The sequence below is a fragment of the Rhodanobacter sp. PCA2 genome (genome assembly GCF_013620825.1).
Classification (GTDB): Bacteria; Pseudomonadota; Gammaproteobacteria; order Xanthomonadales; family Rhodanobacteraceae; genus Rhodanobacter_A.
In genome coordinates, this window is sequence record NZ_NJIC01000049.1 from 51,060 (window position 1) to 108,730 (window position 57,671).

The window sequence follows — 57,671 nt, forward strand, 5'->3', positions numbered from 1 at the left end:
GGGGGTGGCGGGGGGGGGGGGGGGCGGGAGGGCGGCGGCGTTCCCCCCCCCCCGGGGGGGGGGGGGGGGGGGGGGGGGGGGGAGGCCCCACGCTCGCCCTGCTCCCACATCGAGGCGCGCTTCGATGCACATCGCCGCAAGCCCCGACCCCTCACCTCAATCCTCTCCCCGCAGGGGAGAGGAGGCGAACGCAACCAGCGAGGAGCTTCATTAATGCAGCCCGTCACCCGCATCCACTCGCGCACCGCCGTGCTGCCGGACGAGAACATCGATACCGACCGCATCATCCCCGCGCGCTTCCTCACCACCACCACGCGCGCAGGCCTGGGCAAGCTCTGCTTCAACGACAGGCGCTACCTGCCCGACGGCAGCGACAACCCGGCCTTCCCGCTGAACAAGCCGGAGGCGAAGGGCTGCGCCATTGTCGTGGCCGGCCGCAACTTCGGCTGCGGCTCCTCGCGCGAGCACGCGCCGTGGGCGCTGCTGGACTACGGCATCCACGCGGTGCTGTGCAGCGAGATCGCGGACATCTTCCGCAACAACTCGCTGAAGAACGGCCTGCTGGCGATCGTTATCTCCCCCGCCGAGCATCGCTGGCTGCTGGCGAACCCGGGCGTCGAGCTGACCATCGACGTGCAGGGCCAGTACATCGCGCTGCCCGACGGCGGCCGCATCGGCTTCGAGCTGGAGCCGTTCGCACGCCACTGCCTGTTGAACGGCGTCGACCAGCTCGGCTACCTGCTGCAGCACGCGGATGCGATTGAAGCGTTCGAATCACGCGTCGGGAAGGCGGCATGAAACGCACGACGCACCCCGCGCTACCGCACCGTCACCCCGGCGAAAGCCGGGGTCCAGTGACTTGCGCATCACCTGCAACAGCGCTGGTTTCCGGCCTCCGCCGGCATGACGGCGACACCACCACCCACGAGGACACGCACGCATGAAGGCACGCATCGTCACCCTGCCCGGCGACGGCGTCGGCACCGAAGTCACCGCCGCGGCGGTGACCGTGCTGCGGGCGGTAGCCACGCATTACGGGCACGAGTTCACGTTCGACGAACAGCTGATCGGCGGCGCCGCGATCGACGCCAGCGGCGAGCCGCTGCCCGCCGCGACGCTGGCTGCGTGCCAGGCCGCCGACGCGGTGCTGCTGGGCGCGGTGGGCGGCCCGAAGTGGTCCGACCCGAACGCGAAGGTACGCCCCGAGCAGGGTCTGCTCGCCCTGCGCGCCGGCCTGGGCGTGTACGCCAACCTGCGCCCGCTCGCCGTGCATCCCGCGCTGGCCGAGCTGTCGCCGCTGAAGAACGGGAAGCTGAAGGACGTCGACGTGCTGTTCGTGCGCGAACTGACCGGCGGCGCCTACTTCGGCGCGAAGACCAGGGGCGCCGACTACGCCACCGACGAATGCAGGTACACCGAGGCCGAGATCGAGCGCGTCGCCCGGCGCGCCTTCGAACTGGCCCGCGCGCGCCGCAGGCACGTCACCTCGGTGGACAAGGCCAACGTGCTGGAGACCTCGCGGCTGTGGCGCGGCACCGTCACGCGCATCGCCGCCGACTACCCCGACGTCGCGCTGGAGCACCAGCTGGTCGATTCGATGGCGATGCTGCTGCTGACCCGCCCGGGCAGCTACGACGTGGTGGTCACCGAAAACCTGTTCGGCGACATCCTCACCGACGAAGCCGCCGCGCTGGCCGGCTCGCTGGGCCTGCTGCCCTCCGCCTCGCTGGGCGATGGCCGCAACGGCCTGTACGAACCGATCCACGGCTCCGCCCCCGACATCGCGGGCAAGGGCGTGGCGAACCCGGTCGGCACCATCCTTTCCACCGCGCTGCTGCTGCGCCACTCGCTGCAGCTGGAGGCCGAGGCGGCGGCGGTGGAAGCGGCGGTGGACCACGTGCTGCAGCACGGCCCGCGCAGCCGCGACATCGGCGGCGGCGCGGGCACCGCCGAGGTGCGCGACGCCGTGTTGGCCGCGCTGTCCGAGCACGTCACCGCCCACCGCGGCGATGCCGCAGGAGCACGCGCATGCGGCTGAATCCACACCACCGTTTCCACGGCGCGGCCGTCCGCGGCCCCGCCATGCCTGCCCTCCCCTGCGCGCCGCGCGCGGCGCCCTCGGCGACGAATGCCGACTCCCCGGCCAAGTTCCGTCGCCGCCCCCTGCATGGCGCCGCGACGCGCGCAGGGGAGGCAACCTGCTTCCGCACCGCCTCACCCAAACACGCACACGTCAACGTCAACGAAGGAGTCACCGCATGAGCAGCAACACCACCAACGACACGCTGGCCAAGGCCCGCATCGCCGTTCTTGGCTACGGCAGCCAGGGCCGCGCCCACGCACTCAACCTGCGCGATTCCGGCCTCGACGTCGTGGTCGGCCTGCGCAAGGGCGGCCCCTCGTGGGAGAAGGCGCGCGCCGAAGGCTTCAACGTCGCCGAGCCCGGCGAGGCGGTGAAGGGCGCCGACCTGGTCGCCGTGCTCACCCCCGACATGGTGCAGGCCAGGCTGTACAAGGAAGCGATCGAGCCGAACATCAAGCCCGGCGCCGCGCTGCTGTTCGCGCACGGCTTCAACGTGCACTTCAAGCAGATCGATCCGCGCAAGGACATCGACGTGATCCTGGTGGCGCCGAAGGGCCCCGGCGCGCTGGTGCGCACCGAATACGAGCGCGGCCGCGGCGTGCCCAGCATCTGGGCGGTGTACCAGGACGTGTCCGGCCAGGCCGAGGCCAAGGCGCACGCCTATGCCGACGGCATCGGCGGCGGCCGCGCGATGCTGATCAAGACCGACTTCAAGGAAGAGACCGAGACCGACCTGTTCGGCGAGCAGGCCGTGCTGTGCGGCGGCGCCAGCTCGCTGGTGCAGGCCGGCTTCGAGACCCTGGTGGAAGCCGGCTACCAGCCGGAGATCGCCTACTACGAAGTGCTGCACGAGCTGAAGCTGATCGTCGACCTGTTCTACGAAGGCGGCATCACCCGCATGCTGGAGTTCGTCTCCGAGACCGCGCAGTACGGCGACTACGTCAGCGGCCCGCGCGTGATCGACGCCGGCGTGAAGGAGCGCATGCAGGGCGTGCTGAAGGACATCCAGGACGGCACCTTCGCGCGCAACTGGATCGCCGAGTACAACGCCGGCCTGCCGAACTACAAGAAGTACAAGCAGGCCGACCTGGACCACCCGGTCGAGCAGGTGGGCAAGAAGCTGCGCGCCCGCATGCCGTGGCTGCAGCCCGACGCCGCCAAGCCGGGCAGCGCACCGCTGAAGAAGGCGGGTTGACGCAACACCGGGCCGCGCGCGGTGCGCGGCCCGTTTTCCACGCACGCACGAACACATCGAGGTATGCCATGAAACGCTTCCACATTGCCCTGGCCGTCGCCGACCTGGACGCCTCCATCGCCGACTACAGCAAGCGCCTGGGCCAGCCGCCGCAGGCCCTGGTGTACGGCATCTACGCGATGTGGCGCACCGACACCCTCAATTTCTCGATCCGCCAGCAGCCCGAGAAGGCCGGCCAGATCTGCCAGCTCGGCTTCGAGGACGACGACGCCCAGGGTTTCACCAGCGCCACCGACGTGAACGGCATTGCATGGGAGCGCTTCTCCACGCTGGAGCAGGACCTGCAGATCATCGCCACGTTCGGCGTGCCGGTGCACCCCGCCGTCGAACGCGACCTGATCCGCAACTGACGGGCGCGCGGCCGTCATCCGGCCACACGCCCGTCATCCCGGCGCAGGCCGGGATCCAGTGCCCCGAAACGTCCGGGCGCCAAGCCACCGAATGCCCCCCGGGGCAAGCGACGACAAGCATCGCCAGGCAATACCGACACCCCATCCGCCACCAGGAAACCATCGTGACCACCACCATGCAGACCGCCCTCGCGGCTCCCGTCCCCGACCGACACCCGCTTGCCGGCCGCGCCATGACCGGCGCGGAGGCGATCGTGCAGGTACTGGCGGATGAAGGCGCGGGCGTACTGTTCGGCTATTCCGGCGGCGCCATCCTGCCGGTGTACGACGCGGTGTTCCGCTACAACGCCGAGCATGCCGGCACCGACGGCCGCGAGCCGATGCCGTTGATCGTGCCGGCCAACGAGCAGGGCGCGGGCTTCATGGCGGCCGGCTATGCGCGCGCCTCCGGCAAGGTCGGCGTGGCCATCGTCACCTCCGGCCCCGGTGCCACCAACACGGTGACGCCGGTGCGCGACGCGATGGCCGATTCCACGCCCATGCTGGTGCTGTGCGGCCAGGTCGCCACGCCCGCGCTGGGCACCGACGCGTTCCAGGAAGCGCCGGTGAGCAACATCATGGGCGCCTGCGCCAAGCACGTATTCCTGGTCACCGACCCCGCGACGCTGGAAGCCACGCTGCGCACCGCGTTCGAGATCGCGCGCAGCGGCCGCCCCGGCCCGGTGGTGGTGGACGTGCCGAAGGACGTGCAGAACGCCGAACTGCAATTCGACGGCGCCAGCCGCCTGCCCATCCCCGGCTACCGCGCGCGCCTGCGCACCGTGGAAAGCGCGCGGCTGGACGACGCCGCCTGCGCCGCCTTCTTCGACGCGCTGATGCAGGCGAAGCGCCCGCTGGTCTACGCCGGCGGCGGCGTGATCGCGGCGGATGCGGCGGCTGCGTTGCGCGAGTTCGCCGATGCGTTCGGCATCCCGGTCACCACCACGCTGATGGGCCTCGGCGCGGTCGACAGCACGGCGCCGCTGGCGCTGCACATGCTGGGCATGCACGGCACCGCCTTCGCGAACTACGCGGTGGAGGACTGCGACTTCGTGTTCGCGCTGGGCGCGCGCTTCGACGACCGCGTGGCCGGCGTGCCCGCGAAGTTCGCGCCGCGCGCGAAGTTCATCGCGCAGATCGACATCGATCCCGCCGAGATCGGCAAGGTGAAGACGGTGCACTGGCACCACATGGGCCAGCTGGTTCCCGCGCTGGAACGCCTCACCGCCTACGGCCGCGCGCACGGCTTCCACCCGCAGCTCGCCGACTGGCACGCCCACGTCGCCGCGCTGAAGCGCACGCACGCGATGAACTACGACCGCGACAGCGCGCTGATCCAGCCGTACGCGGTGATCGAGGCGATCAACCGACACACGCAGGGCCGCGCCATCGTCAGCACCGGCGTGGGCCAGCACCAGATGTGGGCCGCGCAGTACTTCGACTTCCGCGAACCGCGCCACTGGCTCACCTCCGGCTCGATGGGCACGATGGGCTTCGGCCTGCCCGCGGCGATCGGCGCGCAGTTCGCGCGGCCGGACGCGCTGGTGATCGACATCGACGGCGACGCCAGCATCCGCATGAACCTGGGCGAGATGGAAACCGTCACCACCTACGACCTGCCGGTGAAGGTGGTGGTGCTGAACAACAGCGGCGACGGCATGGTGCGGCAGTGGCAGAAGCTGTTCTTCAAGAGCCGCTTCTCCGGCTCCGACAAGAGCCTGCACAAGAAAGACTTCGTGCTCGCCGCACAGGCCGACGGCTTCGAATGGGCGCGCCGGCTGGACGACAAGGCCGCGCTGGAATCCACCATCGCCGACTTCCTCGCGTTCGACGGCCCCGCCTTCCTCGAAGTCGTGATCGATCCGGACGCGGGCGTGTACCCGATGGTGGGACCCGGCGCGACCTATGCGCAGATGATCACCGGCGACTTCATCGCGTCGCGCGGCAACGCGCCGACCGAGCCGGGCGAGGTTCCGTCCACGGCCATGTTCTGAAGCACTACTTGTCGTCTGTAACACCGTTCGCGTTGAGCGTAGCCCGCGCAGCGGGCGTAGTCGAAACGCCCCTCGTGCATGTCCTTCGACTTCGGCCCTGCGGGCCTGCGCTCAGGACGAACGGTTGGTTGAACCCATTGAAGGTTTGCGGAGCCATGCCATGAAACACACGCTGTCCATCCTGCTGCAGAACGAATCCGGCGCGCTGGTGCGGGTGGCGGGGCTGTTCGCCGCGCGCCACGTCAACATCGACGCGCTCACCGTGGCCGCCACGCACGACCCGGCGGTGTCGCAGCTCACCCTGGTGCTGCATGGCGACGAAAGCACGCTGCAGCAGATCCTGCGCCAGGTGCGCAAGCTGGTGGACGTGCTGGACGCCAGCAGCCTGTCGCTGGTGGGCGGCCGCGACGGCGGCACGTTCGCCGCCGCCACCCTGGCATGAACGCCAGGCTGGCCGAACGGGACGAAGCGGACGCCGCGCCGTCCGACCTGGACCTGCTGCGCCGCACGCTGACCGCGCGCGTGTACGAGGTGGCGCGCGAGACGCCGCTGGAACCGGCCGAGCTGCTGTCCGAGCGCATCGGCAACCGCGTGCTGCTGAAGCGCGAGGACCTGCAGCCGGTGTTCTCGTTCAAGCTGCGCGGCGCCTACAACCGCATGGCCGCGTTGAGCGCGGCCGAGCGGGCGAACGGCGTGATCGCCGCCTCGGCGGGCAACCACGCGCAGGGCGTGGCGCTGGCCGCGGCGAAGCTCGGCATCCGCGCGGTGATCGTGATGCCGGTGACCGCACCGCAGGTGAAGGTGGACGCGGTGCGCCGCTTCGGCGGCGAGTTCGTGGAGGTGTTGCTGGCCGGCGACTCCTACAGCGATGCGCAGGCCGCCGCCGCGCGCATCGAGGCCGAACGCGGCCTGGTGTTCGTGCATCCCTTCGACGACCCCGACGTGATCGCCGGCCAGGCCACGGTCGGCATGGAACTGCTGCGCCAGCTGCCGGCTTCGCCCGACGCGGTGTTCGTGCCGGTGGGCGGCGGCGGCCTGATCGCGGGCGTGGCGAGCTACATCAAGACGCTGTCGCCGCGCACGAAGGTGATCGGCGTGCAGGCGGACGACTCCGACGCGATGGCGCGCTCGCTGGAAGCGGGCGAGCGCGTGGTGCTGCCCGAGGTGGGCCTGTTCGCCGACGGCACCGCGGTGAAGCAGGTGGGCGCGCTCACCTACGCGCTGTGCCTGCGCCACGTGGACGGCATGCTGCGCGTCGACGGCGACGCGCTGTGCGCGGCGATCCGCGACATCTACCAGGAAACCCGCAGCGTGCCCGAGCCGTCCGGCGCGCTGGCGCTGGCGGGGCTGAAGCAGTACGTCGCCACGCACAAGCTGCAGGGCGCGACGCTCGCCGCGATCGTCTCCGGCGCGAACATGAACTTCGAGCGCCTGCGCTTCGTGGCCGAGCGCGCCGAGGCCGGCGAGCAGCGCGAGGCGCTGTTCGCGGTGACCATTCCCGAGGAGCGCGGCAGCTTCCGCCGCTTCTGCGCCGCGCTGGGCCGGCACAGCATCACCGAGTTCAACTACCGCATCGGCGACGCGCGCCAGGCGCACATCTTCGTCGGCGTGCAGACCGCCAGCCGCGACGAGCGCACGGCGCTGGCCGACATGTTCCGCGCGCAGGGCTTCGCCGTGCTCGACCTGGGCGACGACGAACTGTCCAAGCTGCACCTGCGCCACATGGTGGGCGGCCGCTCGCCGCTGGCCCGCGACGAGCGGCTGTACCGCTTCGACTTCCCCGAGCGCCCCGGCGCGCTGCCCGACTTCCTCGCCCGCCTGCATCCGGACTGGAACATCAGCCTGTTCCACTACCGCAACCACGGCGCCGACCACGGCCGCATCCTGGTCGGCATCCAGGCGCCGGCCGAGGAACAGCCCGCGCTGCGCAGCTTCCTCGAGACGCTGGGCTACCCGCATTGCGACGAGAGCGACAACGCGGCCTACCGCCTGCTGCTGCGCTCCTGACAAACCCCACATCCACACCGACACCCGGAGTCCGAACCCCATGCCCGCCTACCGTTCCCGCACCAGCACCCACGGCCGCAACATGGCCGGTGCCCGCAGCCTGTGGCGCGCCACCGGCATGAAGGACGGCGACTTCGGCAAGCCCATCATCGCGATCGCGAACAGCTTCACCCAGTTCGTGCCGGGCCACGTGCACCTGCGCGACCTCGGCAAGCTGGTGGCGGAGGAGATCGAGGCCGCCGGCGGCGTGGCGAAGGAGTTCAACACCATCGCGGTGGACGACGGCATCGCCATGGGCCACGGCGGCATGCTGTATTCGCTGCCCTCGCGCGAACTGATCGCCGACAGCGTGGAGTACATGGCCAACGCGCATTGCGCCGACGCGCTGGTGTGCATCTCCAACTGCGACAAGATCACCCCCGGCATGCTGATGGCCGCGATGCGGCTGAACATCCCCGCCATCTTCGTCTCCGGCGGCCCGATGGAATCCGGCAAGGCGATGATGAAGGGCGTGCCGCGCAAGTTCGACCTGATCGACGCCATGGTGACGGCCGCCGACGACAGCTACACCGACGCCGAGGTGGCCACGGTGGAACGCTCGGCCTGCCCCACCTGCGGCTCCTGCTCGGGCATGTTCACCGCGAACTCGATGAACTGCCTCACCGAGGCGCTGGGCCTGGCGCTGCCCGGCAACGGTTCGGTGCTCGCCACGCATGCCGACCGCGAGCAGCTGTTCCGCCGCGCCGGCCGCGGCATCGTGGACCTCGCCCGCCGCTGGTACGAGCGCGAGGACGCCAGCGCGCTGCCGCGCGGCATCGCCAACCGCGCCGCGTTCGAGAACGCGATGAGCCTGGACATCGCCATGGGCGGCTCCACCAACACCGTGCTGCACCTGCTGGCCGCGGCGCGCGAAGGCGGCGTGGATTTCACCATGGCCGACATCGACCGCCTCTCGCGCCGCGTGCCCTGCCTGTGCAAGGTGGCGCCCGCGAAGAGCGACGTGCACATGGAAGACGTGCACCGCGCCGGCGGCATCATGGCCATCCTCGGCGAACTGGACCGCGCCGGCCTGCTCGACGCCTCGCGCCCCACCGTGCACGCGCCCACGCTGGGCGACGCGCTTGCGCGCTGGGACATCCGTCGCAGCAACGACGAGGCGGTGCACACCTTCTACCGTGCCGCACCCGGCAACGTGCCTACCCAGGTCGCCTTCAGCCAGTCGGCGCGCTGGGAATCCACCGACACCGACCGCGAGCACGGCGTGATCCGCGCCGCCAGCACGCCCTTCAGCCACGACGGCGGCCTCGCCGTGCTGTTCGGCAACCTCGCGCCGGAAGGCTGCATCGTGAAGACCGCGGGCGTGGACGATTCCATCCTGCGCTTCAACGGCACCGCCAGGGTCTACGAAAGCCAGGAAGCCGCGGTGAGCGGCATCCTCGGCAACAAGGTGAAGGCCGGCGACGTGGTGGTGATCCGCTACGAAGGCCCGCGCGGCGGCCCCGGCATGCAGGAAATGCTCTACCCCACCAGCTATCTCAAGTCGAAAGGCCTGGGCAAGGCCTGCGCGCTGATCACCGACGGCCGCTTCTCCGGCGGCACCTCGGGCCTGTCCATCGGCCACGTCTCGCCGGAAGCGGCCGAAGGCGGCCTGATCGCCCTGGTCGAGGACGGCGACCCCATCGTGATCGACATCCCCGAGCGCCGCATCCGGCTCGACCTGTCCGACGACGTGCTCGCCGCCCGCCGCGCCGCCATGCAGGCACGCGGCCGCGACGCGTGGAAGCCGCGGGACCGCACGCGCCCGGTTTCCGTCGCGCTGCAGGCCTATGCGGCGCTGACGTCGAACGCGGCGAACGGCGCGGTGCGCGATCTTGGCCGGCTGCTTGCCGCGCAGCCTGCTGATACGACAAGCCCGTAATTGCCCGGCGCCTCCCGTTCCGAGAGAGGCGCATCGCGTAGCGGCGCCGGCGCGAACACGCCGGCGCCGCTCAGCCCTGCAGTTCCTGCCCGAACATGATGCGGTGGCCGTCGATGGTGCGGATGCCGAACTCGCGCATGCCCCAGGGCTTGTCCGCCAGCGGCTGGATGAACTCGACGCCCGCCGCCCGGTATTCCGCGTAGAGCGCCGTGGCATCCGACACCGTGATGTAGCCGTACCACGAGTGGTCGCCCAGCTCGGCCGGCGGCGTGGCGTCCGTGCACTCGCCCAGCATCACGCGGAAGCTGCCCCGCGCCAGGAAGGTCCAGCCCGGCGCCGTGAACTCGACGCCCAGCCCGAGCGCCGACGTGTAGTAGTCCGTGGACCGCGCCAGGTCCAGCACGGCCAGCACGAATCGCGTCCTGGTGAAATCGGGCATGCGCACGCTCCTGAGTGACGGGCAGGACGACGCCGGCCCGGTGACCGGGAAACCGCACGCCCGTGCCGTTCCCCAAGCTTTCCACGCGACTTCCTCGCGGCAGCCCAAGCCTGCCCTCAAGCCCGGCGCCAGGGCCCGGCGCAGGCTGGATCGGCGGCACGGCCTGCCGCCGATCCATCGCTGCCGAACCCACCGGAGGGAATCATGTCACGTCACGCACTCCTCATCGCCGTTTCCACGCTGGCGCTGGCGCTGCCGGCCGCCTGCGCACTGGCGGACGACGCCTCGTCCATGGCCATGCACCAGGGCACGGGACCCGGCATCCGTTCGCCGCTGGTGCAGGAAATCCGCCTCGCCACCGCGAAGTACCAGGACATCAACGTGGCCTTGCACAAGGAACCCGGCTGGGTGGTCGCCACGCCGTGCGTGAGCGGGCCGGACACCGGCGCCATGGGCGTCCACGTGGTGAACCCCTCGCGCATCGCCGACGGCGTGCTCGATCCTGCAGCGCCGGAAGCGCTGATCTACGAACCGATGGCGGACGGCTCGATGCGCCTGGTCGGCGTGGAGTTCATCGAGGTCGCCGCCGACTGGGCCGCGCGCCATCCGGACGGCCCGCCGCCCGAGCTGGCCGGCAACCTGATGAACCTGTTGCAGGCGCCGAACCGCTACGGCCTGCCGTCGGCCTACTACCTGCACGTGTGGGCATGGCAGGACAACCCCAAAGGCAGCTTCGCCGACTGGAACACGAAAGTGAGCTGCACGATGCAGCCGCTGCCCTCGGCATGACGCCCGCCCGCCGCCCTCCCCGGCCTGCAGGGGAGGGCGGGATGAAACGCACCGCGATCAGTCGCAATGCGCGCCGCCGGCCACCGGCCTGCACTGCGGCGGCCAGCCGTTCTCGTTCCAGTAGGCCAGCGTGTTCGTGCGTCGCAGGAAGTCGGTGAACGCAGGACCCTGCCGGATCGCCGCGTACTCGGGCACCCACAGCAGCTTGCCTTCGAACATCCAGGGCTGCTCGAAGAAGCGCAGCGCCAACGTCTGGTCGGGTTGCGGCACCTGCAGTTGCAGCGCCAGCGGCGTGTCGCTGGCCGCCTGCGCCGCCTGCAGCTTCGCCAGCGCCTGCGGCCATTGCGCGGGATCGGCCAGCGCCGCGTCGAACGCGAGGTACAGCGGCTTGCGCGCATCGTCGTCGGGCATCTGCGCGGCGATGTCGCGCGCGGCGGCCAGGTCCCCGCGCCAGACGGCGTTGCGCCAGCGCATCGCGGCGGTCACGGGGTTGGGCTTGCCGTCCAGCGCCGGCAACGCATCCAGATAGCGCTGCGCCTCCGCGTGGCGGCCCAGCGTATCGAGCTGGGTGCCGAGGTTGGCGACCGCCCAGTAGCCCAGCGGATCCATCGCGTAGTCGGCCTGGAACAGGCGCAGCGCTTCCTCGCCGTAACCGAGCCGGGCGAGGCGCATGCCCACCAGCAGGTTCATCACCGGGTCGGTGGGATTGTGCGCCAGCGTCGTGCGCAGCTCCCCCATGCAGGCTGTCCACTCGTTGCGCATGCACGCCAGCTCGCCCATCGCGGCATGCGCGTACACGTTGCCGGGATCGAGCTGCAGCGCCCGGGTCGCCTCGGGCAGCGCCTCGCGTTCGCGCCCCGGCTCGAAGTGCGTGGCGAGGTTCAGCGCGAGCAGCCCGTGCACCGGCGCGAAATCGGGTGCGCGCTCGGCCAGCGCATCGAGCGCGAGTTCGGCCTTGCCGTAGTCCGCGTCGTCGGGGCGGGCGAGGAAGATGTGGCGCAGCCGCAGGTATTCCCGGAACACCGCCGGATCGGGCGGCGCCGCCGCGACCCGACCCAGCGGCAGGCGCAGCGCCAGCGCCGACGCCACCGCCTGCGCGATCTCCTGCTGCACGCCGAAGACGTCCCGCATCTGGCGGTCGTAACTCTGTGCCCACACCGTGCGCCCGGACGGCGTCTCGATCAGTCGCAGGTCGATGCGCAGCGCCGTGCCGGACTCGCGCAGGCTGCCCTCGATCGCATGGGTGACGTGCAGGCGCTCGGCCAGTTGCGCCGCGTCCAGCCCCAGTGCGCCGGCGCGCGCGGCCGACACGCTGGCGATCAGGCGCAAGCCGTCCACGCGCGCGAGATCCGTGGTCAGCTCGTCGCTGAGGCCGTCGGCGAACACGGCTTCGCCCTTGTCGTCGCCGATCACCCGCAGCGGCAGCACCACCAGGGTGGGCGGCGGCGCCATCGCCGGCGCCGGGGGAGGCGCCCGCCACCAGGACGAGGCGCCCATCACCGCGGCGGCCACCAGCGCCACCGCGGGCAACCAGAGCGTGGGCGAGGTCCACGAACGACGCGGCTTCGCGGGTGCGGCGGGTGTCGATGCGGCCGCCGACGTGCCCGCGGTGCCGGTGGCGAATGGCGCCGGCGACTCGCCCCACTGCGGCGCCGACGTGCCCGATGCGATGCCGCCAGGTGCGGCGGCAGTCGCCGGCGGCGCCTCGCGCAGCGCGCTGCGCCGCACGTCGCCATCGAAGCGGTAACCCACGCCGTACAAGGTGTGGATGTAGTGCGTGCCGGCCGCGTTCTCGCCCAGCGCCTGGCGGATCAGCGTGACCACGCGATTGAGCACGCCGGGCGTGACGTGGCGATGGCCCCATACCGCGTCGAGCAGCTCGTCGCGCGAAAACGCCTTGCCCGGCGACTGCGCCAGCAGCGCGAGCACGTCGAACGCCTTGGGCTCCAGCGCGACATCCCGGCCGCCCACGCTCACGCGCCGGCCGTCGAGGTCGATCTCGACCGCGTCGAAACTGACGTACCGAAGTCTCTCCCCGCCCTCCACATCGGCTCCTTCCGGAACGATGAAGCAGATGACGCCGCGACGAACGGCGCCATGGTATGGCAAGCGGCTGGGGGGTTGCCAATGGCGGGGCGGTTGGATCGTGCGCTTGCCTGTGGCATCGCCATGCAGGCATGTGATCGCACCACAACCAGTAGCCACCCGCTTTTGTTTGCAACGTATTGATCGGCGCGGATGGCCGGATTGAGCCCTCACTCGTCTTGAACGGTATCCTTGCGTCTCTGCGCTACATGCCAGAGAACGCCGCATGGATCGAACACGTAGGCAACCCGCAGACCCCATGGCTGCATCGTGGGTGGCTTGGGCGGTTGCACCCCGAATCTTGCCGCAAGATCGAGGGTATCGATATGCGCCCACCACGCGTCGAGATCGTCCACCATGAGCTGCAGCATGGAATTCTCGGCCCAATCCTTCTGGTAATAGTTCTGGAGGATGAAGCCACCCGAAGCGGCGTTGAAGATCGCCACTTCTCCATCCAGCACTTTCTCGAAACCGATGGCTTCATAGAAACGCTTGGAGAGATCGAAATCCCTCGCAGGTACAAACGGGCGGATGAGTTCCGTTCCAGCCGGGATCGTGCTCATTCTCGCCTCCTTGTCCTGTCGAATACTCGAATCGTATCGAGAGTTGCGGCATCCACCGATGCCGCAAGACTGCAAGCGAGCCATGTACGCTGAATGCCTTCAATAGTCAGTGAAGAATCCGCACGTTTCCAAGAAGCAAGCCCGCAATGACCACGCATGCGACTAGCCCAAGCAAAAGATCGAGCGCAAAGGTGAAGTATCCAAACAGCTTGCGAATCAATCCAGATGAACGCCTTGTCCCTTTGAATATCAGAACGGCGGCAGGGATCAGGATCAGAGAGACGATCTCGCAGGCCAGAAGCGTTTCGATGCCACTGAAACTACGAATGACACCATGAGCAATGGCGACGACGGCGGCGATCGTCGCAATCGTGAGTGCATACCCGAGCGCTAGGTATCGATGCATGCCGGCCAACTTATCGCATGTGAGAGAACGCAGGGACGCTATCCCTAGACTGCCGTCTTCAATGCAGCCCACTTGACCAGCAACCTACTCATCCTCATCCCCCGCCGTCAGATACCACTCCTTCCCGAATTCGGCCGGCGCCTGACCTTCACCCAGCCACTTGCCCACCACCGGCTGGCTGTCGCGGAGGACGAAGCCGGCGCGTCGCCAGCCGGCGAGGCGTTCGGGAGAGGTGGCGTGTTCCAGCGAGATCGAGGTGTGGCCGTCGCGGCTGGCGGCGCGGACCAGGGCCAGCACCAGCACGGCGTCGATGCCGGCGGCGCCCTGCTCGCACCAGTAGTCGCACACGCGCAGCACGCCGCCCACGGCCTGGCAGGCGAACCAGGCGCGCAGCGGGCCGTTCGCGCCGTCGGCGAGCAGCAGGTAGCGCGCGCCGGTGAACGGCGCCTCGTCGAAACGCCAGCGCAACATGGTGGCGTCGCGCACGCCCAGCAGCCCCTGTCCGTGCGGCGCGGTCTGCCACAGCGTTTCCATGCGCGAGTCGACCTGGGCGCACCAGGTGGCGACCATGCGCGGGGCGGCCAGCAGGCGCAGGCGGTCGCGCAGCGCGAACCCCGCGTCGATCGCGGCGCCCGCCGGCTGCGCCAGCCAGCGCGGCAGCTTGCGCTGCAGGTAGCCGGCGTGGCGCAGCACGCGGGAATGGCGCGACATCTCGCCCAGCACGGCATAGCCCAGGCGCTTCACCACCGGCAGCGACTTGCGGTTGGGGAAGCCGTAGACGAAGTCGAAGCGGCCCGCCGCGGCCGCCAGCAGCGACTCCTGCAGCATCATCGCCGGGCCCAGGGTGCGATGGCGCGCATCCACCGCCATGTCGGCGAGCAGGCCGGCGCGGAGTTCGCCGCCGTGCCACAGCATGCGCCGCGGCGCCACGCTGCAGCTGCCGACCACGGCGCCTTCGTGGCGCAGCAGCTGCAGCAGGGGCTTGCCGAACGGACCGCGCAGGTAGAACCAGTCGAGCTTGCCGGCGTGCCGGGCGGGATCGCCCAGGTTGTCGCGCCACAGCGCCAGCACCGCGTCGCGATCGCGCGGCAGTTCCGCGGTTTCCGTGCGATAGCCGGGCGCGGGGTCGCCGTTCACGGCGGCGGCTCCGCGGCGACCTCCGCATCCAGCAGCAGCGGCGCCAGGTGCAGGTAGCGCGTGCTGCGCCGCTTGTTGCGGATGTCGGCATAGACCGCTTCGGCGGCTGCCTTCCAGCGCCCACAGCGCCAGGTCCATCTTCGCCCAGGGCAGCGCGAAGTAGAACTCGTCCTGGCCCTGGGCGAGGCTGTAGGTGTCGGTGGTGGGCGCGGCGGTAGCCACGCAGTCGGGCAGGCCCAGGTGTTTCGCCATGCCGTAGACCTGGGTCTTGTACAGGTGCGCGATGGGCTTGACGTCGGCGGAGCCGTCGCCGTTCTTCACGAAGAAGCCCTGGTCGTACTCCAGCCGGTTGGGCGTGCCCACCACGGCGTAGTTGAGGCGGTCGGCGTGGTAGTACTCCAGCGTCTTGCGCACACGCTGCTTGAAGTTGGTGGCGGCGACGATCTGCAGGTATTCGGGTAGCGGCAGGGTGCATTCGTGGCGCGTGCCGTCCGGCGATTCGGCGATCAGCCGGAAGTGGTTGATCGCGCCTTCGCTGCCGCCAGCGATCGCGATCTTCATGCGCCAGTCGTCGCGGTACTCGGGCAGCACGCGGCGCACCGCCTCGTCGCGCGCGGCGTAGCAGCCGATGGCGGCGAGCGTGGGCGCGATGTCCACGGTTTCCGCCCGCACGCCGAGGTGCTCGGCGAGGACCAGCGCGTTGCGCGCACTGGCGGAGGCCGAATCGCGCTCGGGCAGGATCAGCGCGAACACCCGCTGCGCGCCCACGGCCTGCACCGCGAGCGCGATGCACACCGAGCTGTCCACGCCGCCGGAAATCGCCACCACCAGGCCGCGCTTGTGCAGCTCGCGGGCGGTGGCCTCGCGCAGGCGCGCGGCGATGCGCGCGACCTCGGCGGCGTAGTCGAGGGCAAACACGTCCGGGGTCAGTGCGCTCATGTCCGTGGCTCCTTGCTCAGGCGCGGCGGGCGAGGATCGCCCGCAGGTCGCCGCGTTCGTCGACCAGCGCCCGCACCTCATCGTAGTGCGGATCGCGCAGCAGGCGCCGCTGCATCGCCGGGCCCTGGCCCAGCCCCACCTCGACGCCCAGCCAGCCGCCCGCGCGCAGCAGGCGCGGCGATTCTTCCAGCAGGCGCAGCAGGATGCTGACGCCCAGCGGGCCGCCGTCGAACGCGAGCCGCGGCTCGTGGTTGGAGATCTCCGCCGCCATCTGCGGCACCTTCGCGCTGAGGATGTACGGCGGCGAGCAGACCACCAGATCGACGGTGCCGTCGAACTCCGCGGCGAACGGCGCCAGCAGGTCGCCGCAGCGCAGCTGCACCTGCGCCAGGCCCAGGTGCCCGCGGTTGCGCGCGGCCAGCGCGAGCGCCTCGGCGCTGAGGTCGGCGCCATGCACTTCGGCGTCCGGCACGCGGTCGGCGATCGCGAACGCGAGGTTGCCGGAGCCGGTGCAGACGTCGACGACCCGTGCGGGGTGGCGCGCCTCCGCCGACTGCAGCAGCTCCACGCAGGCATGCGCCAGCAACTCGGTTTCCACGCGGGGGATCAGGGCTTCGGGACCGGCGAGCAGTTCCAGGCCCATGAAGCAGCCGCGGCCGGTGAGATGGGCCAGCGGTTCGCCGGCAAGGCGGCGCTCCACCAGCTGCACGAGCGCGCGCCGCGCCGTCTCGTCGGCCAGCGGCGGCAGCGCACCCGCATTCGCGGCGACCGCCGAGCGCGGCTGGCCCACCGCGGCGAACCACAGCGCGCGCAAGGTGTTGTCGGCGTTCTCCCGGGGTTTGTCGGGCAGTATCCGCAACGTGGCGGCGAGGCGTTCGAGCAGGCTGTCGTACAAGGTATCCATCGCATTCCTTCAGGCCGGGGGATGTTCGAGCAGCGCCTTGCGGCTGACCTTGCCGGTGGCGGTGCGGGGCAGGTCCGCGCACGGCACGATCTGCTGCGGCACCATGAAGCTTTCCAGCCGCCGCATGCACTGCGCGCGGATCTGGCCGACGTCGAGCGCGGCACCCGGCTCCAGCACCACATAGGCGCGGATCGCCTCGCCCAGCAGCTCGTCCGGCACGCCCACCACCACCGCCTCGCGGATGCCGTCGATGGCGTGCAGCACGTTCTCCACTTCCACCGGGCTCACCTTCTCGCCACGGGTCTTGATGATGTCGTCGCTGCGGCCCACGAAGTAGAGGAAGCCTTCCGCGTCCATGCGGAACCAGTCGTGCGTGCACAGCACGCGCTCGCCGGGCAGCGGTCCGGGCCGGAGCATCTGCGCGGAAAGATCGGGACGGTTCCAGTAACCGAGCATCACGTGCGGCCCGCGCACGTGCAGGATGCCGGATTCGCCCGGCGCCACCGGCTCGCCCGCGGGCGAGCGCAGGTAGACCTCGGTGCCGGGGATCGCCTTGCCCACCGAACCGGGTTTGGCTTCCAGCAGCTCGGGTTCCAGGTAGCACACGCGCTTGCATTCGGTGAGGCCGTACATCTTGTAGATGAGCGCGTTCGGGAAGATCTCGCGCAGCTTCAGCGCCTGCTCGTCGGGCAGCGCGGCGGCGGTGTTGGTGACGCGCGTGATGCCCGGGAAGCACAGCGGCTCGCGCCGGTGCGCGGACAGCAGCATCGCGAAGATGGTGGGCACGCCGGGGAACACGGTGACGTCGAACGCCTGCATGCGTGCGAACACCTGGGCGGGGAAGGCGAAGGAGCGCTCCAGCACCAGGGTGGCGCCGAGCTGCACCGTCATCAGCCACTGGTAAAGGCCGTAGTCGAAGGCCAGCGGCAGCGCGCACAGGATGCGTTCGTCCGGGCCGAGCCGCAGGTATTCGATCAGGCTGCCGGCCGCGAACAGCATGGACTGGTGGGTCTGCATCACGCCCTTGGGCTGACCGGTGCTGCCCGAGGTGTAGATCAGCGCAGCGAGGTCGGTCGCGATCGCCGGAACGCGTTCGCGCAGCGGTTCGCCGGCGGCGAGCACGGCGTCGAACGCCTCGACGGCCAAGCCTGCGGGCAAGACGCCGGAAGCGATCACGCGCAGTGCGGGGCGGTCCGGCAGCAACGGCGCGAACTCCTGCGCGATGTGGCCGTCGCTGAGCAGCACGCGCGCGCCGCTGTCGTCGAGGATGAAGCCGAGCTTGTCCGACTTGGTCAGGGGATTGACGAGCAGGAACGCACCGCCTGCCAGCAGCACGGCGAAGATCGACACCACGCATGGCCAGGTGTTGTCCATGTAGATCGCCACGCGGTCGCCGCGTACCACGCCGCGCTGCCGCAACGCGCAGGCGAGGCGGCTCGCGGCGTCGAGCAGTTCGCCGTAGCTGTGCGGCCGGCCTTCCGCCACCACCGCGATGCGCTGCGCCTGCACCAGGTCGGCGCCGTGTTCCAGCAGCGCGTCGTGCAGCAGGCGGCGTGGCGCGCAGCCGGTTTTCACGCCGGGCTCCGCGCGCGCTCGACGAAGGCGGTGATCGCGTTCACCGAGTCGAAGTTCTGCGGCAGCATCTCGCTGGCCTTGACCTGCAGCCCGAAGTTCTCCTCCAGGAACAGCACCAGTTCCAGCACGCCGGTGGAGTCGATGATGCCGCGATCCAGCAGCGAGGCGTCGTCGGGCAAGTCGTTCGGGTCGCTGCTGAACAGCAGGTTCTCGAGGATGTAGCTGCGGACGCTGCTGCGCACGCCGGTGGCGTCGTTGGACATCGATGGCTCCGTTGCGGTTGTCATGCGGCGGCCTGCCGCACGAAGTGTTCGTGGACCAGCATGGTGGAAAGGATGCCGACGAAGGCCTGGTTGTCGGCGAAGCCGATCGCGCGTCCGCGCCGGCATTTCTCGAACAGCCGGCCCACCGCGGGCGCGTCGAACCAGCCGGCGGCGCGAATGCGCGCCTCGCCCATCAGCTCGGCCACGTAGTCCAGCGGTTCGCCGTCGACGAAGAAGCTGGACTGGTCGGGCGCGCGGTAGGGCTGCTTGGTGCGCGTGCGGATGGCCTCGGGCAACAGCCCGTGCAGCGCGCGGCGCAGCAGGTACTTCTCGGTCATGCCGCGGATCTTCCAGTGCTCGGGCAGCGCGTTCGCGAACTCGATCACGCGGTGGTCCAGGAACGGGAAGCGTCCCTCCACCGAATGCGCCATCGCCGGGCGGTCGCCCTGCGCCGGCAGCAGGTAGGCCGCCAGCAGGCTCTTGGCCTCGACGTACTGGTCGCGCGCCAGCGGGCCCCAGCGGCGGGTCGCCGGCGGCAGGCGTTCCTCGTACCAGTCCAGCGCGTTCCAGTCGGCGAGGCCGGCGCGCAGCTCGGGCGCGAGGAAGCGCAGCGCGTGCTGCGAACTGGTCCAGCGCGGCACGTGCGCGAACACCGGCCGCGCCAGGTGCTCCATGCCGCGGCCGAAGAAGGATTGCGCCAGCGCCGCGTGCTGCACCGGCGAGTTCTCCAGATAGCCGTACAGGCGCCCGAGCAGGGCGGGCCGGAAGCGCGAACCGGGCTGGCGCGCCCAGAAGCGGCGCACCTTGGCCTCCTTGAACAAGTCGTAGCCGCCGAACACCTCGTCGGCGCCCTCGCCGGTGAGCACCACCTTGTAGCCCGCCTCCCGCACCTGCCGCGCCAGCAGCATCAGCGGCGCGCCGGCGGTGCGCAGCACCGGCGTCTCGACCTGGCGCACGAAGGCGGGGAACGCCTCGCCGATCGCGCGGCGGCTGCAACGCAGCACGGTGTGGTCGGTGCCCAGGTGGCGCACCATCGCGGCCTGCTCCGCGCTCTCGTCGAACTCGGCCTCGTCGAACGCGATGGAGAAGGTGCGCACGTTGCGCTGGCCCAGCGCGCACATCAGCGCCACCGTGGCCGAGGAATCCAGCCCGCCGCTGAGGTAGGCGCCCAGCGGCACGTCGGCCTGCAGGCGCAGGCGCACCGCATCGGACAGCAGTTCGCGCAGCTCCTCCGCGGCCTGCTCCACCGAGGTCCGGCGCGGCGCGCCGGGCTCGGGAAAGCTCCAGTCCCAGTAGCAGGCCAGCGACTCGCAGCCGTCGTCCTCCACCGCCAGCAGGTGCCCCGGCGGCAGGCTTTCGATGCCCGCGAACACGCTGCCGGGTTCGACCGGGCCCCAGTAGGTCAGCGTCTGCGCGAGGCTGGCGGGGTCGAGCTGCGCGTGCCCGGGCAAGGCCGCCAGCAGCGCCTTGATCTCCGAGCCGAACCACAGCCGCCCCGCGACGCGCGCGAGGAACAGCGGCCGCACGCCGCAGCGGTCGCGCGCCAGCAGCAGGCGACGCCGCGCGGCGTCCCACAGCGCGATCGCGAAATCGCCGTTGAGGTGTTCCACGAAGCGGTCGCCGTGCTCCTCGTACAGGTGCACGATGACTTCGGTGTCCGACTGCGTGGCGAAGCGGTGGCCGCGCCGCTCCAGCTCCGTGCGCAGCGTGCGGTAGTTGAAGATCTCGCCGTTGAACACCGTCCACACGTCGCCGCGCTCGTTGGCGATCGGCTGCGCGCCGGTGGCGAGGTCGATCACCGCCAGCCGCGCATGCGCGAGCCCGGCGCCGCCGTCGACGTGGAAGCCGTAGCCGTCGGGGCCGCGGTGGTGCAGGGTGCGGATCATCCGCTCCAGCGTGCGGCGCGCCGTGTCGGGCGCGTCCGGGGTACCGAAGAAGCCGGCAATCCCGCACATCGCCGCGGCCGGGTCAGCAGCGCAGGCCGGGCAAGGCGCCGGCATGCGTGGGCGGTGGATACGGCGGCCCCGTGCGCCTGGCCCGGGGGCCGCGCAGCACGGCGCCGGGCCGCTGGTCCCGATCCGTGCGCCGGTCTATGCAGTCCGTCTCGCGGTCCACCGCATCCTCCCCCATATCCCCAGGCCAGCTCCTCTGGCGCGGCGGCCTTGCGCAGTATATAAGGACCGCATGATGTTGTGACTCAGTTCGCACTTCGGCATCAAGCATGACCTTCGGCACAGGCGTGATCGCATACGGACCGCGGTCGCGCAAGCCCAGGGGATGGGGAGCGTCAGCAGCGCCCACCGGAGGCCACCGCCACCCGGATGGCCCGCCGCTGCGCCGCGGAGGGTACGGGGGGATGAACGGCACCGACATTTTCAGGGATGCGCCCAGGGGTGGCCCGCGGCGCGTGCCGACGCGTGGGCGGAGTTCGTCCCCGTGGTGAGCCGGTCGGAATGGAATGAACTCCACCCCGGCATGCGCGTGCGCCTGGGCGGCCTGTGCCAGCGCAGCGGACTGCTGCGCCTGCTGCACCGCACGCGCGGCTGGGTGCGCCGCGACCTGCGCGTGCTGGCCTACCACCGCGTGCTGAGCGTGGCCGACCCGGACCGCTTCGATTTCGACCTGGACCTGGTCAGCACATCGGTGGACGGATTCCGCCGCCAGATGCAGTTGCTCGGGCGCCGCTTCCACCCCATGTCGCTGGGCCAGGTGGTGGCGGCGCTGGAGGCGGGCCAGCAGCTGCCGGCCCAGGCCGTGGTGGTGACCTTCGACGACGGCTACGACGACAACCACCGGTTCGCCTTCCCCATCCTGCGCGAGCTGGGCATACCGGCCACGTTCTTCGTGTCCACCGGCCACATCGACAGCGGCCTGCCCTATGCCTACGACTGGCTGGTGCACATGATCCTGTGCACGCAGGCGCGCGAACTGGCGATCCCCGCGCTGGGCCTGGCGGAACCGCTGCCGATCGAGCGCCGGGCGCGTCGCCTGCTGGCGCAACGGGTGCTGGATCGCCTGAAGGCGCTGGACGTCGCGGCCCAGGAAGCCTGCATCGCGCGGCTGGAAGCCGCCTGGGGGATGCCACGCGTCGCCGGCCATCCGGATTGCCGGCCGATGGGCTGGGCGCAGTTGCGCGAGATGCACGCGGCCGGCTTCGAGATCGGCTCGCACGGCGTGCACCACCGCATGCTGGCGAAGCTGCCGCGCGAGGAACTGGAGGCGGAGCTGCGCGAATCCAGGACCGCGCTGGAACGCGAGCTGGGCACGCCGGCCACGACGATCTCCTACCCGGTGGGCGGCGTGGGCGCGTTCGACGACGAGGTGGTGCGCGCGACGCGCGATGCCGGCTACCAGGCGGCGTGCAGCTACATCTGCGGCACCAACCCGCTGCGCGCGATCAACCGCTACGCGCTGTACCGGCTGCCGGTCGAACGCCACATGGACGCGAACTGGTTCACCGCCATGCTGACCCTGCCGGAACTGGTGGGCTACCCGTCCTCGAACCGGGAAGGCTGACCGCGCCGCCCGCGGGCGACGGGCAAATTCCGCACTGGATCGCACGAGCCCGGCACCGGCCCACGCTAGACTGCGCCGATGGCTCCTCCACCCCGCAAGCGCCAGCGACGCAAACCCGCCGCCCCTGCACCGACCCGCGCCAAAAAGGCGCCGGCGCCCGTCGTGCAACCGGCCGACAGCTCCGCGCGCGCCAGCAGCGTGCTGGACTGGCTGCTGGCGCGGCTGCCGCCCCGCTACCGCGAGAAGACGCGCGACTACCTCGTGCTCACCCGCATGGACCGCCCGATCGGCGCCCTGCTGCTGCTGTGGCCGACATGGTGGGCGCTGTGGCTGGCCGCGGGCGACTGGCCGCCGCTGAAGCCGCTGGCGATCTTCACGCTCGGCGTGTTCGCGATGCGCGCGGCGGGTTGCGCGATCAACGACTACGCCGACCGCAAGCTGGACCCGCAGGTGGCGCGCACGGCCGGGCGGCCTATCGCCAGCGGGCGGGTGACGCCGCGCGAAGCCCTGGTGGTGTTCGGCGTGCTGCTGGCGTTCGCCTTCGTGCTGGTGCTGTTCACCAACCGGCTCACCATCGAACTCTCCTTCGCCGGCGCCGCGCTGGCGGCGATCTACCCGTTCACCAAGCGCTGGACCTACCTGCCGCAGGTGGTGCTGGGCGCGGCGTTCGGCTGGTCCATCCCGATGGCGTTCGCCGCGGTGGCGGGCACGGTGCCGCCGCTGGGCTGGCTGCTGTTCATCGCGAACATCCTGTGGTCGCTGGTCTACGACACCGAGTACGCGATGGTGGACCGCGACGACGACCTCAAGGTGGGCGCGAAGTCCACCGCGATCCTGTTCGGCGACGCCGACCTGCCCATCATCGGCATCCTGATGGCCACGCTGCTGCTGGCGATGGTGTTCGTGGGCCAGCGCGCGCATCTGGGCTGGCCGTACTGGCTGGCGCTGCTCGCCTGCGCCGGTCTGTTCGCATACCAGCTCTGGATGATCCGCACGCGCGAGCGCGGCCCCTGCCTCGCCGCCTTCCGCCACAACAACTGGTGGGGACTGGTGCTGTGGATGGGCATCGCGCTGGCGCTGGCGGTGAAGTGAGCGCAGGCCGTCCCCGCGCCATGCCGTAGGCGCGGCATCCGGCGGCTTCGCCGGACGCGCGGGGCGCGGCGTCGCACGCCGCGTTCTTCCGTGACTGCGGTCACGCGCGCACGCGATGTCGGACATTCGTCATCCACGGTGCGCTGCAGTGTCATGGCGCACGCCTAACTTTCCCGAGGTCGGAGCCTGTGCCCGGGTCAGGGAGCTGCCACACCGGCGCCGGGTGCGATTCCGCCGGAATCCGTGCGGTGTCGGGTGCATTGCCGATGGTCGCGCACATGGCTTCGTCGATCCCTACTCCGGAGTCACGACGATGCGCACCACCCCGATAAGCCAGGCCCTGCTGGGCATCCTGCTTTGCACAGCCGCGCCACACCTGCTTGCCCAGGACACCAGCGGCACCGCCGCTTCCCGCGACCAGAACGACCAGGCAGCGCCCGAGCGCGCCAGGAACCTCGACACGGTGGTGGTCACCGGCCGCTCCGGCGTGGAGACGCGCACCAAGGCCGAAGCCAGCTACTCCATCACCACCATCGACGAGGACCGCCTGCGCATGCAGGCGCCGACCTCGGTGACCGATGCGCTGAAATCGGTGCCGGGCTTCTGGGTGGAATCCTCCGGCGGCGTGGCCAGCGGCAACATCCGCGCGCGCGGCATCCCGGTGGACGGCTTCGGCTCGGTCAACCTGCTGGAAGACGGCCTGCCGGTGCAGCACGATCCCGCGCTCGGTTACCTCAACGCCGACCAGGCGTTCCGGCTGGACGAGACGATCGACCGCATCGAAGTGGTGCGCGGCGGTCCGTCGTCGGTGTTCTATTCCAACGCGCCGGCCGGCGCGATCAACTTCATCCCGCGCCAGGTCGGCGACATGGCCGAAGGCATCGCCAAGTTCGAGGTGGGCGACTACGGCCTGACCCGCGGCGACTTCTGGTACGGCACGCCGTTGTCCAATGGCTGGAAGCTCAGCGCCGGCGGCTTCTACCGCACCGACAGCGGCATCCGCCAGCCGGGCTTCAACGCGGACGACGGCGGCCAGATCCGCCTCTCGCTGTCGAAGGATTTCGACAAGGGCCGCTTCAGCGTCGACTACAAGCACATGGACGACAAGGCGATGCTGTTCCTCGGCATCCCGATGACCCGCTACTCCGGCGGCAAGCTGCGCGCGGTGCCGGGCTTCGACGGCAACTACGGCACGCTGGCCGGCCCGGATACCGAGCACGTGCTGATGAAGCGGGCCGACGGCAGCACCTACGATTTCGACAACACCCAGGGCACGCACGTGAAGCGCGACCAGCTCACGGTGAAGTTCGACTACGAATTCGCCGGCGGCTGGAAGTTCTCCGACGGCATGCGCTTCAGCAAGACCGACACGCAACGCAACGGCCTGTTCCCGAACTCGGTTTCCGGCGCCGGCACCTTCCTTTCCAACTTCATGAAACAGAACGCGAAGTGGCTGCCGGCCGGCACGGCCGGATTGCAGCTGCGCTACGTCGACAATCCCTCGCAGGTGTTCGACAACCAGGGCCAGAACGGCAACGGCCTGGTGGTGAACGCCGGCCTGCGCGGCGTGACGATGCCGCTGAGCGAGTTCATCAACGATGCGCGGCTGATGCAGAAGTTCGACTTCGGCGGCCAGACGCACGACGTCACCCTTGGCTACTACTTCGCGCACTTCAACCAGGGCTTCAGCCGCTACTCGTCCAGCGCGCTCATCGACGTGCAGGACAATGCCAGGCTGCTCAACCTGGTGGCGGTGAACGCGGCTGGCCAGCCGATCGGGAACATCACCGAGAACGGCATCTACAACTACGGCTACGAATGGGCCGATTCGCGCGGCGGCTCCACCACCAACGCGGTCTACCTCTCCGACGAATGGCAGGCGACCGACCAGCTGCGCATCGACGGCGGCCTGCGCTGGGAAAACGTGCACCTGGGCGGCAGCACGCAGCTGCCGACCAAGGTGAACCAGGGCGCGTTCACCACCTCGCAGATGCTCACCGGCAGCGGCACCTACGTGCCCTACGACGTCAGCTACGACAAGCTCGGCTGGACGCTGGGCGCGAACTGGCAGTTCGACCAGCGGCAAGGCCTCTTCGCGCGCTGGACGTCCACCTTCCGCCTGCCCAACCTCGGCACCTACATCGGCGCCTCCAGCGCGCCGATCAACCCGCCCATCGTCCAGACCATGGACCTGGGCGAGGTGGGCTACAAGTATTCCTCGCGCCAGCTGGAGTTCTACGCCACCGGCTTCTACACCAAGTACGACAACGTCGGCTTCAGCAACTACGTCTACAACGCGATCACCGGCGCCTCCACCAACCAGCAGGGTTATGCCGGCACCAGGACATACGGCCTGGAGCTGGACAGCACCTGGTACCCCGTCGACTGGTTCGACGTGCAGGCCACCGCCACGCTGGAAAACCCCAAGTACCAGAACCTGCGCTACACCCAGCTGGTGGCCGGCCAGCCGGTGCTGATCGACTACGTCGGCAACCAGCTGATCCGCGTGCCCAAGGTGAGCTACCGCATCGTGCCGGGGCTGAACCTGTTCGACCACCGCCTGCGCCTGCAGCTTGCCTACGAGTACGAAGGGAAGCGCTATGTCGACACGGCCAACTCGGTGGTGCTGCCGTCCTACAAGATGCTGAGCGCCAGCGCGCGTTGGCAGGTGTCGCCGATGACCTCGCTGTTCTTCTACGCCGACAACATCACCAACTCGCAGGGCCTGACCGAAGGCAACCCGCGTGCCGGCGAACTGAACAGCGCGGACGTGGGCGCATCCACCTTCATCGCGCGGCCGATACTCGGCCGCACCTATCGTGCGGCCATCATGTACCGCTTCTGACGAGGCCGATCCGATGACTCTTGCACGGATGCGCATTGCCGCCCTGCTGCTCCTTGCCCTGCTCGCCCTGCCCGCGTTCGCGCGGGCAGGCGACGCGGGCAGGGAAGCGCCGAACCTGGTGCTGCAGGGCGACCTCGACGGCAAGGACAACCAGACCTTCCGCATGCTGCCGTTCGACGTGCCGGCCGGCACCGCACGCATCACCGTGCAGTTCGACTACAGCGGCCACGACAGCGATCACACCACCATCGACCTCGGCATGCTCGGGCCGGACGGCTTCCACGGCCAGGACGGCTTCCGCGGCTGGAGCGGCGGCGCGCGCAAGCTGTTCACCATCGCCACCACCGACGCCTCGCCCGGTTACCTGCCGGGAACGATCCGTCCGGGGCGCTGGCAACTCATGCTGGGCATACCGAACATCCGCGCCGGCAGCCATTCGCACTACGTCGCGAAGATCTGGTTCAGCGGCGCCGACGCACCGGCGTGGGAACCGGCCGTGCTGAACCCGCCGCTGCGCAGCGTAGCCGGCTGGTACCGCGGCGACCTGCACATGCATACCGCCCACAGCGACGCCAGCTGCCCCAGCCAGTCCGGCAAGCGCGTGCCCTGCCCGCTGTTCCTCACCGTGGAAGCGGCGGTGCGGCGCGGCCTGGACTTCATCGCGATCACCGACCACAACACCGTGTCGCACGCCGAGGCGATGCGCGAGCTGCAACCCTACTTCGACCGCCTGCTGCTGATCCCCGGCCGCGAAGTCACCACCTTCAGCGGCCACGCCAACCTCTGGGGCAGCACCGCGCCGGTGGATTTCCGCATCGACGGCACGCAGGTGAAGGACTGGAATGCGCTGCTCGACGCCGTCGCGCCGCTGCACGCGCTGATCTCGATCAACCACCCGCGCCTGCCCGACGGGGAGATCTGCATGGGCTGCGGCTGGATCGCCAAGCCGCCGGTGGACATGGCGCGCGTGCAGGCGGTCGAGGTGGTCAACGGCGAGGACACCGGCACGCCGGTGACCGGCCTGCCGTTCTGGACCGCGGCGCTGGCCGAGGGATTCCGGCCCACCGCGGTGGGCGGCAGCGACAACCACGACGCCACGCTCACGGCCTCGAAATTCGGCGCCAGCATGGTCGGGCGGCCCACCACCGTGGTGCACGCCGATGCGCTGTCGATGCCGGCGATCCTCGACGGCATCCGCGCCGGCCACGTGTTCGTGGACGTGGCCGGCAGCGGCGACCGCTTGCTGGAATGCAACGCGCAGAGCGGCGGCCGGCACGCGGCGATGGGCGATACACTGCAGGCAAGCGCCGGCCAGCGCGTGGACATCCACGTGCACGCCGCCCACGTGGCCGGCATGCACCTGCTCGCCCTGCTCGACGAAAAGCCCTTGCCGCAGGGCGCCGACCGCGTGCTCGCCGGCGACGACGCGCGGGAGGACTACACGTGGACCGGCGACGGCCAGCGCCACTGGCTGCGCTTCGAGGTGCGCGATGCGCAAGGCGGCCTGCTGCTGATCGGCAACCCGATCTACATCAACCCGCGTCGCTAGCCGCGCGGCGAGGGCGCCCGCGCCAGCGCCCACACGTCCACGCGCTGCGCTCCCGCGCGGCGCAGCAGGCGCGCGCATTCGGCCAGGGTGGCGCCGGTGGTGAACACGTCGTCCAGCACGGCCACGTGCGGCGGGCAGGCGAAGCCTTGCCGGACGGCGAAGGCGCCGCGCACGTTGCGGCGGCGCGTGGGCGCATCCAGTTCGGTCTGCGCGGCGGTCGCGCGTGTCCGATGCAGGACGCTGCGGTCCAGCTTCACGCCCCATGCCTTCGCCAATGACCACGCCAGTTCAAGCGCCTGGTTGTAGCCACGGCTGCGCAGGCGCCCCACGTGCAGCGGCACCGGCAGCAGCAGGTCGGGCATGGGCAGCGGCATCGCCTCGCGTTGCCACAGCGTGGCCAAGGCGCGGCCGGCGGCGAGATCGCGGCCGAACTTGAAGCGCGACTCCAGCCGGTCCAGCGGCCAGCCGTAGCGGAACGGCGCCCACGCCGCCTCCCACGGCGGCGCGCGGCGCAGGCATTCGCCGCACATCGCAGCAGGCACGGCCAAGGGCAGGGCACAGCGTGCGCAGCAACTGCGGTTGCGCGGCAGCTCGGCGGCGCAGGCCGCGCACAGGTCGACGCCGTTCTCACCGGGCGCGCCGCACAGCAGGCAGCGCAGCGGCAGCAGCACGTCATGCAGTCCCTGCCAAACTTGGTGCAGCACCGCCCTGCCGATCATCGCCATGCACATCCCTTGCTGGTCGGGTCGATGGTAGCGGCAGCCCGACAGGCGCGCCGTCAACCTAGATACCCGTGCGCACAGTTGACGGCTGCGGCCGCGCTGCCCACACTCGCCGCCTCTGCCAGCGAGCCGCCCCATGCCCGAAGCCCTCATCCGCCACGACTGGACCCGCGACGAAGTCGCCGCGCTGTTCGCGCTGCCGTTCAACGAACTGCTGCACCGCGCGCACGGCATCCATCGCGAACACCACGACCCGAACGCGGTGCAGGTGTCCACCCTGCTCTCGATCAAGACCGGCGGCTGCCCCGAGGATTGCGCCTATTGCCCGCAGGCCGCGCGCTACGACACCGGCGTGCAGGCGCAGAAGCTGATGGAAGTCGACGCCGTGCTGGCGCGCGCGAAAGCCGCCAAGGCCGCCGGCGCCAGCCGTTTCTGCATGGGCGCGGCGTGGCGCGGGCCGAAGGACCGCGATATCCCCAAGGTCGCCGAGATCGTGCGCGCGGTGAAGGACCTCGGCCTGGAAACCTGCGCCACCCTGGGCCTGCTCGGCGACGGCCACGCGCAGCAGCTCAAGGACGCCGGCCTCGACTACTACAACCACAACATCGACACCGCGCCGGAGTTCTACGGCGAGATCATCCACACCCGCGAATACCAGGACCGCCTGCGCACGCTGGAACAGGTGCGCGACGCCGGCCTCAAGACCTGCTGCGGCGGCATCGTCGGCATGGGCGAGACGCGCGCGCAGCGCGCGGGCCTGCTGCAGGCGCTGGCCAACCTGCCCGAGCACCCGCACTCGGTGCCGATCAACCAGCTCGTGCCGGTGCCGGGCACGCCGCTGGGCAACGCGGAAACGCTGGACCCGTTCGAGTTCGTGCGCGCCATCGCGGTGGCGCGCATCCTGATGCCGCTGTCCATCGTGCGCCTGTCCGCCGGCCGCCAGCAGATGGACGATGCGGTGCAGGCGCTGTGCTTCCACGCCGGCGCTGGCTCGATCTTCTACGGCGAGAAACTGCTCACCACCGGCAACCCCGACACCGAGCACGACCGCGCCCTGTTCCGCCGCCTCGACCTGCACGCGATGGAGGTGGTGGAGGAAGCGGGCACGGTGCATGCGGACATCATGGAAGCCGCGCCGGCAAGTTGCGGGCACGGATGCGGGTGTGGCGTGGCGGCATGAGCTTTTCCTTGCCCCGACCTCGTCATCCCAGCAAAAGCCGGACAAGCGCTTCGCGTGCAGAACGCCCGAAGGGCGGCCCCAAAGGGGCGAGCGAAGCGAGTCATCCAGTGTCGTATTCGCTGCCTGATAGAGGCACTGGATTCCGGCTTTCGCCGGAATGACATCCGAGAGCACGCCAACTCCATGCCCCGCACCGACCTGCTCGAACGCCTGACCATCCAGACGTCCGAACGCGAACACGTGAAACTGCTGCGGCGCCTGCGCGTGATCGACCACGCGGAAGGCCCGTGGCTGGAAAGCGACGGCCGCCGCCTGCTCGGCTTCTGCAGCAACGACTACCTCGGGCTCGCGCAACACCCGCAGCTGATCGCCGCCCTCAAGCGCGCCGCCGACGACGAAGGCGTGGGCAGCGGCTCGGCGCACCTGATCTGCGGCCATCGCCGCGAGCATGCGCAACTCGAAGAGGCGCTGGCCGAGTGGACCGGGCGCGAACGCGCGCTGCTGTTTTCCACCGGCTACATGGCCAACCTCGGCGCGATGCAGGCCCTGCTCGCGCGCGGCGACCTCTGCGTGCAGGACAAGCTCAACCACGCCTGCCTGCTGGACGGCGCGCAACTGGCCGGCGCCGAGCTGAAGCGTTATCCGCATGCCGATGTCGAAGCCGCCGCGCGCCAGTTGGCGACACGACCGGATGCCGCCGCGCTGCTCGCCACCGACGGCGTCTTCAGCATGGACGGCGACGTGGCGCCGCTCGCCGATCTGGCCGCACTGTGCACACGCGAGCACGCCACGCTGATGGTGGACGACGCGCACGGGCTTGGCGTGCTGGGCGCCGACGGCGCCGGCAGCGTGGCGGCGGCGGGCCTGGGCCAGCGCGAAGTGCCGGTGCTGATGGCCACGCTGGGCAAGGCGCTGGGTTGCAGCGGCGCCTTCGTGGCCGGCCCGGCTGCGCTGGTCGAGGGCCTGCTGCAGTTCGCGCGGCCCTACGTCTACACCACCGCGATGCCGCCCGCGCTGGCCGCCGCGGCCTGCACCGCCGTGGAGATCGCACGCCGCGAGGGCTGGCGTCGCGAAAGACTGCATGCGCTGATCGCCCGCTTCCGCAGCGGCGCAGTGCAGCTCGGCCTGCCGCTGATGGATACGCCCAGCGCGATCCAGCCCCTGCTGCTGGGCGATGCGCAGGCCGCGCTCGATGCCGCGCAACGGCTGGAACAACGCGGCCTGCTGGTCGGCGCGATCCGCCCGCCCACGGTGCCGCAAGGCCAGGCGCGGCTGCGCATCACGCTCTCGGCGGCGCACGAGGACGAGCACGTGGACCGCCTGCTGGACGCGCTGGCCGGTCTGCCGCATGGGTCGCCTCCGGGGCGCCACGTATAATGCCCCGCTGCTCCTCGCCTTTCCCTCCATGAACATCGTCAACCTGGCCGCCTACCGCTTCGTCTCGCTGGACGACTTGCCCTCGCTGCGCGAGCGCGTGCTCGAACGCGCCGAAGCGCTGGCGCTGAAGGGCACCGTGCTGCTGGCGCCGGAAGGCATCAACCTGTTCCTCGCCGGTCCGCGCGAGGCGGTGGATGCGTTCATGGCGTGGCTGCGCGCGGATGCGCGTTTCGCCGGACTGGAAGCGAAGGAGTCGATCTCCGGCGACGTGCCCTTCGGCCGCCTGCGGGTGCGGCTGAAGAAGGAAATCATCACCATGCACATGCCGGCGATCCGCCCCGAAGGCGGCCGCGCACCGGCGGTGGATGCGCCCACGCTGAAGCGCTGGCTCGACCAGGGCCACGACGACGAAGGCCGCGACGTGGTGATGCTGGACACGCGCAACGACTACGAGACCGACGTCGGCAGGTTCGCGCACGCGGTCGACTACCGCCTCGCCAGCTTCACCGCCTTCCCCGCCGCGGTGGCCGCCGACCGCGCGCGCTTCGCGGACAAGACCGTGGTGTCGTACTGCACCGGCGGCATCCGCTGCGAGAAGGCCGCACTGCACATGCAGGAACTCGGCATCGAGTGCGTGCGCCAGCTCGAAGGCGGCATCCTGAAATATCTGGAACTCACCGACGGCGCGCACTGGCAAGGCGACTGCTTCGTGTTCGACGGGCGCGGCGCCGTGGGCTCCAACTTGCTCCCTGCAAGCGAACTCCCTCTCCCCTCCGGGGAGAGGGCCGGGGCGAGGGGACATGCTTGCGATGAACCTTCATCAAAACCAGCGCTGGGCGACACCTGCGCGAGCACCCGCCCCTCACCTCAATCCTCTCCCCGGAGGGGAGAGGAGGCGAACGCAACAAGCGCTTCATTTGATTGGAGCGGGGCGTGAAGCTCTTCATCGAACAAGCCGGCCACGGTCTCGTTCCGTTGGTGCTGCTGCACGGCTGGGCCATGCACGGCGGCGTGCTCGCGCCGCTGGTGGAAGCCCTGGCCGACCGTTGCACGATGCACGTGGTGGATCTTCCGGGCCATGGCGGATCGCGCGACTGCGGCCTGCCGCTGGAGCCCTCCGCCTGCGCTGCGGCGATCGCCGCCGCCACGCCGCCGGCGATCTGGCTGGGCTGGTCGCTGGGCGGGCTGATCGCGCTCACCGCCGCGCTGGAACATCCGCAGCAGGTGCGCGGCCTCGCGATGCTGTGCGCCACGCCGAAGTTCGCGCGCGACGAAAGCTGGCCCTGGGGCAGCGATGCCACCCTGGTGCACCAGCTCGCGCTGGACCTGGAAGTCGATTACCACGCCACCATCGAGCGCTTCCTCGCGCTGGAGGCGATGGGCAGCCCCGATCCGCGCGCCGAATTGCGCCGCCTGCGCGAACTTGCTTTCGCGCGCGGCGAACCGGATCTGCGCGTGCTGCAGGAGGGCATCCGCATCCTCGAAACCCGCGACCTGCGCGCGCGACTGCCCGGACTGCGCCAGCAGAACGCGTGGATCGCCGGACGCCGCGACCGGCTGGTGCCGCCGCAGGCGATGGAATGGTCGGCGCAGCAGGCGCATGGCCGCTTCGTGCAGATCGAGCGCGCCGGCCACGCGCCGTTCTTCACACACGCCGACGACGTGGCGCAGGCGCTGCAGCCTCTGCTGGACAGCTTCCATGAGTGAGTTCCACCTCGACCGCGACCGCGTGCGTCGCAACTTCGGCCGCGCCGCGCGCAGCTACGAACGGCACGACGCCTTGCAGCGCGAAGTGCAGCAATCGCTGCTGGACCGGCTGGGCTTCTACCTGGAAACGCCCGCGCGCGTGCTCGACGTGGGCGCCGGCACCGGCCGCGGCACCGCGCTGCTGAAGCAGCGCTACGCCAAGTCCGAGGTGATCGCGGTCGACCTCGCGCTGCCGATGCTGCGCGAGGCGAAGGCGCACAGCGGCTGGCTCAAGCCGTTCCGCCGCGTCTGCGCCGAAGCCACCGCGCTGCCGTTTCCCGACCACAGCGTGGACGTGCTGCACTCCAACCTGTGCTTCCAGTGGGTCGACGACCTCGTCGCGCTGTTCGGCGAATGCTGCCGCGTGCTGAAACCCGGCGGCCTGCTCGCGTTCTCCACCTTCGGCCCCGACACGCTGAAGGAACTGCGCGCCGCCTGGGCCGCGGTGGACGGCCACTCCCACGTCAGCCGCTTCCTCGACATGCACGACATCGGCGACGCGATGATCAACGCCGGCCTGCGCGACCCGGTGCTGGACGTGGAACGCTACACGCTCACCTACAGCGAACCACGCAAGCTGCTCGAAGAACTGCGCGGCCTCGGCGCCACCCACGCCGACGCCGCCCGCGAACGCCACCTCACCGGCAAATCCCACTACCGCGCCATGCTCGCCGCCTACGAGGCGATGCGCGTGGACGGCCGCATCCCCGCCACCTGGGAAGTGGTGACCGCACACGCGTGGGGGCCTCCGCCGGGACAGTCGCGGCGCCTGCCGGGCGGCGGCGAGGTGGCAAGTTTTTCGCTCAGCAGTTTGCGGGGGTCGCGGCGGCGTTGAGAGGTTGCTTCGCTGTGTGATTTGGTTTGTCGCTGGGTATATCGAGTTGTCGTGATCGACTTGGAATGGATGTGAGCGACAAAGCGGTTTCGTGCGCCTGTCGGCGCCCGAGTTACTTCTCCTTTGCTTGTCCAAAGGAGAAGTAACCAAGAGGAAACGACACCCCGATGGCGCGCCCTCCAGGCATCCTGCCTTCCGGGTGCGCGGGCGGGTTACGGGGTTTTCCGACGGCACCTCCGTGTGCCGGCGGAAAACTGGCTCGCATCCATGCGAGCCATCCTGCGGACTTTCCTTCACCCACCCGCCGCGCCATAGGGGCCCCGATAGAGCAGCGCGCTCCCGGCGCGCAGAAGCGACAGCAGGGCACAGCCAGAGCACAGCCAGAGCCAAGGACGGTCTGATTAATCGACTACCTGCTCGTCATTCCTGCGAAAGCAGGAATCCAGTGCCTTGGTGTTCCGTGGATTAGAGGCACTGGATCCCAGCCTTCGCTGGGATGACGAGCAAAATCAAAAGCGAAGCGCCGCACGCTCGCGGTGCTTCGCTTTGGCCATTGCCGTTGCTTTTGCCTCTGGCGCGCACGATGCGCGCCTGCTTTTCCGGGGCCCCTGGGCGGCGGTGAGGTGGGGACGACAAGGCCGCGCAGCGGGCGTTGCCAAGGATGGCAACGCCTTTTCGCGCGGGCAGGAGCCCGCTCGAAAAGCCCGGCCACACCTCACGCACTTTCCGTCCATGGATGGACGGAAAGCGACAACCGGGGTGGCCTTTCTCTTTGGTTACTTTCTCTTTGGCCACGCAAAGAGAAAGTAACTCGGGCGCCCACAGGGCGCTCGAAACCGCTCCAAATCTACAAAACCGCGCCAGCAACAATCAGCGCCAGCACACAAACACTCAGTTGACCAACGGCTCCACCACCGGCCGCCGCACACTCACCGCCGTCCCCGCCGCCGCCACGATGATCGCCACGATCGCCAACCACTGCAGCAGGCTGAGATGCTCCCCCAGCAACGCCACGCCAACCAAAGCCGCAATGGCCGGCTCCAGGCTCAGCAACGTGCCGAAGCTGCGCGTGGGCAGGCGCGTCAGCGCGATCATCTCCAGCGAATACGGCAGCGCGGAACTGAGCACGGCCACGCCCAGCGCGAACGGCAGCAAGGCCGGATTGAACAGCGCGCTGCCTGCATGCGCCACGCCGACCGGTATCGCCACCAGCGCCGCGATCGAGGTGCCCCAGGTCACCGCGTCGCCGCCATGCTCGGCTCCGGCGCGCTGGCCGAGCACGATGTAGCAGGCCCAGCCCACGCCGGCGGCCAGCGCGTACATCACGCCGACCGGATCGAGCGCATGCGCCTGCCCGCGCAAGGGCAACAGCAGGAGCAGACCCGCGACCACCAGCGCGATCCAGACGAAATCCTGCAGGCGGCGCGAGCCGAACAGGGCCAGCGCGAGCGGCCCGGTGAATTCCAGCGCCACCGCGATGCCCAGCGGGACCGTGCGCAGCGACATGTAGAACACCAGGTTCATCGCGCCGATCGCCAGGCCGTAGCCCCACAGTGCGCGCAGGTCGCGGCCGCGCTGCCACCTGCGCCACGGCCGCCGCACCAGCAGCAGGATCAGGGCGCCGAGGCCCAGCCGGCAGGCGGTGGCGCCTTGCGCGCCGACGGCGGGAAACAGCTGCTTGGCCAGCGCGGCGCCGAGCTGGTACGAACTCATGGCGATCAGCAGCGTGGCTACCGCGAACAGCACGGAGGCACGGGAGGTGGACGCAGGCACGGGAAGCAACCACACGGGGGCGGTTCGCCATGATGCCTGCGCGTGCGCGCAAAACCCATCCCGCGCGTGCATTGCTGCCGACAGTGGCCGGCAGCAGCGACGCGCTCAGCGCATGCGCGCGAACAGGCTGCCGTTGGCCGGCAACTGCAGGCGCCCGTACTCCAGCGTGCCCGTCACGAGTCCGTGGCCTTGCAGCGCTTGCCATTCCCCCGGCAACGGCAATGCAAGCTCCACTGCCGCGGCGGAGAGGTTGAACACGACCAGCACGCTTTCATCGCCCAGCTCGCGCACGAAGGCCAGCACCGGCTCGGCCGTGTCGAGGAAGCGGATGCTGCCGTGGCGCAGCGCGGATTGCCCGCGACGCCAGTCGAGGAAGCGACGGTAGCCGCTGAGCGCGGAGGCGGGATCGCGCTGCTGGCGCGCCGCGTTCAGCGCGCGATGCTCGGGCGGCACCGGCAGCCACGGCGTGGCGCTGCTGAAGCCGGCATGCTCGCCGTCGTCCCACGGCATCGGCGTGCGGCAGCCGTCGCGGCCCTTGAACTCCGGCCAGAACGCGATGCCGTAGGGATCGCGCAGTGCCTCGTAAGGCAGTTCGACCTCGGTAAGGCCCAGTTCCTCGCCCTGGTACACGCAGACCGAACCGCGCAGCGAACACACCAGCGCGGTGAGCTGGTTCGCCATCGCGGCCGAGCCATGGCCGTTGCCCCAGCGGCTGAGCACGCGCTCCACGTCGTGGTTGGAGATCGCCCAGCACGGCCAGCCTTCGGTCATCTTCGCTTCCTGCGCGCGCACGGTGTCGCGGATGTAGGCGGCGCTGAAATCGTCGGTGAGCAGCTCGAAGCTGTAGCCCATGTGCAGGCGGTGGCCGCTGGTGTATTCGGCCATCGTGGCCAGCGAATCCTCCGAGGAGATCTCGCCCAGCGCGGTGCTGCCGGGGTAGCGGTCCATCAACGCGCGCAGGTCCTGCAGGAACGCGAGGTTCTCCGGGCGCGTGTTGTTGTACCAGTGGTACTGGAACGCGTAGGGGTTGTCCGCGCTGAAACCGCGGCCGGTGCGCGCGGCCTTGGGCTTGGGCGGGTTGTCGCGCAGCAGCGCGTCGTGGAAGCAGAAGTTGATCGAATCCAGCCGGAAGCCGTCCACGCCGCGATCCAGCCAGAAGCGCAGGTCGTCCAGCACCGCCGCGCGTACTTCGGGGCGGTGGAAATCGAGGTCGGGCTGCGCGGCGAGGAAGTTGTGCAGGTAGTACTGGCCGCGCCGCGGCTCCCATTGCCAGGCGCTGCCGCCGAACAGCGACAGCCAGTTGTTCGGCGGGCCGCCGTCTTCGCGCGCATCGGCCCACACGTACCAGTCGGCCTTCGGGTTGTCGCGGCTCTGCCGGCTTTCCTTGAACCACTCGTGCTCGGTCGAGGTGTGGCTCAGCACCTGGTCGATCATCACCTTCAGGCCGAGCCGGTGCGCCTTCGCAAGCAGCGCGTCGAAGTCGGCGAGCGTGCCGAACAGCGGGTCGACGTCGCGCGGATCGGCGATGTCGTAGCCGAAGTCCGCCATCGGCGAACGGAAGAACGGCGCGACCCAGATCGCGTCCACGCCCAGCCCGGCCACGTAGTCGAGCCGCTCGATGATGCCGGGAAGATCGCCCACGCCGTCGCCGTCCGTGTCGAGGAAGCTGCGCGGGTAGATCTGGTAGATGACGGCGCCGCGCCACCACGGTGTATCGGTCATTGCTGGGCCCCATGACGTGGAGCAAGCGGCTTTCCGGACCGCCTGTCTTCGGAACGGCGGACAGCTTAGTGGCAGCACGGGCCGATCCCGCACTGTGCTGCATACGTATTCATGGATGCTGCGGTCGCGTCATGCGCCTGCAACAAATGGACGTCCAAACGGAATGCGCGCCGAGGTCACCGTCGCGCGCCGATGCGGACGCATCGCGGCTTCGCGCCCCACGTGGCGGCTCGCGCCAGTGGACCCGTCGAGGTTGTGTTGCACCGCAACGAAGGCATCTCCACCGCGCCATGAATACGTATGCACGGATCGTTCACGCCGAAAACACCGCCCTACCATGCGGTCACGCGACGGGAGCATGGGCGCAAGCCGGCTGCCGACGACTGCCGCCGACGGCAGCGCCGGAAGACACACGTCGCGACAACGACACCGACCAATTTCGTGGGGAGACGAGACATGTTGATGAAACACAAGCTGCTGGCCATGGCGATCGCGTCGGCCTGCCTCGGCACCTGCGCCGTGGCCAGCGCCGCCACCGCGCCTGCGCCTGCCGCGCAGCAGCAGGACGGCCCGCAGAGCGGCAGCGACCAGACCGCCAGCTCGAATCCCCTGTCCCCGCGCGACAAGAAGGACAAGGCGAAGCAGATGCAGGCCGTGCAGGTGAACGGCTTCGTCAGCAGCATCGAGAACTCCACCGCGCTGAAGAGGAACGCCGACTCCATCGTCGAGGCGGTCTCCGCGGAACAGGTCGGCAAGCTGCCCGGCACCTCCATCGCCGACACGCTGGGCCGCCTGCCCGGCCTCGCGGTGCAGACCTTGAACGGCCGCCCGCAGGTGCTGACCATCCACGGCCTGGGCCCCGACTTCTCCACCGCGCTGATCAACGGCGGCCAGCAGGTGTCCACCTCGAACAACCGCGACGTGGAGTTCGACCAGTACCCGTCGAGCTGGTTCGACAACGTGGTCGTGCACCTTTCCCCGCAGGCCAACCTGATCGGCCAGGGCTTGTCCGGCACGGTGGACATGCACACGATACGCCCGCTGGACAAGAGCGGCCCCGAGGCGGCGGTGAACGCCAAGTACACCTGGAACAGCATGTCCGAGCTGGCGCCCGGCAAGGGCGTCAGCAACAAGGGCCACAACGTCAACGGCGTGTGGGTGCACCAGTTCGCCGACCACACCCTGGGCGTGACGCTGGGCGTGGACCTGGAGGACAGCCCCACGCAGATCCAGCACCAGGCGCCATGGGGCTATCCCAATGACGCCCAGGGCAACTACGTGATCGGCGGCTCGAAGAACTACGGCATCACCGACTCGATGAAGCGCAACGGCGTGCTGGCCACGGTGCAGTGGCAGCCGAACGAGCACTACACCGGCACCATCGACCTCACCTACGACAACTTCAAGGAAGTGCAGCAGGCCAAGGGCATGGAGTTCCCGCTGTTCTGGAGCGGAGCGCAGCTGCAGCCCGGCGGCGTCGTGCAGGACGGCTTCGTGCGCAGCGGCAGCTACGCCGACGTCAAGCCGGTGATCCGCAACGACTACAACAGCAAGAGCGCGCGGGTCTACAACTTCAACTGGGAAAACAAGTTCACGATCAACGAGAACTGGGTGATCAACGCCAACGCGAACTACTCGCGCGCCACCCGCCACGACGTCAACCTCGAAAGCTATTCCGGCACCGGCTACACCGCCGCGAACGGCGCGCTGGACACCGTGGGCTTCAACGAGCTGGGCAACGGCATGCTCTCGCTCAGCCCGTCGCTGAACTACGGCCAGGGCGTGGTGCTGACCGACCCGCAGGGCTGGGGCGCCGGCAGCGGCGTGGTGCAGGCCGGCTTCATCAATGCGCCGCGCACGGTCGACTACCTCGCCAACGTGCGGCTGTCGGTGGAACGCAGCTTCAGCAGCGGCCCGTTCTCCAGCCTGGAGTTCGGCATCAGCAACAGCAACCGCAACAAGACCTACCACATCGACCAGGCGTTCCTGACCCTGGGCGGCGGCACGCTCAGCGGCGGCAGCGCGGTCACGACCGCGGCGATCCAGGGCGGCACCAGCTGCGATCCGCTGTCGTGGATGGGCATCGGCCGGCAGCTCTGCTACAACCCGTTCGCCCTGATCGGCAACGGCAGCCTGGTGAACGTGCCCACGTTCGGCTCCAACACCGGCACGCCGCCGGACTGGAAGACGCACGAGAACGTGTTCACCCCGTACTTCCAGTTCAACATCGACACCAGCCTCGGTGGCGTCAGCCTGCGCGGCAACTTCGGCATGCAGGTGCAGCGCACCTCGCAGCGCGCGACCGGCGAGCGCGTGGCGCCCGGCAGCGCCACCACCGGCGACCTGATCACGCTGATCCCGGTGACCGGCAGCAACAGCTACACCCGCTACCTGCCCAGCGCGAACCTGATCTTCGGCTTCACCGACAACGACGACCTGCGCGTCAGCGCGGCCCGCACCCTGGCTCGCCCGCGCATGGACCAGATGAACGCCAGCGTCGGGGTGACCGGCAACTTCACGCACCTGCAGAACACCGATCCGAACCAGTCGTTCTTCAGCGCCTCGGGCGGCAACCCCAAGCTCACGCCCATCATGGCCGACAACTTCAACGTCAGCTACGAACACTACTTCTCGGGACCGGCGGCGGGCTACCAGTGCAACTCCGCCGACCAGAAGAACTCGGACCTGTGCCGCGGCGGCGGCGGCGGCTACTTCTCGGTGTCGGGCTACTTCATCGGCCTGCACGACTACATCAACCCGAACGCGGCGTTCCTGTACGACTTCAGCTCCTTCCTGCCGTTCACCCTGAGCCCGGCGCAGCTCAGCCTGCTGGGCACCCCGTACGGCATCGTGAGCGGCCCGATCAACAACGGCCGCGGCTACGTGAAGGGCCTCCAGGGCACCTTGAACCTGCCGTTCAACCTGCTCACCCCGGCGCTCGACGGCTTCGGCATGAACCTCTCCGGCAACCTCACCAAGAGCTCGCTGGTGTACCCCGGCAATGCCGCGCCGATCACCGTTCCCGGCCTGTCCAAGAAGGTGGTCAACGCCACCGTCTACTACCAGCACAACGGCTTCGAGGCACGCATCAGCGACAGCTACCGCTCCGACTTCCTGGGCGAGGTGTCGGGCATCAGCGCCACGCGCATCGAGCAGACGCTGAAGGGCGGCAACCAGTACGACGCGCAGGTCAGCTACACGTTCGACAGCGGCAGGTTCAAGGGCCTGACCCTGATCGCGCAGGGCTCCAACCTGTCGAACAAGATCTTCTCCACGTACCAGAACAACGACCCGCGCCAGGTGCTGATGTGGGAACGCTACGGCCGCACCTATTCGCTGGGCGTGTCGTACAAGTTCCAGTAAGCGGCGACACGCCGCGCGCAACGCTCCGTGCCCCGCCGCGTGCAAACCGGCGGGGACTTTTTTCCACGCGACGACACGCGCAGGAGGTTCCATGGACGACGGTGGAATCGGCCAGGGCGACGGCATGGGCGACGCCCGCATCCGGCGCCTGGTGATCGTGGGCGGCGGCACCGCCGGCTGGCTCACCGCGGCCCTGCTCGCCCGCGCGCTGGGCCCGCAGTTGCGGATCGCGCTGGTGGAGTCGGCCGAGATCGGCACCGTGGGCGTGGGCGAGGCGACGATCCCGCAGATCCTGCACGTGAACCGCTTCCTCGGCCTGGATGAGGACGACATGCTGCGTGCCGTGCATGGCACGTTCAAGCTGGGCGTGCAGCTCAACGACTTCACCCGCGTGGGCGAGTCCTATCTCCACGCGTTCGGCGACCTCGGCCTGCCGCTGGGGCTGACGCCGTTCCATCACTACTGGCTGCGCAGCCGCGGCCGGCCCGGCGCGGCAGGCCTGTGGGCGCATTCGCTGAACGCGGCCGCCGCCGCGGCGAACCGCTTCGCGCGGATGGACACGGTGCCGAACAGCCCGCTGGACGGCATCCGCTACGCCTACCACTTCGATGCCCTGCGCTACGGCCAGTACCTGCGCCGGCACATCGCGCCCGGCGTGGTGGAACGCATCGAGGGCAAGGTGGTCGACGTGCGCCTGCGCGCCGGGGACGGCTACATCGAGTCGCTGCTGCTGGAAGGCGGCGCCACGGTCGCGGGCGACTTCTTCATCGACTGCTCCGGCTTCCGCGGCCTGCTGATCGAGGGCGCGCTGAAGGCCGGCTACGAGAACTGGCAGCACTGGCTGCCCTGCGACCGCGCGCTGGCGGTGGCCAGCGCGCCGGGCGGCGCCATGCGGCCCTACACCCAGGCCAGCGCGCGCAGCGCCGGCTGGCAATGGCGCATCCCGCTGCAGACCCGCACCGGCAACGGCCACGTCTACTGCAGCCGCTTCGTCAGCGACGACGAAGCCGCCGCGCAGCTGCTGGCGAACCTGGAAACCGAGGCGCTGGGCGATCCGCGCCCGCTGCGCTTCGTCACCGGCATGCGCAAGCAGGCCTGGAGCCGCAACTGCCTCGCGCTGGGCCTGGCCGCGGGCTTCATGGAGCCGCTGGAGTCGACCAGCATCCACCTGGTGCAGTCCGGCGTGAACCGCCTGCTGGCGATGTTCCCCGACCGCCATTGCGACCCTATGCTCGTCGACGAGTACAACCGCCAGACCCGTTTCGAGTATGAGCGTGTGCGCGACTTCCTGATCCTGCACTACAAGGCCACCGAGCGCAGCGACACGCCGTTCTGGCGACAGTGCGGCGCGATGGAGATCCCGCCCGGACTGGCACGGCGCATCGAGCTGTTCCGGCGCACCGGCATGATCTTCCGCGAGGGCGACGAGCTGTTCGCCGAGACCGGCTGGCTGCAGGTGCTGCTGGGCCAGCGCATCGAACCGGCACGCCACCACCCGCTGGCCGACGCACTGAGCGACCAGCAACTCGACCATTTCCTCGCCAACGTGCGCACCCTGGTCGGCCGCGCGGCGGCCACGCTGCCGCCGCACCACGAGTTCGTGGCGCGCCACTGCGGCATGCCCGCGCCCGCCGAGGCCTGACCCATGCCCACGACCTTTCCCACGGAAACGCCATGAGAACACCCCTGCGCCTCGCCCTGCTGCTGTCCGCCGCGCTGCTGCTGCCGGCCGAACCCGCACCGGCCGCCACGCCGGCAGCTCCGACGGCGGCGCCGTCCGACACCTACTACGAGATCTTCGTGCGCAGCTGGTACGACACCGACGGCGACGGCATCGGCGACCTCAACGGCGTCACCGCCAGGCTCGATTACCTCAAGTCGCTGGGCGTGGACGGCATCTGGCTGATGCCGATCAACCCCTCGCCGAGCTACCACGGCTACGACATCACCGACTACGAGGCGATCAACCCGCAGTACGGCACCATGGCCGACTTCGAGCGCCTGCTGCGCGAGGCGCACAAGCGCGGCATCAAGGTGGTGATGGACCTGGTGATCAACCACAGCAGCGACGAGTCGCCGTGGTTCAAGGCCGCGCAGGACCCGCACAGCCCGTACCGCCAGTGGTACGAATGGGCCACGCCCGCCACCGACCTCAAGCAGATCGGCGCCACCGGCGATCCGGTCTGGCACGCGCTGCCGGGCAACAGCCCGGACCCGGCGCAGCACTACCTCGGCGTGTTCGTGGCGCAGATGCCCGACCTCAATTACGACAACCCCGCCGTGCGCGCCGAGATGATCAAAATCGGCCGGTTCTGGCTGGACAAGGGCGTGGACGGCTTCCGCCTCGATGCCGCCCAGCACATCTACGACGACCTGGAGACCGACGCGGACAACCCCGTCGCGCTGAAGAAGAACCTCGCGTGGTGGCGCGAGTTCCACCAGGGCATCGACGTGTCGAACCCGCATGCGTGGCTGGTGGGCGAAGTGGCGCGGCACCACCCGGACGAACTGGTGCCGTGGATGGCCTCGCTGGATGCGGTGTTCAACTTCCCGCTCGCCACCCGCCTGATCGACAGCGCGAAGCAGGAGCGCGACCGCGACATCGGCGCCACGCTGGAGCGCATGGATGCCGCCTACCGCGCCGCGGCGCACGGCCGCTTCGACGACGCGCCCTTCCTGTCCAACCACGACCAGGAACGCGTGATGAGCCAGCTCGACGGCAACGCCGAACACATGCGCACCGCCGCCGCGATGCTGCTCACCCTGCCTGGCCATCCCTTCGTCTACTACGGCGAGGAACTGGGCATGCGCGGCACCAAGCCCGACCCGCAGCTGCGCGAACCCATGCGCTGGTACCGCGCCGGCAAGGGCCGGGGCGAAACCAGCTGGGAAGGCTGGAGCGCGGGCGACGGCAGTGCGGTATCGGTGGAAGCCCAGCAGGCCGATCCGCATTCCTTGCTCAACTGGTACCGCATGCTGATCCAGTGGCGCCGCGACATCCCCGCGCTGCGCGACGGCGTACTGCACAACTGGCGCGAGGCCGGCGCGCAGGTGGCGGCCTGGGAACTGGACGATGCGCGCGGCGACGTGCTGGTGCTGCACAATCTGTCCGGCCGGCCGCAGACCGTGACGCTGCCCGCGCAACGCTTCCGCGGCCTGCTCGAACACAGCCTGCCCGGCACCACCGTGGCCGACGGCCGCCTGCAACTGCCCGCCTACGGCAGCGCGATCCTGCATTGATTTCCGAAGGAGCCGCACGATGACGACCCCGAAACTGCACGCGCTCGCCCTCACCGTGCTGATCGGCCTGGGCCTTGTCCCGCTGGCGCAGGCCGCGCCGGACGCCGCCGTGGCGTCGGTGCGCGTCGTCGGCGCCGACGACGTCCGGCTCGCGCTGGGCGACGGCAGCGTGTCGCTGCGGCTGGTCGCGCCCGGCGTGCTGCGTGTGCATTACCTGCCGCAAGGCGGCGCCAGCGCGCCCGGCCTGGTGATGGCGCCACATCCGGTCGCCGCGTCGTTCCGGCCGCAGCTGCAGCAGGACGGCGACACGGTCACGCTGCGCTCGGACCGCCTCGTCGCCACCTGGCATCGCGCCAGCGGCAAGCTCGAGGTGAGCGACGCGCAAGGCCGTCCCCTGCTGCAGCAGACCGACCTCGCCGCGCTGGCGCAGGGCCGCATCGTGCTGGACCACGCCCCCGCCGACGCGCTGTACGGCATCGGCGGCTACGACGCGTTCGAGAAGGACACCCGCGCCGGCATCCTGCGCCAGGGCGCGCAGGTGGCGAAGGCCGGCGAACAGGGACACGCCGGCGCCCCGTTCGTGTGGAGCACCGCCGGCTACGGCGTGCTGGTCGATTGCGACGGTGCGGACTTCGACCTCGCCGCCGGCCGCATCGCCATCGGCAAGTACGCGCGCCCCGACGCCGACTACTACATCCTCGCCGGCACGCCCGCCGAACTGTTCGGCGAACTCGCCGACCTCAGCGGCCACGCGCCGATGTTCCCGAAATGGGCGAACGGCTTCATCAACAGCCAGTGGGGCATCGACGAAAAGGAATTCCGCGACATCATCGCCACCTACCGCGCCAGGCACATCCCGCTCGACGGCTTCACCTTCGACTTCGACTGGAAGGACTGGGGCAAGGACTGGGGCGAATTCCGCTGGAACGCACGGAAATTCCCCGACGGCCCCGGCGGCAGGCTGAAGGCCGACATGGATGCGCTCGGCGTGCACATGACCGGCATCATGAAGCCGCGCGTGCACGTGGATACGGTGGAAGGCCGCTATGCCACCGCGCACGACCTGTGGCTGCCGGGCGAAAAGGCCAGTCCCGATTATTTCTCGCACCTGCCGGTGAAGGACATCGACTTCGACAAGCCGGCCGCACGCGCGTGGTGGTTCAACCCGCAGCTTGCGCAGAGCTTCGACACCGGCATCGTGGGCTGGTGGAACGACGAGGCCGACACCACGCCGAGCAACACCCAGTTCCTCAACATGCAGCGCGCCACCTGGGACGGCCAGCGCGCGCACTCGAAGCTGCGCGTGTGGTCGATCAACCGCAATTTCTGGCTGGGCGCGCAACGTTATGCCTACGGCCTGTGGTCGGGCGACATTCCCTCCAGCTGGGCCAGCATGGCCGGCCAGCGCGAGCGCATGCTCAGCGCCATCAATGTGGGCGAGATGCAGTGGGGCATGGACGGCGGCGGCTTCCACGGCCATCCGTCCGACGAGAACTACGCGCGCTGGATCGAGTTCGGCGCGTTCACGCCGATCTTCCGCGTGCACGGCGAACTCGACGAGAAGCGCCAGCCGTGGCGCTACGGCCCGGTGGCCGAGGCCGCCGCGACCAAGGCCATGCGGCTGCGCTACACCCTGCTGCCCTACATCTACGCCTACCAGCACCGCGCCAGCGCGCGCGGCCTGGGCCTGGTGCAACCGCTCAACTTCGTGTGGCCGCAGGACGCGAAGCTGCGCAACGACACGGAGGCGTGGCTGTTCGGCGACTGGCTGCTGGTGGCGCCGGTGGTGCAGCAAGGCCAGACCAGCAAGCAGGTCTACCTGCCCGCCGGCAGCTGGACCGAGTGGTTCAGCGGCAAGCAGTACCAAGGCGGCCAGACCATCACCGTCGCCACGGATGCGAAGAAGTGGGACGACATCCCGCTGTTCATCCGCGCCGGCGCCATCATCCCCACCCAGCCGGCGATGGACTGGACCACCGAGCATCCGCTGACCACCGTCACCGTGGACGTGTTCCCCGCCGCCACAACCAGCCACTTCGACTATTACGACGACGACGGCGAAACCTACGCCTATGCGGACGGCGCGTACTTCCGGCAGCGCCTCGCCACGCAGCGCAGCGGCGACACGGTGGAGTTCAGCACCGCGGCGCCCGAAGGCAGCTACCGCCCCGCGCTGCGCCACTGGCTGGTGCGCGTGCACGGCATGGCCGCCGCCGTGGTGGATGCCGGCGGCCACGCGCTGGCGCACGCCGCGACGCCGGCCGCGCTCGAAGCCGCCGGGGGCGAGGGCTGGAGCACCGGCAGCGACCGCTATGGCCCGGTCACCGTGCTCTTGCTCGACGCCGCCACGGCGCGCACGCTGCAGCTGCGCATGCACTGAACCATGACGCCGTTTTGGGGGAACATGGGGCACCTGCAGCGACGGCGGCGCCACTTGCCGGTGCACCGTCCACTGCCGCATGCGGGCAAGGGGCACGCCTTCCGGATCGAGGTGACATCGTGATCAGCATTTTCAGCAGCCTGATGATGGCATTGACCGCCGGCGCGCACGGGCCGCTCTGGCACGACAGCCTGCAATGGCGCGGCCAGACCGCCAGCATGACGATGCAGCCCGGCGGCGGCTTCCTGCTGCAGGCCACGCACGCCAGGCGGGCGATCCCCGTGCAGCCTTTCGCCGTGCGGACCGCGAGCCCCCTGTTCGACGGCCTGTACGCGATGGCGCAGGACGACCTCCGCCTGGATTCCGTCGCCGCGATCCGCGACGGCGCCTACGACCACGACCAGCCCATCCCCTGCCACTGCTTCGCCACCGGCGAAAAATGGCCCTTCGTGTGGACGCGCGACCTCGCCTACTCGGTGGATCTCGGCCTGTGGCGCTTCGACGCCGCGCGCTCGCGCAACGGCCTGCTGTTCAAGCTCTCCGACAGCCGCGTGGCGGGCGTGCCCAAGGGCCCGTACATCATGCAGGACACCGGCTCGGGCGGCAGCTGGCCGGTGAGCACCGACCGCGTGGTGTGGTTCCTCGGCGCGCGCCACCTGCTGGACGACGCCGCGTTCGCCGACGACGCCTGGCAGGCGCTCGTCAACACGCTGGCGCAGGATCGCCAGTACGCGTTCGACGCCGGCACGGGCCTGTACCGCGGCGAGACTTCCTTCCTCGACTGGCGCAAGCAGACCTACCACGCGAACACGGCGGAGGACGTGGTGCCGATCGCGCAGTCCTACGCGCTGTCCACCAACGTGCTGCACTACCAGGCGCTGGAGCTGGCCGCGCGCATGGCCGGCGAGCGCCACGATGCGGGCGCCGCGGAATACCGGGCGCAGGCGGATGCGCTGAAGGCCGCGATCAACGCGCGCTTCTGGCGCGCCGACCGCGGCATGTACATGAGCTACCTCGGCGGCGACGGCACGCCCATCGACACCTACGACCTGCTCGGCATCGCCCTGGCCATCGACAGCGGCGTGGCCGACGCCGACCGCGCGCGGCAGGCCCTGTCGAACTACCCGGTGTGGCCCGCCGGCAGCCCGGTGATCTGGCCCGAGCGCAGCGACCAGGCGATCTACCACAACCGCGCGATCTGGCCGTTCGTGAGCGCCTACGCGCTGCGCGCCGCGCGCAAGCTCGACGACCCCGCGCACATCGCGTTCGAGATCGCCTCGCTGATGCGCGGCGCCGCGCTGGCCGGCTCCAACATGGAGAACTACGAGCTCACCACCCAGGCCACCCACGTGGACGACGGCAAGCTCAGCGGGCCCGTGGTGGACTCGCCGCGCCAGCTGTGGTCGGTGGCGGCCTATCTCGCGATGGTGGGCGAAGGCGTGTTCGGCCTCGGCAACGACGGCCGCATCGAACCCAAGCTGCCCGTCTCGCTGGTGCCCATGCTGTTCGGCAACAAAGAGACGATCAGCCTGCAACTGCCCGGCCAGCGCATCACCCTGCGGCGTCCGGACCGGCTGGACGGCAACCTGCTGGTGGCCGACCGCGTCGAACAGCACGGCGACGAGAGCGTGGTGCAGCTGAAGGCGGTCAAGGTGCCGGAGCTGCCGTTGCGCAGCAAGGTGCCGCCGTTCGCGCCGGTCGCCCCGGCCGCGCCGGAGGTGACGCGCGACGGCGCGAACTGGCAGGTGCGCAGCAGCGCACCCGGCACGCTCTATCTCAACGGCCAGCGCGTGGGCGCCATCGACGGCACGCTCGCCGTGCCCGCGGTCGACGCACTGCAGTGCTTCAGCCTCACGCAGGTGGGTGCCGACCATCTCGAATCGCTGCCCAGCCTGCCGCAATGCGAAGGCCCGTTCGCCAACATCGACGGCGCGTGGCCGCGCGCATGGGTCGCGCCCGCCGCCGGCCGCTACCAGGTGGCGCTGCGCTATCGCAACGACCACGGCCCGATCATCACCGGCGTCACCGCCGCAGTGAAGCAGTTGGAGATCCGCTGCGAGGGCAGCCCGGTGCAGACCGTGCCGATGGTGATGCCGCACAGCACGGGCGAGCAGCTTTCCACCACGGCGGAGTTCAGCGCGAATGCGGGCGCGCACTGCAGCTTCGCGCTGCAGCAGGGCTTCAACATGAGCTACCTCGCGCACAACGCACACTACACCGGCGGCGTGGGCGGCAGCGACGGTCCGCTGAACGACGCCGACGTCGGCGCGCTGCGCATCGTTCCCCTGACCACGAAGACCGCTCCATGACGCGCAAGCCCGAGCTGTCGTTCTGGCAGATCTGGAACATGTGCTTCGGCTTCCTGGGCATCCAGTTCGGCTTCGCGCTGCAGAACGCCAACGTCAGCCGCATCTTCCAGACGCTGGGCGCGAACGTGGACCAGATCCCGGTGCTGTGGATCGCCGCGCCGTTCACCGGCCTGATCGTGCAGCCGCTGATCGGCTATTTCTCCGACCGCACCTGGAACCGCTTCGGCCGCCGCCGTCCCTATTTCTTCGCGGGCGCGGTGCTGGCCACCCTGGCCCTGCTGGCGATGCCGAACTCGCCCACGCTGTGGGTGGCGGCGGGACTGCTGTGGATCATGGATGCCTCGTTCAACGTGTCGATGGAGCCGTTCCGCGCCTTCGTGGGCGACCAGCTGCCGCCGCGCCAGCGCCCGCTGGGCTACGCGATGCAGAGCGTCTTCATCGGCGTGGGCGCCGTGGTGGCCTCGCTCCTGCCCTGGCTGCTCACCCGCTTCGGCGTGGCCAACACCGCGCCGCCCGGCATGGTGCCGCACTCGGTGATGTACGCCTTCTACGCGGGCGCGGCGGTGCTGCTGGGCGCGATGCTGTGGACGATCTGCACCACGCGCGAATACCCGCCGGAACAACTGGAAGCCTTCGCCGACAACCACGTGGCGGAAGCACCGGCAAACGTGACTGGCGCGTGGAAGCTCGGCACCTTGTTCCTGCTGCTCGGCCTCGCGCTGCTGGCGCTGATCCGTCACTACGCGCTGCGCGATGAGCTCTATCTCCTTGCTGGCGGCCTGGCCGGCGCCGGCGCGCTGTTCGTGTGGCTGGCCCGCACGCGCCGCCAGGGCGTGCTGCGCCAGATCATGGGCGACCTCTACGGCATGCCGCGCGCGATGCGCCGGCTGAACTGGGTGCAGTTCTTTTCCTGGTTCGCGATGTTCGCGATGTGGATCAACACCACGCCCGCCGTCGCCGGCCACTTCTACGGCAGCGCCGACCCCACCTCCGCCGCCTACAACACGGGCGCGAACTGGGCTGGCGTGCTGATGGGAACCTACAACGGCGTGGGCGTGCTGGCGGCCATCGCGATCCCGCTGCTGGTGCGCGCCTGCGGCCTGCGCTGGAGCCACCTGATCAACCTGTGGCTGGGCGGCCTGGGACTGCTCTCGTTCCTCGTCGTCCGCGACCCGCGCTGGCTGGTCGCCTCGATGGTCGGCGTGGGCTTCGCGTGGGCGTCGATCCTGTCGCTGCCCTACGCGATGCTGTCGGACAACCTGCCCGCGGCGAAGATGGGCATCTACATGGGCATCTTCAATTTCTTCATCGTGATCCCGCAGCTGCTCGCCGCCAGCGTGCTGGGCGTACTGCTGAAATGGTTCTTCCACGACCAGCCGATCTGGGCGCTGGCGCTGGGCGGCGCGAGCCTGCTGGTGGCGGGACTGTGCACGCTGCGCGTGGAGGAGCCGGGCACGGGCGAAGCGGCATGAGGCACGGCGGCCTGCTTGCGCTGCTGTTCGCCTGCTGGCCGCTGCATACCTTCGCCGCCGATGCCTGCACGCCCGTGCAGCGCACGCTGCAGCTGGACGCTGCGGCCTTCGCGCCGGAACGCATCACGGTGGACGTCTACCTGCCCGGCGACTACGCCGGCACGCAGCATCGCTACCGCGTGGTGTACGCGGACGACGGACAGGACATGCCCGCGGTCGGGCTGCTGCCCACGCTCACCGCGCTGTGCCGCGCGCATGCGATCCGCCCGCCCATCGTGGTGGCGGTGCACATGCTGCGCGACCGCATGGGCATCTACGGCCTGTCCGACCGCGCGCATCGGCGCAGCCTGCCGGCCGATACCAAGTACGGCCCGGTGGGTCGCCGCGCCCACGACTATTCGCAATGGCTCGCCACGCAACTGGTGCCGTACATCGACGCGCATTACCGCACGCGCCGCGATGCCGCCTCGCGCAGCATGCTGGGCTGGTCGCTGGGCGGACTCAACGCGTTCAACCTCGGCTGGCAGTACCCGGAGGTGTTCGGACGCGTCGGCGCATTCTCGCCCTCGTTCTGGCTTGCCGCCGACCGCAGCAGCGACGACGCGGTGGAACGCACGCGGCTGGCCCAGCGCATGGTCGACCGCGGGCCGAAACGCCCGCAGCTGCGCTTCTGGTTCGCCGCCGGCACCGCCGAGGAAACCAGCGACCGCGACCATGACGGCGTGATCGACGTGATCGGCGACATCCGCGATCTCGTCGATGGCTACCGCGCGGCGGACGGCTTCCGCCTGCGCGGCCTGCGCCAGCTCGGCTGCAGCGTGAACCCCGACTACGCCGCGCATCCGGGGCAACGCGCCGATGTCGCCGTCTACCTGCTGCCCGGCGGCAGGCACGAGCAGGCCTCGTGGGCGAAGATGCTGCCGCTGTTCCTGCGCTGGGACGACGGCGTCGGCCGCTGAAGCCTCGCGACGCGTCGTGGATGGCCTGATTTTGCTCGTCATCCCAGCGAAGGCTGAAGGCGCTTCACAACAGCGAAGCTGGTCATCCAGTGCCTGCAAGCCACGGAACACCAAGGCACTGGATTCCTGCTTCCGCAGGAATGACGTGCCGGCAGCCGGTTGATCGGACCTTCCCTAGCCGTGCAGGCTGGAGCGCCGCACCTTCAGCTCCACCGGCAGCATTGCGCTCTCGGCGCCCTCGCCGCGGATCAGCCGCAGCAGTTGATCGACCAGCACCTCGCCGGCCCTGCCGGTGTCCTGCCGCACGGTGGTGAGCGCGGGATTGACGAAGCTGGCCATCGGGATGTCGTCGAAGCCGGCCACCGCCACGTCGCCGGGCACCGCGAGTCCGCGCTCGGCCAGCGCGCGCAACGCCCCGATGGCGATCAGGTCGCTGGCGGCGAAGATGCCGTCGAACGGAACGCCGCGTTCCAGCAGCAGTTCGGCCGCCTCGTAGCCGGCGCGCTCGGTGGTCTCGGCGTCGGCCTGCAGCGCCTCGTCCACCGCCAGGCCGGCTTCGCCCAACGCCGCCGCGTAGCCGTGGTAGCGCTCGTGGAACTCCGGGTAGTGCGGCGTGGCGTCGCCCAGGAAGGCGATGCGCCGGCAGCCCCGGGCCAGCAGGTGCGCGGTCGCGAGCTGGCCGCCCGCATGGTTGTCGCAGCCGATCGACACGCCGGGCTGCCCCGGCAGCACCGCGCCCCAGCGCACGAAGCGCGTGCCCTGCGCAACGAGCTTCTCCAGCTTGTCGCGGTGCGACTGGTAGTCGCCGTAGCCGAGCAGGATCAGGCCGTCGGCCTTCTGGCTGCCGGCGAAGTCCGCATGCCAGTCGCGCGAGAACTGCTGGAACGAGATCAGCAGGTCGTAGCCCCGCTGCGCGCTGGCGCGGGTGATCGAGCCCAGCATCGACAGGAAGAACGGATTGATGTGCGAGTCGTCGGCGGTGGGGTCCTCGAACAGCAGCAGCGCCAACGTGCCCGTGTGCTTGCGGCGCAGGTTGGACGCGTTCTTGTCCACCTTGTAGTTCAGCGTGTCGGCCGCCGACTGGATGCGCCGCCGCGTCTCCTCGCTGACCAGCGGACTGCCGCGCAGCGCCCGCGACACCGTGGACTGGGAGACCCCGGCGAGATGGGCGATATCGAACGATGTGGCCTTACCCTTCATCCGCGACCCGCTGCGTGGCACGGGCGGCGACCGCCGCCATGGCCGCATCCTACCGTGTCGGGGGATACGAGTGCCTTGCTAGACTCGAACCCGCGCCATCCGGAGGAAATCCCCATGCATCCCCGCATCCTCTTCGCCCTGCTCGCCGCGCTCGCCACCACACCCGCATGGGCCGACGGCCCGGCCACGGCCAGCTCCAGCGCGGGCCTGTTCTCGCCGGCGATCACGCCGCAGCGCTTCGCCGGCTACGAAAAGGCGATCTCCGCGGACGCGATGGAAGGGCGCAAGCCCGGCACGCCGGGCGGGGAGCGCGCCACGGCCTACATCGTGGAGCAGTTCAGGAAGCTGGGCCTTGAGCCCGGCAACCACGGCTCCTGGTTCCAGGACGTGCCCTACGTGTCCACCTTGCTGGACAACAAGGGCGTGACGCTGGACGTGGCCGAGGGCGGCGGCACGCAGCACTTCGCGAACCGCAGCGAGATGCTGGCCGGTACGCTGCAGGCGAAGCCGCAGGTGACGCTGAAGGATTCGGACATCGTGTTCGTGGGCTACGGCGTGGACGCGCCGGCCTGGCAGTGGAACGACTACGCGGGTCTCGACGTGAAGGGCAAGACAGTGATCGTGCTGGTCAACGATCCTGGCTACGCCAGCAACGACCCCAAGCTGTTCAAGGGCCGCGCCATGACCTACTACGGCCGCTGGACCTACAAGTACGAGGAAGCCGCGCGCAAGGGCGCCGCCGCCTGCTTCATCGTGCACGACACCGGCGCGGCGGGCTATCCGTGGACGGTGCTGGTGAACAGCGGCGAAGGCCCGCAGCTCAGCCTGCCGGCCAGCGAGGACCCCGCGCCACGACTGCCGGTGGCGGGCTGGCTGACCACCGACGCCGCGCGCCGGCTGTTCGCCAAATCAGGGCTCGACTTCGACCAGTTGAAGGCCGCGGCCTCGCAGCGCGGCTTCAAGCCGGTGGCGCTGCCGGCCAAGGCCTCGATCACCCTGGACAGCACGATCGCCCATGGCGTCACCCGCAACGTGCTGGGCCTGCTCAAGGGCAGCACGCGACCGGACGAGGCGATCGTCTACAGCGCGCACTGGGACCACTTCGGCCGCGACCCCAGGCTCAAGGGCCACCAGATCTACAACGGCGCGATCGACAACGGCACCGGCATCGCCGGCCTGCTCACCATCGCCGGCGCGTTCGCGCAGCAACAGCCCAAGCCGCGGCGCTCGCTGCTGTTCGCCGCGGTGACGCTGGAGGAAGCCGGCCTGCTGGGCTCGCGGTACTACGCGATGCATCCGGTCTTTCCGCTGGACAAGACCGTGGCCGACATCAACATGGACGCGCTGTCCATCATCGGCCCCACCCGGAACATGATCGTGGTGGGCTACGGCCAGTCGCAACTGGAGGACATCCTCAAGGGCGTGCTGGCGAAGCAGGGCCGCGTGGCCACGCCGGAGACCACGCCCGAGAACGGCTTCTACTTCCGCTCCGACCACTTCAGCTTCGCCAAGGCCGGCGTGCCGGCGATGGACACGCTCACCGGCAACGACCTGGTGCACGGCGGCACCGCGGCAGGCAACGCGGCGCTGGCCGACTACACCGCGCACCGCTACCACACCACGAAGGACGTGTACGACCCGCACTGGGATTTCCGCGGCGTGGCCGAGGACATGCAGGCGCTGTACGGCGTGGGTCGCCAGCTCGTCGATGGCGACGCGTGGCCGCAATGGTCGAAGGACAGCGAATTCCGCGCGCGACGCGAACAGATGATGGGCGGCAAGCCGTAACTCGGCAAAAGGGAAGCGACCCGACACACCGGTCGCTTCCCTTGCATGCATGGCGCCGCACGCGGCGCCACACCACCGCTCAGAACGTGTACTTGACCGTGACGCCCGCACCGTAGTCCGGGCTGCCGTTGGCGAAGCCGCCCATCACGTAGGTCTGCAAGCGCCAGCCGTTGCCGAGCTTGTGGTTCCAGTAGCCGGTCAGTTCGCTCTGCGGCGCGCCGCCTGCGGCGATGCGCTCGCGGTAGTAGTAGTACGCGCCGAAGCTGTCGTTGCCGTTGAGCTTGTACTGCGCGCCCACGGTGGCATTGAAGCCGTTCCTGAGCTGGATGTACTGCGAGCTGCCGTACTTCATCCAACCCACGCCGCCGAAGGCCGTCCAGTTGCCGGAGGTCTTGTAGGTGTCCAGCGAGAGGCCGTAGTCGTTCTTGCCGGTGCCCAGTCCCTTGTCCGCGTCGGCGGTGCCGAACTTGATCTTGCCGGTGAGGTCGACGCCGAAACTCTGGTCGCTGCTGGCGAACAGCTGGTAGCCGGCCGAGGCCACCACGTCGCCCAGGCCCGAGGCCGAACCGGTGCCGACCGTGCCGGTGCCCGGGGTCGTGGTGCCGCCCGCGACACCCTTGCCGTGGCCGCGCGACTTCGGGTTCTTGTTGTGCACCTGGCCCACGCCCGGGATCACGTCGCCCGGACCGCTGACGTCGATGTACGGCAGCACCAGCTTGAAGGTCCAGTTGTTGGTCGCGTACTCGGCGGTGAACGGCACCGACCAGATGTCGGTGTTCGAGGTGCTGCCGTACTTGCCGCTGCTGTAGTCGGCGCCGGCCGAGACGCTGAACTGGCCGTTGTCGGCGCCGTCGGCGGCGTGCGCCGCCGGTGCGCCGACCAGCAGCAGGCCGCCGGCGAGCATCCAGTAGGGTTTGTTGCTCATGGATGGAAAGTCCTGGTGATGGAAAACGGAACGGCGGACCCGGCTGCTGCCGGGTCCGCGCAGCGAGGCGAGGCGGCTCAGCCGCCGGGGCGGCCGGCGTGGTCCGGGTGATCCGGCCGGTCCGGGCGTTCGGGACGTTCGGGGCGATCCGGCCGTTGCGGACGGTCGACCTTGCCCACGTGCTCGGGACGAGCAGCGTGGCTGGCCGCGTCGTGATCGTGGCCATGCGCCAGCTCGACGCGCGCCACCTTGTCGTGGGCGTGGTGGCCGTGCTCCGCGACTTCGCCGGCATGCTTCGGCGAGCGCACGACATCGCCCAGCTTCAGCCCCATGTCCGCGGCGATACGGCCCCAGCCGGCGCCGTCCGCACGCGCGGCGAGCACGCCCTTGAGGTCGACCGCGCTGCCATCGGCCATCACCAGCCTGCCGCCGTTGAGTGCGGCCTCCAGTTCGGTCGCGGTGGGCGCGGTGATGCCGGCCTTGGCGAGGCTGGCCTCGGCCAGCGACAGCGCGATCTTCACGTCGCCGTAGCCCATCTTGCCGGTGTCGGGCGGAAACGTGGCGGTGCCGGTGGCGCCGGGCGCCGTGTCCGCGAGACTGATCGTGCTGCCGTCGCGCAGGGCCGCCACCAGCGCCTGGGCGTTGGCCGGTGAACCGGCGAGCGCGGTGAACTCGCGGGCCAGCCGGTCCGCCTCGTGCGAGGTGGCGGCAGCGGGCGCGGCGGCGGTGGCGCCACCGCCGGTCTGCGCCAGTGTCGGCGCAGCGGCGAGTGCCATGGCGAGACCCGCGGCGAGCAGCGCAGGCGAAAAACGACGCGATGTCATGTTGATCTCCGGAAAGTGACGACTGCCCCTGGTGGCACGCGCGCCGCAAGCGTCCCGCCTTGTCGACTTGCCGGCACGGCGTCGCGTTTCCGGTCAACGGAAACAGGCGATCGCCGTTTGCGCGCCGGCAAGGTTTCCGCGCGGCGGCTCGCCGCGCAAGCATCGTCGCGCAGGGGATTCAGCAGGCATTCCCGGAAAAATGTGCGCTGCGTCCGGGATGAAGAAACTTGCGTGCGTCAGCGCACGTTTCGCGCATTCCTTCGTCGCGCATTCACGACCGGCGATGCCGGAAACAGCCGACCAGATGGTCGTCGACCATGCCGGTGGCCTGCATCAGCGCGTAGCAGATCGTGGTGCCGACGAAGCGGAAGCCGCGCTTCTTCAGCTCCTTGCTCATGCGGTCGGACAACGGCGTGCTGGCGGGCACCTGGCTCTTGTCCTTCCAGCGATTGCGCAGCGGCTTGCCGTCCACGAACGACCACAGGTACGCGTCGAGGCTGCCGCATTCGGCGATCACCTTCTGCGCGGCGATCGCGTTGTCGCGCGCCGCCGTCACCTTCAGCCGGTTGCGGATGATGCCGGGGTCCAGCAGCAGCTTCTCCAGCTCGCGGTCCTTCATTGCCGCCACGCGGGCGATGTCGAAACCGTGGAAGGCCTTGCGGTAGTTGTCGCGCTTCGCCAGCACGGTGCGCCAGGACAGGCCGGCCTGCGCGCCTTCCAGGCACAGGAACTCGAACAGCGCGTCGTCCCCGTGCAGCGGCACGCCCCATTCGGTGTCGTGGTAGGCGCACATCAGCGCGTCGTCGGCGCTGGCCCAGGGGCAACGTTGCATGGGGATGTTCCGGCGTGGCGCGCTGGGCGCGGGTCTACAGTGAACGCCTGCAGGGTTGCCGAGGCAATACACTCGCGGCTTTCCCACTGCGAGTCGCCCATGCCTGCATCGTCCCCTTCGTCGCGCGGCGCCGTGCTGGCGCTGCTGGCCACGATAGGCCTGTGGGCCTACAGCTGGGTGGTGATGAAGCAGGTGCTGGCGTACGCGGGGCCGTTCGATTTCGCCGCGCTGCGCTACCTGCTGGGCGCGGCGGTGCTGCTGGCCGCGTTGCTGCTGACGCGGCAGTCGCTGAAGCCGCCGCCGCTGCTGCCCACGATACTGATCGGCCTGTGCCAGACCGCGGCGTTCCAGGGGCTGGAGCAATGGGCGCTGGTGGACGGCGGCGCGGGCCACGTGGCGCTGCTGGCCTACACCATGCCGTTCTGGGCGGTGCTGCTGGCGTGGCTGATCCTGCACGAACGGCCGCTGCCCCGGCACTGGGCCGGGCTGGCGCTGGCGGGGGTGGGCCTGGTCTGCATCATCGAGCCGTGGCGGGGACTGGGGAGTGCGCGGAGCACGGTGCTGGCGATCGCCGGCGGCGTGACCTGGGCGGCCGGCACGGTGCTGAGCAAGCGGCTGTTCCGGCGCCATGCGGTGTCCGCGCTGAGCCTCACCGCATGGCAGATGCTGGCCGGCGGCGTGGCGCTGGGCATCGTGGCGCTGGCGGTGCCGCAGCGGAACATCGAGTGGAGCCCCGCGTTCCTGACCGGCCTCGCCTACAGCGTGCTGATGGCGTCCAGCCTGGCGTGGTGGCTGTGGTCCATCGTGCTGCACCGCCTGCCCACCGCGGTCGCCAGCGTGAGCAGCCTGGGCGTGCCCATCGTGGGCGTGCTGCTGGCCTGGGCGATCCTGCAGGAACGGCCGCGGCCGATGGAATGGGTGGGCATGGGCTTCGTGCTGCTGGGCCTGTGCGCGGTGAGCGGCCTGCGCCTGCGGCGCTGAACGCGCGCGACCGCGTTCAGCGCGGCGGCGCGACCGCAGCGATATCATGCGCGGGTCGTTCCCCACTCGTACGCCAATGCTTTCCCTGCCCCAACTGTGGTCCCACCTCGTCGACTGGCTGAGCAGCCATGCCGTGGCGCCCGCGCTGGACCTGCTGCACCTGGGCCAGCTTTCCGGCGATCCGCGCGACATCGCCGCCTCGCTGCTGATCGCGGCGCTGCAGATCGGCATCATCGGCTTCATCTTCCGCCCGCTGGAAACCTTCTTCCCCGCGGAAAAGTGGGGCGACCGCAAG

The 57,671-nt window shown here is 69.9% G+C and carries 44 protein-coding genes (1 of these 44 only partly in view); 28 read left to right on the forward strand and 16 right to left on the reverse strand.

Annotated features, from left to right (window positions below; genetic code table 11):
* Nucleotides 1–213 precede the first annotated feature (213 nt).
* From leuD to ilvD, 8 genes are all read left to right on the forward strand, one after another.
* A complete protein-coding gene (leuD, locus tag PCA_RS15575) occupies nt 214–798 on the forward strand; it encodes a 3-isopropylmalate dehydratase small subunit (RefSeq protein ID WP_181303527.1) in 585 nt (194 codons plus the stop codon).
* A gap of 142 nt (nt 799–940) precedes the next feature.
* On the forward strand, nt 941–2,038 hold the full coding sequence (gene leuB, locus PCA_RS15580) for a 3-isopropylmalate dehydrogenase (RefSeq protein WP_181303528.1): 1,098 nt from the start codon (nt 941–943) through the stop codon (nt 2,036–2,038).
* Between the two features lie 220 nt (nt 2,039–2,258).
* Nucleotides 2,259–3,278 carry a ketol-acid reductoisomerase gene (ilvC, locus tag PCA_RS15585; RefSeq protein WP_181303529.1) on the forward strand — a complete coding sequence of 340 codons (1,020 nt, stop codon included), beginning with the start codon at nt 2,259–2,261 and terminating at the stop codon, nt 3,276–3,278.
* 68 nt (nt 3,279–3,346) lie between these two features.
* On the forward strand, nt 3,347–3,688 hold the full coding sequence (locus PCA_RS15590) for a hypothetical protein (protein WP_181303530.1): 342 nt from the start codon (nt 3,347–3,349) through the stop codon (nt 3,686–3,688).
* Nucleotides 3,689–3,864: 176 nt separating this feature from the next.
* Nucleotides 3,865–5,721, forward strand: coding sequence for a biosynthetic-type acetolactate synthase large subunit (ilvB, locus tag PCA_RS15595; RefSeq protein WP_181303577.1), 1,857 nt, complete (start codon nt 3,865–3,867; stop codon nt 5,719–5,721).
* A gap of 160 nt (nt 5,722–5,881) precedes the next feature.
* The gene (gene ilvN / locus PCA_RS15600) at nt 5,882–6,163 is read left to right on the forward strand and encodes an acetolactate synthase small subunit (RefSeq protein ID WP_181303531.1); all 282 of its coding nucleotides are present in this window, start codon (nt 5,882–5,884) and stop codon (nt 6,161–6,163) included.
* The gene (gene ilvA, locus PCA_RS15605; protein WP_181303532.1) at nt 6,160–7,728 is read left to right on the forward strand and encodes a threonine ammonia-lyase, biosynthetic; all 1,569 of its coding nucleotides are present in this window, start codon (nt 6,160–6,162) and stop codon (nt 7,726–7,728) included. Before ilvN ends, ilvA begins: the two co-directional genes overlap by 4 nt.
* A gap of 40 nt (nt 7,729–7,768) precedes the next feature.
* Nucleotides 7,769–9,646, forward strand: coding sequence for a dihydroxy-acid dehydratase (gene ilvD / locus PCA_RS15610; RefSeq protein WP_181303533.1), 1,878 nt, complete (start codon nt 7,769–7,771; stop codon nt 9,644–9,646).
* 70 nt (nt 9,647–9,716) lie between these two features.
* On the opposite strand, the gene PCA_RS15615 is transcribed toward ilvD, so the two are convergent.
* The gene (locus PCA_RS15615; RefSeq protein ID WP_181303534.1) at nt 9,717–10,085 is read right to left on the reverse strand and encodes a VOC family protein; all 369 of its coding nucleotides are present in this window, start codon (nt 10,083–10,085) and stop codon (nt 9,717–9,719) included.
* A gap of 204 nt (nt 10,086–10,289) precedes the next feature.
* Between PCA_RS15615 and PCA_RS15620 the strand changes: the two genes are divergently transcribed.
* Nucleotides 10,290–10,874 (forward strand): hypothetical protein, encoded by a 585-nt coding sequence (locus PCA_RS15620; RefSeq protein WP_181303535.1) that lies wholly within the window; start codon nt 10,290–10,292, stop codon nt 10,872–10,874.
* A 57-nt stretch (nt 10,875–10,931) separates the two neighbouring features.
* On the opposite strand, the gene PCA_RS15625 is transcribed toward PCA_RS15620, so the two are convergent.
* The 8 genes from PCA_RS15625 to asnB form a co-directional block, all read right to left on the reverse strand.
* Nucleotides 10,932–12,920 carry a winged helix-turn-helix domain-containing protein gene (locus PCA_RS15625; protein ID WP_181303536.1) on the reverse strand — a complete coding sequence of 663 codons (1,989 nt, stop codon included), beginning with the start codon at nt 12,918–12,920 and terminating at the stop codon, nt 10,932–10,934.
* Nucleotides 12,921–13,129: 209 nt separating this feature from the next.
* Nucleotides 13,130–13,522 (reverse strand): VOC family protein, encoded by a 393-nt coding sequence (locus tag PCA_RS15630; protein ID WP_181303537.1) that lies wholly within the window; start codon nt 13,520–13,522, stop codon nt 13,130–13,132.
* A gap of 106 nt (nt 13,523–13,628) precedes the next feature.
* Entirely contained in the window at nt 13,629–13,928 is a 300-nt protein-coding gene (locus PCA_RS15635) for a hypothetical protein (protein ID WP_181303538.1), read from the reverse strand.
* Nucleotides 13,929–14,012: 84 nt separating this feature from the next.
* A complete protein-coding gene (gene nadE / locus PCA_RS17710; protein ID WP_255436915.1) occupies nt 14,013–16,004 on the reverse strand; it encodes an NAD(+) synthase in 1,992 nt (663 codons plus the stop codon).
* Nucleotides 16,005–16,020: 16 nt separating this feature from the next.
* Nucleotides 16,021–16,908 (reverse strand): HemK/PrmC family methyltransferase, encoded by an 888-nt coding sequence (locus PCA_RS15650; protein ID WP_181303540.1) that lies wholly within the window; start codon nt 16,906–16,908, stop codon nt 16,021–16,023.
* 9 nt (nt 16,909–16,917) lie between these two features.
* On the reverse strand, nt 16,918–18,483 hold the full coding sequence (locus PCA_RS15655) for a class I adenylate-forming enzyme family protein (RefSeq protein ID WP_181303541.1): 1,566 nt from the start codon (nt 18,481–18,483) through the stop codon (nt 16,918–16,920).
* Nucleotides 18,480–18,746 carry an acyl carrier protein gene (locus tag PCA_RS15660; protein WP_181303542.1) on the reverse strand — a complete coding sequence of 89 codons (267 nt, stop codon included), beginning with the start codon at nt 18,744–18,746 and terminating at the stop codon, nt 18,480–18,482. Before PCA_RS15660 ends, PCA_RS15655 begins: the two co-directional genes overlap by 4 nt.
* Before the next feature lie 20 nt (nt 18,747–18,766).
* Nucleotides 18,767–20,701: an asparagine synthase (glutamine-hydrolyzing) gene (gene asnB / locus PCA_RS15665; RefSeq protein ID WP_181303543.1), complete on the reverse strand. Its 1,935-nt coding sequence runs from the start codon at nt 20,699–20,701 to the stop codon at nt 18,767–18,769.
* A 520-nt stretch (nt 20,702–21,221) separates the two neighbouring features.
* On the opposite strand from asnB, the gene PCA_RS15670 reads away from it, so the two are divergent.
* From PCA_RS15670 to PCA_RS15685, 4 genes are all read left to right on the forward strand, one after another.
* Nucleotides 21,222–22,262, forward strand: a complete 1,041-nt coding sequence (locus PCA_RS15670; RefSeq protein WP_181303544.1) for a polysaccharide deacetylase family protein — start codon at nt 21,222–21,224, stop codon at nt 22,260–22,262.
* 162 nt (nt 22,263–22,424) lie between these two features.
* Nucleotides 22,425–23,354, forward strand: coding sequence for a 4-hydroxybenzoate octaprenyltransferase (gene ubiA, locus PCA_RS15675; RefSeq protein ID WP_343204484.1), 930 nt, complete (start codon nt 22,425–22,427; stop codon nt 23,352–23,354).
* Nucleotides 23,355–23,667: 313 nt separating this feature from the next.
* The gene (locus tag PCA_RS15680; RefSeq protein ID WP_181303546.1) at nt 23,668–26,199 is read left to right on the forward strand and encodes a TonB-dependent receptor; all 2,532 of its coding nucleotides are present in this window, start codon (nt 23,668–23,670) and stop codon (nt 26,197–26,199) included.
* A gap of 13 nt (nt 26,200–26,212) precedes the next feature.
* Complete coding sequence (locus tag PCA_RS15685; RefSeq protein ID WP_181303547.1) at nt 26,213–27,748, forward strand: CehA/McbA family metallohydrolase; 1,536 nt, start codon at nt 26,213–26,215, stop codon at nt 27,746–27,748.
* Here PCA_RS15685 and PCA_RS15690 read toward each other — a convergent pair.
* The gene (locus tag PCA_RS15690) at nt 27,745–28,473 is read right to left on the reverse strand and encodes a ComF family protein (RefSeq protein ID WP_255436916.1); all 729 of its coding nucleotides are present in this window, start codon (nt 28,471–28,473) and stop codon (nt 27,745–27,747) included. The genes PCA_RS15685 and PCA_RS15690 overlap by 4 nt on opposite strands.
* 133 nt (nt 28,474–28,606) lie before the next feature.
* Between PCA_RS15690 and bioB the strand changes: the two genes are divergently transcribed.
* The 5 genes from bioB (at nt 28,607) to bioC (ending at nt 33,608) form a co-directional block, all read left to right on the forward strand.
* Nucleotides 28,607–29,650, forward strand: a complete 1,044-nt coding sequence (bioB, locus tag PCA_RS15695; protein WP_181303548.1) for a biotin synthase BioB — start codon at nt 28,607–28,609, stop codon at nt 29,648–29,650.
* A 183-nt stretch (nt 29,651–29,833) separates the two neighbouring features.
* Entirely contained in the window at nt 29,834–31,027 is a 1,194-nt protein-coding gene (bioF, locus tag PCA_RS15700) for an 8-amino-7-oxononanoate synthase (protein ID WP_181303549.1), read from the forward strand.
* 28 nt (nt 31,028–31,055) lie between these two features.
* Nucleotides 31,056–31,964, forward strand: a complete 909-nt coding sequence (locus tag PCA_RS15705; protein ID WP_181303550.1) for a sulfurtransferase — start codon at nt 31,056–31,058, stop codon at nt 31,962–31,964.
* Nucleotides 31,961–32,734, forward strand: a complete 774-nt coding sequence (bioH, locus tag PCA_RS15710; protein ID WP_181303551.1) for a pimeloyl-ACP methyl ester esterase BioH — start codon at nt 31,961–31,963, stop codon at nt 32,732–32,734. The genes PCA_RS15705 and bioH overlap by 4 nt, the downstream gene beginning before the upstream one ends.
* Nucleotides 32,727–33,608 carry a malonyl-ACP O-methyltransferase BioC gene (gene bioC, locus PCA_RS15715; RefSeq protein WP_181303552.1) on the forward strand — a complete coding sequence of 294 codons (882 nt, stop codon included), beginning with the start codon at nt 32,727–32,729 and terminating at the stop codon, nt 33,606–33,608. Before bioH ends, bioC begins: the two co-directional genes overlap by 8 nt.
* Nucleotides 33,609–34,499: 891 nt before the next feature.
* Here bioC and rhtA read toward each other — a convergent pair.
* Both rhtA and PCA_RS15725 read right to left on the reverse strand, forming a co-directional pair.
* Nucleotides 34,500–35,381, reverse strand: a complete 882-nt coding sequence (rhtA, locus tag PCA_RS15720) for a threonine/homoserine exporter RhtA (RefSeq protein ID WP_343204486.1) — start codon at nt 35,379–35,381, stop codon at nt 34,500–34,502.
* A gap of 105 nt (nt 35,382–35,486) precedes the next feature.
* On the reverse strand, nt 35,487–37,103 hold the full coding sequence (locus tag PCA_RS15725; RefSeq protein WP_181303554.1) for an alpha-glucosidase family protein: 1,617 nt from the start codon (nt 37,101–37,103) through the stop codon (nt 35,487–35,489).
* Nucleotides 37,104–37,559: 456 nt separating this feature from the next.
* Between PCA_RS15725 and PCA_RS15730 the strand changes: the two genes are divergently transcribed.
* The 7 genes from PCA_RS15730 (at nt 37,560) to PCA_RS15760 (ending at nt 50,826) form a co-directional block, all read left to right on the forward strand.
* Nucleotides 37,560–40,466 carry a TonB-dependent receptor gene (locus PCA_RS15730; RefSeq protein WP_181303555.1) on the forward strand — a complete coding sequence of 969 codons (2,907 nt, stop codon included), beginning with the start codon at nt 37,560–37,562 and terminating at the stop codon, nt 40,464–40,466.
* 124 nt (nt 40,467–40,590) lie between these two features.
* Nucleotides 40,591–42,108, forward strand: a complete 1,518-nt coding sequence (locus PCA_RS15735) for a tryptophan halogenase family protein (RefSeq protein ID WP_181303579.1) — start codon at nt 40,591–40,593, stop codon at nt 42,106–42,108.
* Between the two features lie 32 nt (nt 42,109–42,140).
* Entirely contained in the window at nt 42,141–43,706 is a 1,566-nt protein-coding gene (locus PCA_RS15740; RefSeq protein WP_181303556.1) for an alpha-amylase family glycosyl hydrolase, read from the forward strand.
* A gap of 19 nt (nt 43,707–43,725) precedes the next feature.
* On the forward strand, nt 43,726–46,086 hold the full coding sequence (locus PCA_RS15745; RefSeq protein ID WP_181303557.1) for a TIM-barrel domain-containing protein: 2,361 nt from the start codon (nt 43,726–43,728) through the stop codon (nt 46,084–46,086).
* 119 nt (nt 46,087–46,205) lie between these two features.
* Nucleotides 46,206–48,395: a Six-hairpin glycosidase-like protein gene (locus tag PCA_RS15750; protein ID WP_343204489.1), complete on the forward strand. Its 2,190-nt coding sequence runs from the start codon at nt 46,206–46,208 to the stop codon at nt 48,393–48,395.
* The gene (locus PCA_RS15755; RefSeq protein ID WP_181303558.1) at nt 48,392–49,867 is read left to right on the forward strand and encodes an MFS transporter; all 1,476 of its coding nucleotides are present in this window, start codon (nt 48,392–48,394) and stop codon (nt 49,865–49,867) included. The genes PCA_RS15750 and PCA_RS15755 overlap by 4 nt, the downstream gene beginning before the upstream one ends.
* Nucleotides 49,864–50,826, forward strand: coding sequence for an alpha/beta hydrolase-fold protein (locus tag PCA_RS15760; protein ID WP_181303559.1), 963 nt, complete (start codon nt 49,864–49,866; stop codon nt 50,824–50,826). Before PCA_RS15755 ends, PCA_RS15760 begins: the two co-directional genes overlap by 4 nt.
* Before the next feature lie 174 nt (nt 50,827–51,000).
* On the opposite strand, the gene PCA_RS15765 is transcribed toward PCA_RS15760, so the two are convergent.
* Nucleotides 51,001–52,026 carry a LacI family DNA-binding transcriptional regulator gene (locus PCA_RS15765; RefSeq protein WP_181303560.1) on the reverse strand — a complete coding sequence of 342 codons (1,026 nt, stop codon included), beginning with the start codon at nt 52,024–52,026 and terminating at the stop codon, nt 51,001–51,003.
* Between the two features lie 114 nt (nt 52,027–52,140).
* Between PCA_RS15765 and PCA_RS15770 the strand changes: the two genes are divergently transcribed.
* Entirely contained in the window at nt 52,141–53,814 is a 1,674-nt protein-coding gene (locus tag PCA_RS15770; protein ID WP_181303561.1) for a M28 family metallopeptidase, read from the forward strand.
* A gap of 79 nt (nt 53,815–53,893) precedes the next feature.
* Here the strand turns inward: PCA_RS15770 and PCA_RS15775 are convergent, their stop codons facing one another.
* From PCA_RS15775 to PCA_RS15785, 3 genes are all read right to left on the reverse strand, one after another.
* On the reverse strand, nt 53,894–54,739 hold the full coding sequence (locus tag PCA_RS15775) for a transporter (protein ID WP_181303562.1): 846 nt from the start codon (nt 54,737–54,739) through the stop codon (nt 53,894–53,896).
* Nucleotides 54,740–54,816: 77 nt separating this feature from the next.
* On the reverse strand, nt 54,817–55,563 hold the full coding sequence (locus PCA_RS15780; protein ID WP_181303563.1) for a hypothetical protein: 747 nt from the start codon (nt 55,561–55,563) through the stop codon (nt 54,817–54,819).
* Between the two features lie 271 nt (nt 55,564–55,834).
* Nucleotides 55,835–56,395, reverse strand: a complete 561-nt coding sequence (locus PCA_RS15785; protein WP_181303564.1) for a DNA-3-methyladenine glycosylase I — start codon at nt 56,393–56,395, stop codon at nt 55,835–55,837.
* 99 nt (nt 56,396–56,494) lie between these two features.
* On the opposite strand from PCA_RS15785, the gene PCA_RS15790 reads away from it, so the two are divergent.
* Nucleotides 56,495–57,376, forward strand: coding sequence for an EamA family transporter (locus tag PCA_RS15790; RefSeq protein WP_181303565.1), 882 nt, complete (start codon nt 56,495–56,497; stop codon nt 57,374–57,376).
* Nucleotides 57,377–57,452: 76 nt separating this feature from the next.
* Nucleotides 57,453–57,671, forward strand: the 5' end (the start) of a protein-coding gene (locus tag PCA_RS15795; protein ID WP_181303566.1) for a sterol desaturase family protein. Its footprint extends 906 nt past the window's final position; the window shows 219 of its 1,125 coding nt (coding positions 1–219); its start codon is at nt 57,453–57,455; the stop codon falls past the right edge of the window.

Bases quoted from the DNA above. Each gene is read 5' to 3' on its own strand.
- PCA_RS15775 (WP_181303562.1), bottom strand. From the start codon at position 54,739: ATGAGCAACAAACCCTACTGGATGCTCGCCGGCGGCCTGCTGCTGGTC.
- PCA_RS15590 (WP_181303530.1), top strand. From the start codon at position 3,347: ATGAAACGCTTCCACATTGCCCTGGCCGTCGCCGACCTGGACGCCTCC.
- nadE (WP_255436915.1), bottom strand. From the start codon at position 16,004: ATGAGCGCACTGACCCCGGACGTGTTTGCCCTCGACTACGCCGCCGAG.
- PCA_RS15745 (WP_181303557.1), top strand. From the start codon at position 43,726: ATGACGACCCCGAAACTGCACGCGCTCGCCCTCACCGTGCTGATCGGC.
- bioB (WP_181303548.1), top strand. From the start codon at position 28,607: ATGCCCGAAGCCCTCATCCGCCACGACTGGACCCGCGACGAAGTCGCC.
- PCA_RS15690 (WP_255436916.1), bottom strand. From the start codon at position 28,473: ATGGCGATGATCGGCAGGGCGGTGCTGCACCAAGTTTGGCAGGGACTG.
- PCA_RS15785 (WP_181303564.1), bottom strand. From the start codon at position 56,395: ATGCAACGTTGCCCCTGGGCCAGCGCCGACGACGCGCTGATGTGCGCC.
- ilvD (WP_181303533.1), top strand. From the start codon at position 7,769: ATGCCCGCCTACCGTTCCCGCACCAGCACCCACGGCCGCAACATGGCC.
- PCA_RS15780 (WP_181303563.1), bottom strand. From the start codon at position 55,563: ATGACATCGCGTCGTTTTTCGCCTGCGCTGCTCGCCGCGGGTCTCGCC.
- PCA_RS15685 (WP_181303547.1), top strand. From the start codon at position 26,213: ATGACTCTTGCACGGATGCGCATTGCCGCCCTGCTGCTCCTTGCCCTG.
- PCA_RS15725 (WP_181303554.1), bottom strand. From the start codon at position 37,103: ATGACCGATACACCGTGGTGGCGCGGCGCCGTCATCTACCAGATCTAC.
- asnB (WP_181303543.1), bottom strand. From the start codon at position 20,701: ATGTGCGGGATTGCCGGCTTCTTCGGTACCCCGGACGCGCCCGACACG.
- PCA_RS15770 (WP_181303561.1), top strand. From the start codon at position 52,141: ATGCATCCCCGCATCCTCTTCGCCCTGCTCGCCGCGCTCGCCACCACA.
- PCA_RS15615 (WP_181303534.1), bottom strand. From the start codon at position 10,085: ATGCCCGATTTCACCAGGACGCGATTCGTGCTGGCCGTGCTGGACCTG.
- ilvA (WP_181303532.1), top strand. From the start codon at position 6,160: ATGAACGCCAGGCTGGCCGAACGGGACGAAGCGGACGCCGCGCCGTCC.
- PCA_RS15650 (WP_181303540.1), bottom strand. From the start codon at position 16,908: ATGGATACCTTGTACGACAGCCTGCTCGAACGCCTCGCCGCCACGTTG.
- ilvN (WP_181303531.1), top strand. From the start codon at position 5,882: ATGAAACACACGCTGTCCATCCTGCTGCAGAACGAATCCGGCGCGCTG.
- PCA_RS15620 (WP_181303535.1), top strand. From the start codon at position 10,290: ATGTCACGTCACGCACTCCTCATCGCCGTTTCCACGCTGGCGCTGGCG.
- leuB (WP_181303528.1), top strand. From the start codon at position 941: ATGAAGGCACGCATCGTCACCCTGCCCGGCGACGGCGTCGGCACCGAA.
- ilvC (WP_181303529.1), top strand. From the start codon at position 2,259: ATGAGCAGCAACACCACCAACGACACGCTGGCCAAGGCCCGCATCGCC.
- PCA_RS15760 (WP_181303559.1), top strand. From the start codon at position 49,864: ATGAGGCACGGCGGCCTGCTTGCGCTGCTGTTCGCCTGCTGGCCGCTG.
- PCA_RS15705 (WP_181303550.1), top strand. From the start codon at position 31,056: ATGAACATCGTCAACCTGGCCGCCTACCGCTTCGTCTCGCTGGACGAC.
- bioC (WP_181303552.1), top strand. From the start codon at position 32,727: ATGAGTGAGTTCCACCTCGACCGCGACCGCGTGCGTCGCAACTTCGGC.
- PCA_RS15765 (WP_181303560.1), bottom strand. From the start codon at position 52,026: ATGAAGGGTAAGGCCACATCGTTCGATATCGCCCATCTCGCCGGGGTC.
- PCA_RS15680 (WP_181303546.1), top strand. From the start codon at position 23,668: ATGCGCACCACCCCGATAAGCCAGGCCCTGCTGGGCATCCTGCTTTGC.
- PCA_RS15755 (WP_181303558.1), top strand. From the start codon at position 48,392: ATGACGCGCAAGCCCGAGCTGTCGTTCTGGCAGATCTGGAACATGTGC.
- leuD (WP_181303527.1), top strand. From the start codon at position 214: ATGCAGCCCGTCACCCGCATCCACTCGCGCACCGCCGTGCTGCCGGAC.
- bioF (WP_181303549.1), top strand. From the start codon at position 29,834: ATGCCCCGCACCGACCTGCTCGAACGCCTGACCATCCAGACGTCCGAA.
- PCA_RS15790 (WP_181303565.1), top strand. From the start codon at position 56,495: ATGCCTGCATCGTCCCCTTCGTCGCGCGGCGCCGTGCTGGCGCTGCTG.
- PCA_RS15630 (WP_181303537.1), bottom strand. From the start codon at position 13,522: ATGAGCACGATCCCGGCTGGAACGGAACTCATCCGCCCGTTTGTACCT.
- PCA_RS15740 (WP_181303556.1), top strand. From the start codon at position 42,141: ATGAGAACACCCCTGCGCCTCGCCCTGCTGCTGTCCGCCGCGCTGCTG.
- ilvB (WP_181303577.1), top strand. From the start codon at position 3,865: ATGCAGACCGCCCTCGCGGCTCCCGTCCCCGACCGACACCCGCTTGCC.
- PCA_RS15730 (WP_181303555.1), top strand. From the start codon at position 37,560: ATGTTGATGAAACACAAGCTGCTGGCCATGGCGATCGCGTCGGCCTGC.
- PCA_RS15735 (WP_181303579.1), top strand. From the start codon at position 40,591: ATGGGCGACGCCCGCATCCGGCGCCTGGTGATCGTGGGCGGCGGCACC.
- PCA_RS15670 (WP_181303544.1), top strand. From the start codon at position 21,222: ATGCGCGTGCGCCTGGGCGGCCTGTGCCAGCGCAGCGGACTGCTGCGC.
- PCA_RS15635 (WP_181303538.1), bottom strand. From the start codon at position 13,928: ATGCATCGATACCTAGCGCTCGGGTATGCACTCACGATTGCGACGATC.
- PCA_RS15660 (WP_181303542.1), bottom strand. From the start codon at position 18,746: ATGTCCAACGACGCCACCGGCGTGCGCAGCAGCGTCCGCAGCTACATC.